Raw genomic sequence first — 57,671 nt, forward strand, 5'->3', positions numbered from 1 at the left:
GCCCGTCCAGCGCGGCGCCAGCGCCATGCCGGACAAGGCCGCGGCTCCTTGCAGCAGCCGGCGGCGGTTCTGTTTCGTGTCGGCCATATCGTCCTCCATGCCTTCGATCAAGGTGCCACCCGCAGTTCAGGCTGGCGCTGCACCAGGTCCTGCCACTGGGCGATGTCGCGCTTGATGAACTGTTCCAATTCCCGCGGCGTGCCGCCGACGATCTCCGCGCCCGTTGCCTTCAGGGCCTGCCGCACGTCGGGCGTGGCCAGGGCCTTGACGATTTCGTCGTGATAGCGCGCCACGATGGAAGGCGGGGTGCCCGCGGGCAGCAGCGCGGCGTACCACGAGCCGGTATCGAAGCCCGCCACGCCGGCCTCGCCCATGGTCGGCACCTCCGGGAACAGCGGCGTGCGCCGCGCGCCGGTCGTGGCGAGCGCGCGCAGCTTGCCGGCATGGATCTGGCCGGCCACGCCGATGGCGTTGAAGAACAGCACCTTGACCTGGCCGCCGACGATGCCGGTGACGGCATCCACGCCGGTCTTGTAGGGCACGTGCAGCAGGTCCACGTTGGCCCGTACCTTGAACAGTTCGCCTTCCAGGTGCGAGCTGGATCCGCTGCCGGCCGAGCCGAAGGTCAACGTGTTCGCGTGGGCGCGCGCGTAGGCGATCAGCTCCTGTACCGTACGCACGGGCAGCGACGGGTCCACGACCAGCAAGTCCGGCAGGGTGGCGATGAGCGAGACCGGCGCGTAGTCCTTGATGGGGTCATAGGGCAGCGACCGCCGCACCGCCGCATTGATGGCATGGCTGCCTGTGATGATCAGGATGGTGTAGCCGTCCGGCTTGGACTTGGCCAATTGATCGGACGCGATCACGGTACCCGCGCCGGGCCGGTTTTCCGGCACGACGGGCTGCCCAAGCGCGACGGTCAGCTTGGCGGCAAGCAGGCGCGCGACCGTATCCACGGCCCCGCCGGGGCCCGCGGGAATCAGCATGCGTATCGAATGGTCGGGCCACGGCCGGCTTTGGGCGTGCGCGGGTAGGCATGCGGCGGCCGCCATCGTCACCGCGACGGCGCATGCGAGTCTGTAAATAAAGGCCGTCATCACGATCCCCTTGCTCCATGGATATGGCCGGCGGCACGGACGACGGCCGCGCCGCCGGCTTCATTGTTTCGATGCCGTCTGTCGCAGCAAAGTCTCCCAATCGGCGGGCAGGTCTATCTTCTTCGCGGTGGGGAAACCCAGGAAGGCGTTGTGCGCGAAGATGTAGGCGTTGTTGCGCAATGGGTCGCCTCCCACCGCGATCATCAGATCCGCGGGCTTCCAGACGATGGGCACTCGTCGGCGCGGATCGTCCGATTCATGGAAGAACGCGGGGATCAGCCCCTGCCGCACGTCCTCGGCCAGGTTCCATACGCCCCGTATATTCCAGTCGCGCAGCTGCCGCTCGAAATCCTCCGCCGGCCGGCGCGCGTGCTGGAACAGCCATTCCTGCACGCGCGCCTTGCTCCAGCCCGCGCGGGCCAGCGTGCGCGCCGTGATGGGTGTGATGACGGCCAGCGGCCGCAGCGTGCCCTTGCCATGGCTGGTCGTGAACGTGATCTGCCAGTTGTTGAAGCGTTCGATCGAATCGGCCACGTAGGGCAGCAGCTGTTCCGGTTCGGATCCCGTCACCGACGACAGGGTGCCGCCGCCGGTGAAGCGCGAAATCGAGACCACGTTGTCGCCGCGCTGGAATCCCAGGTCCATGGCGATCGTGGGCCAGCCGATCTCCTCCAGCACGTCCTCGTTCTCGGCCAGGACCACGCGCCATGTGCTGCCGAACGTGCCCTTGTCGGTCTGGTGCAGATGAAAACCCGCGACGTTGCGCAGATACAGCCGCCAGAACCGGCCCACCGTGGTATTGGGCAGGAATCCATCGCGCAGCGCCCCCTGGGTGTAATTGAAGCCCAGCTGCTTGATGATGGGCCCGTTCAGGATGATCAGCGTTTCCGCGCCGGGCGTGTTGCCGCTGTGTTCGACGCCGTAGCGGGGATCGGCCATGGCTTCCGCCAGCGCCACCAGGATCGGCATGTATTCGGGCCGGCAGCCGGCCATCACGCCATTGACCGCCACGTTCCAGACCGTCGCGGCGCGCCGGTCGGGCAGCAGCACCCCCAGCACCTGGTCGGGATCGCGGTCGGTGAAGGCCAGGAAGCGTTCGATCGCCGCGCGCGTGGGGGGCACGATGGGCAGGCCGTCCGTGTAGCCGTCGCGATAGAAGCGCTCGTTGACGTCGAAGAAGTCGCCCTTGGCGACGATGTCGCGCGCGCGGGGCTCCGCCGCCGCGGGGCCATCGGCCGCGGTGGGGGTGGACGTCAGCGTGCGCACGACCTCCGCCAGCGTGGTTTCCAGGATGTCATGGCGCAGCTGGGCATCGCTCTTGTCGCCGATGTGGCCGGGCACCAGCGCGATGGGCAGGCTGCGCAGCCCCAGGCCTATGGATGTTGCCGCCGCCTGGCGCACGAAGCCCTCGCACGTCAGCGACGTGGTGGGAAATCCGGCCAATTCACATGCCGCGCTGGCCCGCAACACGGCGGGCGTGCAGCTGCCTCAGCAGGCCATGCCCGAGATGACGGCATCCACCCCGAGCTCGCGCAGGCGTTGGGGCAGGCGCGCCAGGGCATCCCGCTCGCCCGCGCCGTGGGTGCTGCCGAATTCGCGCCAGGAGACGAAGCGGATGTCCGGGTAGCGTGCCTTCAGGCCCTCTTCCAGCAGGGTGAAGACCTGGTCGCCCTTGTACAGCTCGTCCCACAACTGGGCGACGGTCTTGCCGTTCAGGTCGTCCAGGCGGGGTGCCAGGCGCATGGCCTTTTGCTGCATTTCGCCGCGCGGCCAATAGGCTTCGAAGTAGCCGCCGTTCTGCTTGCTGGCATCCATCGCTGTCTCCTTTTCCGCGCCCGATTTTTGTTGATGTCGCCTGGACGCGTGACTAGAATAAATGACATACCATGGTATACCAATTGTAGGCAGGCGGATAACGTGAACAAGCTCTGTTGCAAATCGGCCCTGGGACGATCAGCCGGTGGGGAAGCACCCCCACGATGATCATCGCGACCGCGGGACATATCGACCACGGCAAGACCACGCTGGTCAAGGCGTTGACCGGCGTGGATACCGACCGGCTGCCGGAAGAGAAACAGCGCGGCATCTCCATCGACCTTGGTTTCGCCTATTGGGACACCCCGGATGCCGTGACCGTGGGCTTCGTCGACGTGCCGGGGCATGAGCGCTTCGTGCGCAATATGTTGGCCGGCGTCTGTGGCATCGACTATGCCTTGCTGGTCGTCGCCGCCGACGACGGCATCATGCCGCAGACCATGGAGCACCTGCACATTATCGATCTGCTCAATGTGCCGCGCGGCATCGTGGCCTTGACCAAGACCGACCGTGTGACGGCCGAACGCGTGCGCGAGGTCGCCGCCGGCGTCCAGGCGCTGATCGCTTCCACCTGCCTGGCGGGCGCGGCGGTCATGCCGGTCTCCACGCAGACGGGGCATGGCGTGGCGGCGCTGCGCCAGACGCTGGCCGAGGCCGCGCGCGCGCACCAGGGACAGCGTTCGGCGGGACGCAATTTCCGCCATGCCGTCGACCGCGCCTTTACCGTGCCGGGCAGCGGCACCGTGGTCACGGGCACGGTCTTCGACGGTACCGTGACGGTGGGCGACCGCCTGGTGCTTTCGCCGCGCGGAACCGAAGTCCGCGTCCGGGGCATCCAGAAGAACGGACAGTCGGTGCGCCACGCCAACGCAGGCGAACGCTGCGGGCTGAACCTGGCCGGGGTCGCGGTGGAAGAGGTGGGACGCGGCGACTGGGCGGTGTCGCCGCTGATCCACGCGCCCACGCAGCGGCTGGACGCACGCCTGCGACTGCTGGATTCGGAAGCGGCGGAATTGAAGCACTGGACGCCCGTGCGTCTGCACCTGGGCACCGCGGAAGTCCTGGCGCGCGTCGCCATCGGCCGCGGCGCGGCGGTGGCCCCCGGCGCCGCGGCCGTGGTGCAGCTGCGGCTGGAAAAGCCCATCGCGGCGCTGCACGGCGACCGCTATATCCTGCGCGACCAGGCCGCGCGCCGTACGCTGGGCGGCGGCGTGGTCATCGATCCGTATGCGCCGCGGCGGCGGATGGATCCGGCCGTGCGGGCGGCGCAGATCGACGCGCTGTCGTGCGGCGACGCCGCCGATGCGCTGCAGGGGCTGCTGCGGTGTGCGCCCTCCGGCGTGGATATCCTCCAGTTCCAGCGTTGCTACAACCTGGCGCCGGACCGGCTGGAGAGCCTGCTGCGCGCCGCCGGTGTCATCGAGCTGGGCAGGACGCCCCGCCTGGCTTTCCCGCGCGCGATGATCGCGGCGATCGGCGAACGCGTGGTGGCGGCGCTGGAGGCCCGGCATGGCGACGATCCGCGCTTCCTGGGCAGCGATATCGCGCACGTGGCGCGGCGCTGCGCGCCGCGATTACCGCAGGCCGTCTTCGCGGCCATGCTGCGCATGCTGGCACAGGAAAAGAAGCTGGAACTGAACGGCAGCCTGGTATCGCTGCCACGCCTGCGCGCCACGGTGCGCGCGTCCGACGAAGCGCTATGGCAAAAGGTGGCCCCCTTGCTGGACGCCGCGGGCTTCAAGATCCCGCCCGTGGAGGAAGTGGCGGCGGCCGCGAACATCAAGCCGGCCGTGCTGGAGGACATGCTGTACCGCAAGCTGCGCGACGGCGATGTCTACCTGGTGGCGCCGGGCCGCTTCTGCCCGCGCGCGACCATCGCGCGGCTGGTCGTGCTGGCCGGCGAGGTGGCCGGCGAGCAGCCCGGCCGGCAGTTCACCGCCGCCCAGTTCCGCGATCGCTGCGGCGTGAACCGCAAGCTGGCCATCGATATCCTGGAATGCATGGACCGCCACGGAATTACCGTGCGCGAGGGCAATGTGCGCGTCCTGCGCAAAGGCGTCGCCATGATGGAGGAGGAAGGGCACCATGTCTGAAACGGAACACGACGTTGTCGTCATCGGCTCGGGCATCACCGGCTTGACGGCCGCGCGGCAGCTGCTGCGCGACGGCTGCGGCGTGGCCACCGTGGAACAGGGCATGTTCGGCGGGCTGGTCATCAACATCAATGAGCTGGACGGCAGCATAGGGGGCTCGGGCGCGGACCTGGCGTCCGACCTGATGATGGAAGTCGGCGACCTGGGTGTCGAGCCTCTTGCGCAGGCCGCGGTGGCGGTGGAACGGCTGGACGATCGCTGGCGCATCGCGCTGGCCGATGGCGGGGCCTGCGTCGCCGGCGCGGTAATCGTGGCGAGCGGCGCGCGCTTGAAGCGCCTGGACATTCCGGGCGAAGCGGAATTCGAGCATCGCGGTGTCGGCCAGTGCGCCGACTGCGATGGACCGCTGTACCAGGGGCAGGACGTGGTCGTGATCGGTGGCGGCGATTCGGCCTTGCAGGAAGCCCTGGTGCTGGCGCGGTACTGTCGCCAGGTGCATGTGATCGATCGCGAACCGGCGCTGCGGGCGCGGCGGCACCTGGTCGACGCCGTGCTGGCCTGCGAAAACATCGTGGTGCGGCACGCGAGCGAACCGCGGGCCATCCACGGCAGCGACGGCGTCGAAAGCGTGCGCGTGGAAAGCCTGACGGGCGAGGGCGCCACGGATATCGCGTGCAGCGGGCTGTTCGCCTATATCGGGCTGGCGCCCAACAGCGCATTCCTGCCCGCCTTCGTGGCGCGCGATGCGGGTGGCTTCGTACGCACCGATGCGTCGCTGTGCGCCGCGCCCGGCGGGCTTTATGCCGCCGGTGCCGTGCGTTCGGGATATCGCGGCTTGCTCGAACACGCCATCGAGGAAGGCACGCAGGCCGCCAGGCAGGCCATGCGCGACATGGTGTCGTGGTAGGGGATGACGGCGGTATCAGCACGATGCCGCGATGGCGGATGGCCGCGCGATGGCGGTTCGCCAGGCGGCAAGCTCAGCCGCCGCCGTACACCAGCATCGCGGCGGCGAGGTCTTCCGAGGCGGCGCCCACCGCCTTGTAGACCGTGATTTCATCCGCCGCGCGGCGGCCGGGATGCTGGCGGCGGCACAGCGCTTCCAGCGTGGCCAGAACCCGATCGCGGCTGAAGACCCCGGCGGCGATGGGCGAGAGCAGGTCGCCCGATTTGTCCAGGGCTTCTTCCGTGTCGACGAATACCGAGGTATCGGCGAAAGTCGCGTCGTCGGATTCGCGCATGAAGGGCTGGAAGCTGCCGATCAGGTCGACATGCGTGCCGGCTTGCAGGCAGGCGCGCCGCACCAGCGGCTGCTGCGCCAACGTGGCGCAGCTGACGATCTCCGCTTCCCGGACGGCGGCATCCAGGTCCGGCGCGACCGCCGCGTCAAAGCCGCCCGCCGACAGCTTGTCCGCCAGGGCGGCAGCTTTCGCGGGATGGCGGTCCCATACGCGCACCTGCCGGATATCCCGCACGGCTGCATAGGCCGGAGCCAGCGCCGTCGCCACATTGCCTGCGCCCACCACCAGCAGCCGATGCGCGTCGGGCCGCGCCAGGAAGGACGCGGCCAGGGCCGAGGCCGCCGCCGTGCGCCGCACGGTGATCTGGTCGCCGTCGATCAGCGCCAGCGGCACGCCCGTGACGGCGTTGTACAGCGTGTAGGTCGAATGCAGTCCGGGCAGCTGCCGCGCGCCGTTGCCCGGAAAAATCGTCACGTGCTTGATGCCCAGGTAATCGTCCTGCCATGCCGGCATGATCAGCAGGCTGTCCTTGGCGCCCTCGCTTTCGCGCAGGATGTGATTGTGGCGGCGCGGCACCGTGCAGCCGCGGATGAATATCTGTTCCAACGCGGGGATGAGCCGGTCGAACGGCAGACGCGATTCAGTCGTGACGCTGTCGAATATCTGCAAGTTATCCTCGGACAAAACGCAAGGGGGAGAAAGGGCGCAGATCGACGCGCGGCGTCGCGCCATCGATCAGTTCGGACACCAGCGCGCCGGTGACCGGTCCCATGGTCAGGCCCAGATGGCCATGGCCGAATGCCAGCAAGGCGTTGGGCGTGCCGGGCGCGGGGCCGATGACCGGCAGCGAGTCCGGCATGGACGGCCGGAAGCCCAGCCATTCCGCTTGCACCGCGCCGGGCGGACGGCGGTGGGCGCGGCGGATTTCCGGCACCAGCGCGCGCAGTTTGCGGAAGTCGGGCCGTGCCTGCAAGCCCGCGAACTCCACGCTGCTGGTGACCCGCAGGCGGCCGTCCTGGGGCGACATCACGATGGATTTTTCCGCCCAGAACACGGGTGCGCTGGCCAGCGTGCCGGCATCGGCGGCCAGCGCGAGGTGATAGCCGCGCTCCGTATCCAGCGGCACCGAAACGCCCAGGCCCGCGCACAGCGGCTTGGACCAGGCCCCCGCGGCGATGACGACATGGTCGGCGTCGTAGCGCTCGGTCTGGGTAAGCACGCCCGTGGCCACGCCATCCCTGCGTTCCACGGTGACGGCCTCCGCGCGGATATGGGTGCCGCCGCCGGCCAGGAAGGCCTGGCCGTAGCGTTGTACGTAGGCGGCCGGATCGACGATCTGGTCGCACACCGGATGGGCGAACGCATGGCGGAAGATGGGCGCCAGGTTCGGCTCGCGCATCCGCAGTTCGTCCTGCCCCATGTAGCGGCATTCGATGCCGTGGTCGCGTATGCGGCCGATATCGGCCTGCATGCCGCGAAACGCCTCGTCGGTTTCGCAGGCCTTGATCCAGCCGGCCGGACGGATCATCGCGGCCGCGTCCGCCGCCGCGGCCAGTTCCTGATGGCTTTGTTTGGCCGCCGCCAGCAGCGTGGCCAGGCTTTCCATGGCCGGTCCCAGGCGCGAGGGCGCACAGGCGCGCATGAAGCGGTAGAACCATGACACCATGCGTGGCGCATAGGCCCAACGCAGCGTCAACGGGCCGTCGCGGCTCAGTAGCAGCCGCGGCAACTGGCGCAGCAGCTCCGGCGTGCCGATCGGCACGCAGTCGCTGACCGCCAGGATGCCCGCATTCCCGGCGGACGCACCGCCGGCGAAGCCGCGCGGGTCCAGCACCGTGACGTGGTGTCCCCGCCGCTGTGCGTACAGCGCGGTGCTCAGGCCCACGATACCCGCGCCGATCACGACGACGCGCTTTCCGGAAGCTGACATGCGCGGCTCAACCCCAGATGCGGCGGTACAGGCGCAGCCAGTTGCCGCCCAGCACCTTCTTGATGTCTTCCTCGCCAAAGCCCCGCGCGAGCAGGCCGCCGGCCAGCGACCACAGCTTGTCCGGCGTTTCGATGCCGGCCGGGTAGTAATAGGGCGGCTCGGGATACGATTCGGCGGACCACACGCCCCAGGCGACGCGTTGGCGAAACAGCTGCATGGCATCCTCGTCGGAGGAGAACGGATGCTGGCCCAGGTAGTAGTCGATGCCCAGCCCCACGTGGTCGATGCCGACCAGGCCGGCGATGTGCTCGATGTGGTCGATGAACTGATCCAGCGAAGGACGCGGGTCGGCGGACACGAAATTCGGAAAACCGACCACGCCGATCACGCCGCCGCTACCCGCGATGGCGCGATAGAGCTCGTCGGGCACGTTGCGCGGCACGTTGCGCACGGTGCGCGAATTCGCGTGGGACAGCACGACCGGTTCGGTGGACGCCTCGATGGCGTCCATGGACGTGCGAAATCCGGTGTGCGAGCAGTCCACCACGATGTGCGTTTCGTTCAGGCGGCGCACCACGGCGCGGCCGTAGCGGCTCAGGCCGGCGTCGCTCGGTTCCTCGCAACCGTCGCCCACGTGGCAGCGCTTGTTGTAGGTCAGCTGCACGACGCGCAAGCCCATGGCGTGATAGGCGTCGATGATGTCGATGCTGCGGTCCAGCACTTCGGTGCCCTGGAAGTGCAGGATCACGCCGATCTTGCCGTCCTTCTTGGCTTGCACGATGTCGTCGGCCTTGCGCACCACCACCAGGTCGTCGCGCTCGCGCGCCAGGCGGTTCCAGTAGCCGAAGCTCAGGATGGCGTCGGCGCTGGTGCCGGTGTTGGCGCGCACGGTGGGCGCGACCGCGGTGGCGCCGCCTTTCTGGTACAGGCCCAGATGGGTGGCATCGTTCTGCAGCAGGGGGCAGGTGGCGTCGATGACGATGGCTTCTTCGTGGATGCGCTTGGCGGTGTCCATGGGGTCCTGGCGGGTGAAATGCGCCCGGGTGCGGGGGCATCCGGCGGGCGGTCGATCGGCGGGGGCGGAGCTGCCTGTCTGACGCTTTACTCTTCCTGCTTGGGAATCTTCGCCTCCTTGACGACCTCGTTCCATTTGGCCAGCTCGCTCGCCATGTATTGATGGAATTCCGCCGCCGACGCATCCACCTTGACCTCGGCGCTCATGCCGCGCATGGCCGTGATGTACTCCGGATCCTTGGAAATCGCGATCAGGGCGTTGCGGATTTTATCGGTGGCGTAGGCGGGCGTGCCCTTTGCGGCGCCCAGCCCTAGCCAGCTGGTGGTCTCGAAGCCGGGCAGCGTTTCGGCCACCGTGGGCACATTCGGGAAAGACGGGTTGCGCTGCGCCGACGTAATGGCCAGCGCCTTGGCCTGGCCACCTTTCACCTGCGCGGTCGCCGCGGGCAGCGAGCTGAACATGAAGGAAATCTGGCCGCCGATCAGGTCGCCCGAGGACTGGCCGCCGCCCTTGTAGGGAATATGCGTGGCCGCCATGCCGGTCTTCAGCTTGAGCAGTTCGGTGATCAGGTGCGGCGAGCTGCCCAGGCCGTAGGAGCCATAGGACAATTCGGTCTTGCCGTCCTTGCCGGCCTTGATCAGATCGGCCAGGGTGTTGTACGGCGAGTTCTTGCTGGTGACGAGGATGTAGGGGTATTCGGCCAGACGCGATACCAGCGCGAAGTCGTCGATGGGGTCGAACGGCATCTTGTTCACCATCGCCGGCGTGAACGAATGCAGGCTGCCGGACATCACGGCGTACATATAACCATCCTTGGGCGCGCGCAGCACCGCCATCGTCCCGATATAGCCGTTGGCGCCGGCGCGATTCTCCACGATGATGGACTGGCCCAGTTTGTCGCTGAGCTTGCGCGCGGCCAATCGCGCGATGACGTCGGAGGTGCCGCCGGCGGGCGAGGGCACGACGAAAGTGATGGGGCGGCTGGGATAGCCCGATGCGTCCTCGGCGGCCGCCTTGCCCGGTGCAACGGCCGTTGCCAGGCCGGCAGCCAGCATCAGGGCGACGGCAGCGGCGCGCGGTGGCCGCATATCGAAGAGGCGCGGGCCGCGGCCGCGGGCGCCGGCAAAGCGGATGTTCAGGCAATTCAGCATGGATCGATTCCCCTGGGTCGTTGTCGCGCTGGCTCGGGCGGAGCGCATGCGGAATCACCGTTCGCATCGTTGCCGTTGTCCACGTATGAGAAGCGGCGAGCTCAATTCGGCGATAAATTATCGTATCCGATAAAAATCTCTTTGTTAAGATAGATTTCTAGTGGTTATCCCGGCATTGTCGGATCCGGCTTCAAATAGGCGTTTGCTAGAATCCGCGTGGTTTCAGAGGCGCGAGTCATCGATATGGTCGTACGGGAGCCTTCATGGACAGAGCAGTGAAAGCACGGCCCACGCGCAACGAAGGGCCGGCAAATCCGGCGGCGCGTGACGCTGCGTCAGGCGCACCCCATCGCGGGAATGACCCTGCCTCGGCCGACAGCCTGCTGTCGCGCAAATTGCGCCGCCTGCGCCGCGAGGCCCAATTGACCCTGCAGCAATTGAGCGCGCGCTGCGGGATTTCCGTGTCGACGCTGTCCAAGATAGAGAAAGGCCAGTTGTCGCCCACCTACGAGAAAATCGCGGCGCTGGCGCAAGGCTTGAACATCCAGGTGGGCGAGCTCTTCAACGACGAGCCGCTGGCCGCCCCCACGGCCCGCCGCAGCCTGACGCGCCGCGGCCAAGGCGTGATGCACGCCACGGAACAATACGACTATGAAGTCCTGTGCGCCGAACTCGCGCACAAGCAGTTCGTGCCCTTGCTGGCCACCATCAAGGCCCGCACGCTGAAGGCCTTTCCCGCGATGCTGCATCATGCCGGCGAGGAGTTCATCTACGTCCTGCACGGCAGGATCACCGTGCACACCGATTACTACCAGCCCATGGAACTGGCCGAAGGCGATTCCTGCTATTTCGACAGCACCATGGGCCACGCCTGCGTGGCGGGCGACGAGGATGCGCGAATCCTGTGGGTGTGCTCGAACCCCACGCTGCCGCGGGCGGGCGAAGTCGCTGTTTGAGCCGCGCTGCCCATCCGGCCATGTCGCGCCGGATAGGCAGTGCAAGGCGGCCCGGCCGGTGCGCCGTCAGCGGTTCAGCGCCGGCGCGGCCGGGAAGTCCACGGGTACCTTGGTCGTGCCATGCAGGTAGTTGGTCACCGTCATGTCAGCGATGGTGCAGATCACGTCGACCAGATTCCCCTTGTCCCAGCCCGCGGCGAAAAAGGCATCCACCACCGACGGGTCCGGATGTCCATGGCGCACGACGATGTCCTTGGCCAGGCGCGCCAGGGCATCGAGCTTGGCGTCGAACGTGGCCCTGCCGCCGCGGATCTCCAGCATCTGTTCGTCGCTCAAGCCGTTCTTGCGGCCGATGATGGTGTGCGCGGCCAGGCAGTATTCGCATTGATTGACCTCGCTCACGGCGAGATTGACGACTTCGCGCGCCTTGCCCGTGATGCTGCTCTTGGCGCTCTGGGAAGCGAGATAGTTGCCCAGCGCGTGCTCCGAATGGGCGAAGGTGGCGTACAGGTTGGGCACGCGGCCCAACTTCTTCTTCAAGGTATCGAAGATGGCCTGGTTGGCGGGGGATACCTCTTCGCGGGTCGGTACGTTGATGGCGCTCATGGCGATGCTCCTTGTCGATGATGAAAGCCGAAGCCGGTTCCGCCCATGGCTCGCTGGGAGCCTGGCCGTCCGCGGCCAGGCTCGTCGCGCCGGCTTGTGCAAGCCCGCGTGAGCGGCTTGCGCAGGGATGGCGGGAAAGGCCGACGCAAGTGTGCCTGATTGTGCGGTGTGGCCGCCAGCGGCGGCGATGCACTGGCCGGCAAGAAAGGGGACCTGCCGCCGGGCAGCGACGATACGGTGGCCATCACGGGCGAGCGCCGGGGCGGTGGCGCGGCCGATGGCGGCCAGGGCGCCGGTGACCGGGAGCGGTCGCGCTTGCTCAGGGTGATGGGCCTGCGGTGGCGCGGCGCACGCGCGCTTGCCGACGCACCGCGGGGCCGTTCAATCGTCCGCCTACCACTGTTTGGCGTAGAAGCAGTACGGTTACGCCGCCAGAATAAAAGCAAGCGTATTCTGATCAGGCGATCCCAGTCTCCCTGAGCGGTGGCGGCAAGGCCAGGGCCAGCATATGTCGTGCCTTCACGAGGGTCCGCATGTCCAAACGCCTCTTTGTGACCCAAGCGTTCCTGTGGGCACTGCTGTCCGGATGCCACAAGGCACCGGTGGACCTGCCCCGTGAACCCGTCGCCGTCAGCATTCAAACCGTCGCTACCCGCGATACCCCCGTCGCCTTCGAATTCACGGCCCAGACGCAAAGCTCGCGCGAGGTCGAAATCCGCGCGCGCGTGGACGGCTTCCTGGACAAGCGCACCTACGTCGAAGGCGATCTGGTGCGGGAAGGCCAGACGCTGTTCCTGATGGACCCTAGGCCGTTCCAGGCAGCGCTGCAGACGGCCAAGGGACAACTGGCCCAGCAGCAGGCGCGCTGGACCGTCACGCGCGCCAACCTGGCGCGCGTGCGGCCGCTGGTGGCCCAGAACGCCATCAGCAAGAAGGACCTGGACGACGCCGTGGGCAACGAACAGATGGCCGCCGCTGCCGTCATCGCCACGCAGGGCCAGGTGCAGGCCGCCGAACTGAACCTGAGCTACACCACGATCAAATCCCCGCTGAAGGGCGTGTCCAGCTTCGCGCGGCAACAGGATGGCAGCTACGTGACCGCCACCACCCAAAGCCTGCTGACCTACGTCTACCAGGTCGATCCCATGTGGGTGAACTTCAGTATTTCCGAGAACGAACTGCTGTCCTATCGGGACCAGATCAACAAGGGGCAATTGCGTTTTCCGCCCAGAAGCCAGTTCGATGTCGCGGTCATCCTGGCCGACGGATCGCAGTACCCGCAGGTCGGGCATATCGACTTTGCCAATCCCGCGTTCAGCACCCAGACCGGCACGTTCCTGGTGCGCGCATCGTTCTCCAATCCCGACAGCGTGCTGCGGCCGGGCCAGTTCGTGCGGGCGCGCGTATCGGGAGCGATACGCCCGAATGCCGTCCTGGTGCCGCAAAGAGCCGTATTGCAGGGCTCGAAAAGCCATTTCGTCTGGGTGGTGGACAAGGATGACAAGCCGCACCAGCAGGTGGTGGAGGTCGGCAGCTGGCAGGGCGATGATTGGTTCATCCTGGAAGGCTTGAAGGCGGGCGAACGGATCGTCGTCGATGGCGCGATACGGGTCGCGGCCGATACACCGCTGAAGATCGTGCCGGATGGGGCGGCCGGCGGCAGTGGCGGCGGCCCGGGCGGGGAAAGCGGCGCCGCGGGCAATGCCGGGCAGCGCGAGCACGGAGATGCCGCGGGTCCGCCACGCCAGGCTGACAGCAGGTCCAACGGTTGATCGCCGGAGCCGAGGATGAACATTTCGCACTTCTGCATCGACCGCCCGATCTTCGCCTCGGTAATTTCCATCATCATCACGCTGGCAGGGGCCGTCGCGATGCTGGTGCTTCCCGTCGCGCAGTATCCGGAGATCACGCCTCCCCAGATCACCATCAGCGCGACCTATCCCGGCGCAAGCGCCGATGTGGTGGCGAACAACGTCGCGGCGCCCATCGAGCAGCAGGTCAATGGCGCCGACAATATGATCTACATGAATTCGTCCAGCTCCTCCACGGGGAACCTGACGATCAATGCGTTTTTCGAGATCGGCACCAATCCGGAACTGGCGCAGGTGGACGTGCAAAACCGGGTGAACCTGGCCTTGCCCCAGGTGCCGCAGTCCGTACAGGCCCAGGGCATACAGGTGCAGAAGAAGTCTTCCGCCTTCATGATGGTGATCGCGGTGTACTCGCCCGAGCAGCGCTACGATGCGACGTATATCGCCAACTACACGAATATCTATGTACTGGACGCACTGAAGCGCATACCGGGCGCCAACCAGTCGGCCATCTTCGGCACGCCGGACTACGCGATGCGCATCTGGCTCAAGCCCGATCGCATGGCGCAGCTGAAGGTCACTGCTGCCGACGTGCAGAAGGCGGTGTCCAACCAGAACGAACAGTTCGCCGTGGGCCGTATCGGCCAGTCGCCGACCGGCGGCCCGGTGGAGCAGTCCTTCGCGGTGACGACCCGCGGCCGCCTGACGGAGCCCGCCGAGTTCGAGAACATCATCATCCGGGCCGCCAGCGGCGGTGCCGCCATTGTGCGGCTGAAGGACATCGGCAGGGCCGAACTGGGGCAGAAGGACTATTCCATACGCAGCCGCTACCAGGGCAAGCCGGCGACCGTCCTGGCGGTGTACCAGCAACCGGGCGCCAACGCGCTGGACGTGTCCAACCGGGTGCGGGCCACGCTGGCCGAGCTGAAGAAGACCTTTCCGGAAGGGCTGGAGTACAGCATCGCGATGGATACCACGGAATTCACGCGGGCCTCCATCAGCGATGTCATCCACACCTTCTTCGAAGCGCTCGTGCTGGTGGTCATTGTGGTGTACGTCTTCCTGCAGAGCCTGCGCGCGACGCTGATTCCCATCGTCGCGGTGCCGATCTCGATCGTGGGGACCTGTGTCGGCATGCTGGCGCTGGGATTTTCGATCAACATGCTGACGTTGTTCGGCATGGTGCTGGCCATCGGCATCGTGGTCGATGACGCCATCGTCGTGATCGAAAACGTCGAACGCAATATGACCGTGCACAAGCTGGATCCCAAGGCCGCCGCCAAGCGGGCCATGGACGAGGTGGCCGGCCCCGTCGTGGCCATTGTCCTCGTGCTGTGCGCGGTATTCATTCCGGTCGCCTTCATCGGCGGGATCACGGGACAGCTCTACAAGCAGTTCGCCATCACGATCGCCATCTCGGTGGTGCTTTCGGGGGTGGTCGCGCTGACCCTGTCGCCCGCCCTGGCGGCTTTGCTGCTCAAGCCCGGCCACCATGAGAAGAAAGGCTTTTTCCGCTGGTTCGAGCGCAACTTCACGCGGATGACGAACGGCTATACCAGCGGGGTCAAATGGATGATCCGGCGCTCCGCGATCGGGCTGCTGCTGTTCGCCGGTCTGGTGGGGCTGTCGGTCTGGATGATGCGCATCCTGCCGACTTCTTTTCTGCCGCCGGAAGACCAGGGCTACCTGCTCGGCCAGGTCATCATGCCGGACGCGGCCAGCCTGGATCGCACCGGCGACGTGTCGCGCCGCGTGACGGACTATTTCCTGGAACAGCCCGCCGTCGCCGCCGTGGCCATGGTCGACGGCTATAGCCTGCTGGACAACCAGAACAAGAATAATGCCGCGACATTCTTCGTCGGATTCAAGTCGTTCGACGAGCGGTATACGTCGGATAACATCCGCACGCAGAACGCCCGGGCCGTGCTGCTGGCGGCCTACGCCAACCTGGCGCATGTGCAGGAGGGCATCGTCGTGCCCGTCAATCCGCCCGCCATTCCGGGGCTGGGGACGACCGGCGGCACGGAGGTGTGGATACAAAGCCAGGGCGACGCCACGATCGCGCAGCTGGCCGGCGTGGTGCAGCGCTATATCGCCAAGGCACAGCAGCGGCCCGAACTGGCGCGGGTGACCTCCACCTTCAACGCCTCCTCGCAGCAGCTCCTGGTGGAGGTGGACCGCGACAAATCCGAAACGCTGGGCGTGCCCGTGGAGGACGTGTACAGCGCCATGCAAACCATGTTCGGGTCCTTGTACGTGTCCCAGTTCAATCGCTCCAGCCGGCTGTGGCAGGTGATCCTGCAGGCGGAATCGGCTTACCGCCTGCGGCCGGAAGACCTGTCGCAAATCTACACCCGCAGCAAGAACGGCGACATGGTGCCCTTGAGTTCGGTGGTCCGGACCCGGTACGTCACGGGCCCCGACCTGGTGACGCGCTTTAACAACTTCCCCGCCATCAAGGTAACCGTCAACACGGCGCCGGGCTATAGCGCGGGCCAGTCCACGCAGGTCCTGGAAGAGATCGGGGCCGAGGTGCTGCCTTCCGGATACTCGCTGGGATGGAGCGGCGAGGCCTACGAATCGCGCAAGGCGGGCAATACGTCCGTCCTGGTCTTTGCCTTCGGGCTGGTGATGGTATTCCTTATCCTGGCGGCGCAATACGAGAAGTGGAGCCTGCCGCTGGGCGTACTGATGACCGTGCCTTTCGCCTTGTTCGGGGCGCTGGCCGCCACGCTCGCCAGAGGCCTGGAAAACGATGTGTATTTCCAGATCGGCCTGACCATGCTGGTTGCCCTGGCGGCAAAGAACGCCATTCTGATCTTCGAGTTCGCGGTGCTGAACCGCCAGACCGGCGCATCGATCTACGATGCCGCCGTCGTCGCGGCCAACGAGCGGCTGCGGCCCATCATCATGACGTCGCTGGCCTTCATCCTGGGCTGCGTGCCGCTGGCCATCGCCACGGGTGCCGCCGCCAACAGCCGCCATTCGATCGGCACCGGGGTGATCGGCGGCATGCTCGGCGCCACGGTCATCGCCGTGTTCTTCATTCCGATGTTCTTCTATGTCCTGGAGAGAATGTCGGAGAAAAAGGGCGGGCAGCCCGCGCCCGAATCGCCGGCCGCGGCGGACGTGGCCGCCGGCAGGCACGATGCGCCGCCGGGCGGCGTGGCGCATGGCGCGGCCGCGGTCGGCCCGCGGCCGTCGGCCAAGCGCGATGGCGAATGATATGCGTGTAGCCGCCATCGCCCCGGTCGTCTGCATGCTCCTTGGCGGATGCCTGCTCGGCCCGGACTACAAGCACCCCGAGATCGATACGCCGCCGTCCTTCCGATTCGCCGACCAGGAAGCGCGCGAGGTCGTCGATACGGTGTGGTGGCGGCAATTCCAGGATCCGACCCTGGACACGCTGATCGCGCAGGCGCTGGCCGGCAACAAGGACGTGCAGATCGCCGCCGCCCGCATCGAGCAATACCTGGGACAGCTGCAGACCACCCGCGCACAACTGTTTCCGCAGGTGGGCGCCGGGGTACAGGCGGAACGACAGGGACTGCCGATCGGCTCGGTCGGCCTGCCGGAGAACGTCGGGCCGGTATTCAACCAGTATTCGGCCACGCTATCCGCATCCTGGGAAATCGATGTGTTCGGGCGCCTGCGCCGGCAGACCGAAGCCGCGCGCGCCCTGCTGCTGTCCAGCGAAGAGGGCAGGCGGGCGACGATCCTGGCGCTGGTCGCCTCCGTGGCGTCCGCCTATATCAACCTGGTGGCACTGGATCGGCAACTGGACATCGCCCACGCCACCGCGGACAGTCGCGGCGAATCCGTGCGCATCTTCACGCTGCGCTACAGCTATGGCGAAGTGTCCGAAATGGAGCTGGCACAAAGCCAGTCCGAATACCAGGCCGCGTTGGCCACGATACCACAACTGGAGCTGCAGATCGGGCAGCAGGAAGACGGGCTTTCGATCCTGCTGGGCCGCAATCCCACCGCCGTCCCGCGAGACCGTGCACTGGGCCAGCTGGTGCTGCCCGACCTGCCGGCGGGACTTCCGTCCCAGCTGTTGACGCGCCGGCCCGACCTGCGGCAGGCGGAGCAGAACCTGATCGCCGCCAATGCGCTGATAGGCGCGGCGCGCGCGCTGTATTTTCCGACGATTTCGCTGACGGGCGCATTCGGAACCGCCAGCACCCAGTTCTCCAATCTGTTCACCGGTGCGTCGAAGGTCTGGTCCTTTGCCGGTGTGGTCACGGTGCCGATCTTCACGGCCGGCGCCATCGGCGGCCAGGTGCGGCAGGCCGAAGCGCAGCACCAGCAGGTCCTGCTGCAATACGAGAAATCCATACAGGTCGCCTTCCAGGAGGTGTCCGACTCCCTGATCAGCCTGCGCAAAACGCGCGAGGCGCTGGCTGTGCAGGGCAAGCAGGTGGAGGCGCTGGGCCGTTACGCGCGCCTGGCCCGCCTGCGGTACGAAGGCGGCTACACCAGCTATATCGAAGTGCTGGACGCCGAACGCAGCCTGTTCAACTCACAGCTGCAGCAGGCGCAGACCCAAGGTGCAGTCTTCGCGTCCATGGTCCAGCTGTACAAGGCGATGGGCGGAGGCTGGGTACTGGATGCGGAGCGCATGACCGGGCCGGAAACCGCGGCTTCGGATTGAAGGGGGAGGGCAGGTAGTGTGCGTGCATCGCTAATGTTCATCGGGAAACCATGTCGCGCATCGCGACGACCGGGAAACTGGGGAACACGCCGTCGGCAATCCTACACCGCCAATAGAGATCGACATCGATAGGAATCAGTCGCCGACGCGCTGCCCCCGGTACCGGAAACGTATGGGGAATGCCATGAAGAACGGAACAGGCAGTGGCCAGCAACTGGACCATTTGTTTGCGAACTCGGCCGCGCGCGCGGATCGCTGGCGCGATCTGAATGCCAAGGCGCAGACTTGGGCCGCGCAAGCACGCGGCGGCAAGGAAAGCAGGGACGTGGACGCCGTGCGCGATGCGCTGTCGGCGCTACGGCCCATGGAAAGCTATTTCGCCTATCCCGGCGCGCATCTGCTTCGGGTCCTGGACGAGCGCATCGCCGATAGCGATGCCTTGGGCGCGGCAAGGTTGATCCTGCGCATGAGCAACGCGCTGCTCTCAGGCAGCTACCGCTACAACGACGGGGAATGGGAAGCCAGGGAGGACGCGGTCGATGAAGCGCCCGATCGCAGGCCCCCGGGGCTGGGCGGCGCCCAGGGACGGCGCCCGTATTTCGAGGCCTTGTTCGTTTCCCCGGCCCCGGCGGCACGCCTGCCTGCCATGGCCGAGGAAATCCGTCGTCTGCGACGGCCCGATGACTTCGCGATCTACGAACCTGTCATGGTCGGCAGCTTCGAGGATGCCTTCCTGGCCGCGGTGCTGAACGGGAAGATAGAGGCGGTGGTGATCTACGACGGCATCCCGGTGCCGTCCCAGCATGACGTGCCGCTGCTGCGCGACTTCCTGACGGTCTACCAGAACCTGGATACATCGACGGACGCGCCGCGCGAGGTCGGTGTCAAGCTGGCGAGCGTGCTGAAACGACTGCGTCCCGAGCTGGACATTTATCTGCTGACCGACCGCGAGGTCGAGAAGCTGGCCGGCGATCGGGCGGCGTCGGCGATCCGGCGGGTCTTCTACGAGGTGGAAGAACCCATGGAAATACACCTGAATATCCTGGAGGGCGTGCAGGACCGGCAGGAGACGCCGCACTTCGACAATCTGAAGCGCTATGCCTCGCGTCCCATCAGTACCTTCCATGCGCTGCCGATCGCGCGCGGAAAATCCATCATCAAATCGAACTGGATACGCGATTTCGGCGAGTTCTACGGCTTGAGCCTTTTCCTGGCGGAGACCTCGGCGACCACCGGCGGACTGGACAGCATGCTCGAGCCCACGGGCAATATCAAGGCCGCGCAGGAGAAGTTCGCCCGGGCCGTCGGGGCCGACCACGTGTTCTTCGTCACCAACGGCACTTCCACCTCCAACAAGATGGTCTACCAGGCGGTGACCAAGCCGGGCGATATCGTCATCGTCGATCGCAACTGCCATAAGTCCCACCACTACGGCATGGTGCTCTCCGGCGCCCAGCCGCTGTATGTGGAAGCCTTCCCGATGACGGAGTATTCGATGTATGGCGCGGTGCCGCTGCGCACCATCAAGCAGGCGCTGCTGGCGCTGAAGGCCGAAGGCAGGCTGGACCGCGTGGCGATGGTGACCTTGACGAATTGCACCTTCGACGGCCATATCTACAACACGCGCCGGGTCATGGAGGAATGCCTGGCCATCAAGCCGGACCTGATATTTCTGTGGGACGAGGCGTGGTTCGGCTTCGCCCGGTGGTCGCCGTTTCTACGGCAGCGCACGGCCATGGGCGCGGCCGAAGCGCTGCAAGCCTGGCGCGCCGAACCGTCGGCGATGGAGGCCTGGAACGCACAGGCACAGGAGCTGGGCGAAGATCTCGATCCCCAGGATCCCCGCCTGCTGGATCGGCGCCTGGTGCCCGATCCCCGCAAGATGCGCATACGGGTGTACGAAACGGATTCCGTCCACAAGTCCATGTCCTGCCTGCGACAAGGCTCCATCGTGGCCGTGCGTGACGAGGACTACAACCATCATGCCTCCGCCTTTCGCGAGGCGGTCTTCATCCACGCGTCGACCTCGCCGAACGCGCAGATTATCGGTTCGCTGGACGTGGCGCGCCGCCAGATGGAGCTGGAAGGCTACGAACTCGTGATGCGCGCGATCGAAATCGCGCTGGCCATCCGCAAGGCGGTCGCGGGTCATCCCCTGATCTCCAAGTATTTCAGCGTGCTGGGCGCGGACAAAATGGTTCCCGCGGAATTCCGGCCATCCGGATTCGTCGACTACCTGGCGCCTGGAACCAACTGGCTGACGGCGGCCAAGGCGATAAAGGAAGACGAGTTCGTGCTGGACCCGACGCGCATCACGCTGGTTTGCGGCACGGCGGGGTTTGACGGGACGAGCTTCAAGAACCTGCTGGCCTCCCGCTACAACATCCAGTTGAACAAGACTTCGCGCAACAGCGTGCTGTTACAGAGCAACATCAACAACACGCGCAGCGACGTGGCGCTGCTGATCAAGGTGCTGCTGGAAATCTCCGAGGAAATCGAAGCGGGGCTCCAGGAAGCAGGCGAGGCCGGTCAGGAGGCGTTTGCCGCCAAGGTGAGGAGCCTGATGGAGGACGTGCCCAACCTCCCGAATTTCAGTCGCTTCCATGACGGCTATCGCGAGGATCCAGGCAGCGACACGCTGGAGGGCGACATGCGTACCGCCTTCTTTGCCGCCTACAGCGAGGAGGATTGCGAGTATCTCCCCCTGACCGGCACGTCGCTGGACGACAGACTGGCGAATGGTCCGGAACTGGTGTCGGCCAATTTCGTCATCCCCTATCCACCCGGCTTTCCCATCATGGTGCCGGGGCAGATCATCGACACGGACACGATAGGGTTCATGCGCAAGCTGGATGTGAAGGAGATCCATGGTTACAACGCGGCACGAGGCATCAAGCTGATCAAGCCATCGATCATCGGGAAGACACGCGGTACGCGCTAGCCTTCGCGCGGCGCCGGCTACGCCCGGCGCCACGCCACTCAATAAAAGCAAGGAGAAACGGCCATGGTATGGTTTTTCGGATTTCTGAAGGCGAACCCTTACGTGCTGCTCTTTTTTACCGTCGGGCTATCCGTGTGGCTGGGGCGGGTCACCATCAAGGGGTATGGCCTGGGCATGGTGGCGGGCGCCGTCATCGTGGGCGCCGTACTGTCCATCTGGGCGTCCACATACGGTATCAAGCTGCAGCTGGACAACTTCGTGCGGCTTCTTTTCTATTACCTGTTCATGTACGGAGTCGGCCTGCGCGTCGGCCCGTCGTTCATCAATAGCCTGGGGCGCGACAGCCTGCGCTTTACCTTTCTGGCGGTGCTCGCGCCGGTGCTCGGCCTGGCCCTGGTCGTGATAGGGACGCGGCTGGCCGATCTGCCGGTAGGCGCGGCGGGGGGCATCCTGGCGGGCAGCCAGACGATGTCCGCGGCAATCGGTTCGGCCGAACAGGCCGTCCTCGACGGCGTGGTGGCCTTGCCCCCGGGCATGACGCCCGAAGCGGCGACGGGAATGATTGCCTTGTCCTACGGCATCACCTATATCTGGGGCACGGTCGGCATTATCCTGATCGTCAAATATTTGCCGCGCTGGTGGGGGCTGGACGCGAAGGCCGCGGCCAGGCAGTACGAGGAAGCGTACGGCGTGAACAATGTCGATGCTGCCGGGCTGTCCGGTTACCGGGCGGGCGGCCTGCGCGCCTACCAGCTGGAAAACCCCGACACGGCGGGCAAGACCATCGCCCAGTTCCGCCACGACCATCCGGAATACCGGGTCATCAACGTCCGCCGGGGCAATGAGTCGCTGGGCGCGGAACCCGATACCGTGCTGCGCTTGGGAGATGTCGTGGCGCTGGGGGGCCGTCTGGAAATGCTGACCGCGAAAATGGGGCTGCTGGGTCCGGAGGTGGCCGACCCGAAAGCGCTGAACGTGCCGCTGGACCAGGCCGAAATCCTGGTCACGTCCAACGATGTTGTCGGCAAGCCGCTGAAGTCCTTTCGCGATTCGGATATCGCCGGACAGGTACAGCTGACCAAGATCGAACGTTCGGGCGTACCCATGCCCATCGGCCTCGAAACCACGCTGAAGAAGCGTGACGTGCTGTTCATCACCGGCCTGAAGCCCGCGGTGACCCGCGCAGGGGAGATCTTCGGCATCATTGCCCGCCCCAGCACCGCGACGGATCTGTTGACCTTGGCGGCCGGCATGATCCTGGGCTTTCTGATCGGAAAGATCGACTTCCCGGCTTTCGGCAGCAGGGTGGGACTGGGAAACGCGGGCGGCCTGCTGGTGTCCGGAATCGTCGTTGCGTCGATTTCGTCGCGGCTGCGGTTCTTCGGCAGCACGCCCAATGCGGCACGCAACATCCTGGAGGACCTGGGCCTGGTGGTGTTCGTCGCCATCGTGGGCCTGAACGCCGGGGCGACCTTGCTGGAGCAATTGACCGGCGCCATCGCATTGAAGATATTCCTGGTGGGCTTCGTCGCCTGCACCATTCCGCCCTTCATCGTCTGGGCGATCGGACACCACCTGTTCAAGACCAATCCCGCGGTATTGATGGGCGTTACGGCGGGGGCGCGCAGCCATTCCGGACCGTGCCGCGAAGCGGCGAAGGAAATCGACAGTTCGGTACCCTGGATCGGCTTCCCGGTCGCGTATGCGGTGTCGGGAGTGCTGCTGACGATATTCGGGTACTTCGCCATGATGTTGGCTCACTAGACCGTGTCCTGACGACGCGCTGCCCCCGGGCAGCAAGGAGTAGCCATGTCTTTCGAATGGGCCGTGGCATTGCTGCGCAAGTCGCCGGAGCTGGCGATGTTCCTGGCCGTGCCGATCGGCTATGTCCTGGGCAATATCCGCCTGGGCCGGTTTTCGCTCGGGACCGTGACCGGGGCCTTGATCGCCGGCCTGGTCATCGGCCAGGCCGGTATCAACATCAACCGCGAGCTGCGATGGAGCCTTTTCTACCTTTTCCTCTTCGCCAACGGGTATTCGGCGGGTCCGCAATTTTTCCAGGCGCTTAAACGGGACGGTGCCAAGCCCATGGTGCTGTCCGTGGTGGTTGCCGTCGTCGGCATCACCCTCGCGATGCTGATCGGGCGGCTGCTGGGACTGGATCCGGGAATGACCGCGGGCCTGTTCTGCGGCGCGCTGACGCAGTCCTCGGCCATCGGCACGGCGACGGACGCGATCATGGCATTGCCAATCTCGCCCGAGCTGCAAAGGCTGCTGGCCAGCCACGTCGCAGTCGCGGATGCGCTGACGTATGTGTTCGGCGCGATCGGGTCCATCCTGTTCATCAGCGTATTCGCGCCCCGCATATTGCGTATCGATATGCGCGCCGAGGCCGTACTGCTGGAGGCGCAGTACGGCATCAAGACCATCGCCGAAGGCGTGGTATCGGGCTACCAGCGGTTTGCCGCCCGGGCGTATCTGGTGCGCGCCGACGCGGACTTCGCGGGCCGGCGGGTGGGCGAGGCCGAACGTGCCCATGTCGGCTTGCGCTATTTCGTGGAGCGCATCCGGCGAGGCGACCAGGATATCCCTGTGCAGCAGGACACCGCGCTGCTGCCGGGCGACGTGGCGGTCGTCCATGGCCGCACGGAAGCGCTGGTGGCGGCCGGCCCGGGCTTCGGGACGGAAATGCACGAGGCCGGACTGCTGGACTTCCCGGTCGCCATCCTGCGGGTCGTGGTCACCAATCGCGCGCTGCTCGGGCCCACCCTGCAGGAGCTGGTCGACGCCCGCACGCTGGAATTGCGCAGCGTCGGGCTGCGTACGCTGACGCGCGGCGGCCACGAAATTCCCTTCGGCGCCGCCAGCCGCCTGAACCGCGGCGACATCGCGGAGCTGATCGGCCCACGGCATGCGGTGGAACGCGTGGCGGCGAGCGTCGGCCATCCGCTGCGGCCGACCAGCGCCACCAATCTCTCCATCGTCGGCTTCGGCATCCTGATCGGCGCCCTCATCGGGCTGCCGTATATCCAGGCCGGTGCCCTCAAGCTGACGCTGGGCAGCAGTGTGGGCGTGCTGGTGGGGGGACTGTTCTTCGGCTGGCTGCGCACGGTAAGGCCCACCCAGGGCGAAATTCCGCAGTCGGCGCTGGACTTCATGATCACCTTCGGATTGGCCGCGTTCGTGGCAGGGGCAGGGCTGCAGGCCGGGCCGGAGTTCCTGCATGCCGTCCAGGAACTGGGGCTGGCGATATTCCTGGCCGGCGTGGCGGTCACGCTCGCCCCGCTGGCCGCCGCATTACTGGTAGGCCGTTATGTGCTGCGTATGAATCCCTTGCTGCTGCTGGGCGCATTGGCGGGCGCGCAGACATTTACCGCCGCGCTGGCCGCCGTGCAGGAAAAGGCGGGCAGCAAGATTCCCGTGCTGGGCTATACGGTGCCGTACGCGGTCTCGAATATCCTGCTGACGACCGGCGGGGCAGTGGTGCTGACCCTGGCGGCAGGTTGACTACGCGTCCAGTCCGAAGCTGGCCAGCGTCTCCAGCCCCAGCGCCAGGCCGGGCAAAAACGATTGATCGATGACGGTCGCCCCGGAGAATCGGAAACCGCTCGCCGGCTTGGGACGGATGACGAAGTCCAGATGGATGGAGCCCAACCGCGGGTCGACCACGCGCAGGCCCAGTTCAAGCACGCCTTCCATGGCCTGGAACGACACTTCCGCCGGCGCGCGGCCGGCCGCGATGGCCTCGTGCATCGCGTCCAGGCGCTGGCGCAAGGCATCGAATTCGACGCGCATCAGCATCCATTCCTTTTCGGTCCGGATGCCCGGGACCTCGGCGGTCATCCGCACCGTGATCCAATCGCGGCGGCGATCGTTTTCCTCGTCGGCGACATAGGTCACCGGCGTCATCGTCAGGACGAAGTCTCCAGCCGGAATCTCGAACATGGTCACTTGTACACGAAATGGAAAATGGTCCGGACGAAACAATGAAATCGAAGCCGGAATTTACCTTCCCATGGCGGTGTCCGTGTGTCCGCTCACAAGCTGAAAAGATCTTTTCGCCAGGAAAAGATGGTTTTGCCGTTACACCCGCCGTGCTTTGGAGAACCGCTGCTGCAGCCGGTGCAGGGGCGTGCGGCGGAAGGTTTCGAAACGCTCTTCTTCTTCGGAGAACGCCAGCGACGGCTTGACCAGGTCGCTGCGGCTGATGATGCCGACCAGGCGGCGCGACTGGGCGTCGGTCACGACCGGCACGCGTTCCAGGCCATGCACGGCCAGGCGGTTGGCGACGGTGCGGCAGGTTTCGCCGGGCAGCGCCATGATCGGCACATTGGCGCCGAACAGATCGGCCATCCGGTGCGCCGTGGGATTGGCCAAGCCTTCCAGCAAGGCGTTGCGTTCGATCATGCCGACCAGCGCGCCATCGCGCACCACGGGATAGGCGCGATGCGTCTGCCGGGCGTCGAAGTAGGTTTCCAGCGCGTCGCGCAGCGGCGTATCGGCGTCGATGGTGCGCAGCTCCTGGGTCATGACTTCGTTGACGAAGTGGCGCTCCAGCGGGTCGATGCCGTATTCACGGTAGATGTGATAGCCGCGCCGCGCGATTTTTTCCGTCAGGATGGACCGGCGCATCACCAGCACGGTAAAGCCGTAGGCGCAGGCCGAGGCGGTCAGCAGCGGCAGCAGCGCATTGATGTCGTGCGTCAGTTCGAAGGCGAACAGCACGGACATGATGGGCGCGCGCATCATGCCGCCCAGCGTGGCGGCCATGAAGATCATCGGCCACAGGCCCGGTTGGCCGCCCGGCATGTAGGGGCCGGCGATCACGCCCACGGCGGCTCCCATCATGAGCAGCGGGGCCAGCACGCCGCCGGAGGTGCCGGAAGCCAGCGAAATCACCCAGATCACCGCCTTGACCAGGATCAGCCCGACCACCACGCCCACGGCCAGGTTGTTGTGCAGCAGGTCCCCGATGACGTCATAGCCCACGCCCAGCGCGCGGGGCTGGAAGTAGCCGCCGATGCCGATCGCCAGGCCGCCCAGGGCCGGCCACCACATCCAATGGAAAGGCAGCTTCAGGAAGAGGTCTTCCATCTTGTACAGCGAGGTGGACAGGCCCCAGGACAGCGCGCCCGTGATGACGCCCGCGACGGCGCAGGACACCAGGCCGACGGGGCCCAGCACCTCCGTCTGCAGCGGAAACAGGGCGCCGCCTTCCATGATGAGGGGGCGGCAGAAGCCCGCCACCGCGCAGGCCACGGCCACCGGCAGGAAGCTGCGCGGCCGCAGTTCGAACAACAGCAGTTCCACGGCCAGCATCACGGCGGCGATGGGCGTGCCGAACACGGCCGTCATGCCGGCCGTGGCGCCGGCCACCAGCAGCGTCTTGCGTTCGGCGCTGGTCAGGTGGAAGTACTGGGCGATGAGCGAGCCGATGGCTCCGCCCGTCATGATGATGGGGCCTTCCGCGCCGAAGGGCCCGCCGCTGCCGATGGCAATCGCCGAGGACAGCGGCTTGAGGACAGCCACCTTGGGGGACATCTTGCTCTTGCCGAACAGGATGGCCTCGATGGCTTCGGGGATGCCGTGGCCGCGGATCTTTTCCGTGCCGTAGCGCGCGATCAGGCCGATGACCAGGCCGCCGATGGCCGGCATCGCGATGACCCACAGGCCCAGCGTGTTCTCCGCGGGCGAACGGCTGTCGAGCGACAAGGTCTGGAAGAAAAACAGATTGGTGAAGAAGCTGATCAACCGCAGCAGGCAGTACGCGGTCAACGTACTGAGCATGCCGATGACCGCGGCGATCGCCGCAATGCGCAGCAGCCGCGCGCTGGCGGCGAAATCGCCCTTGGATTTATCTGCGTGCACGTTCATTCCTGGGAATCGACGGGAAAAGGGTGGCCAGCACGCGTCCGGCACCGCGCGGCGGAAAGAGGGGAAAGAGCAGGGGGCATAAGACCGCGATGGGAGAATGGACAGCGTAGGGACCGGAGTGCCGGCCGCCTGCGATTATATCGTAATACGATCTACCAACGGCCCAGGCGCTTTTCCGTTCGCCGTATGGGTCGACACCCCTTGCCATAGGGCGGCGGCCGCCCGGACAGCCGGCCGCGCCGCCACGGACCTACCCCCGCCGTTTAGGCGCCGTGTAAACTGCCGGATTTTTGATTCGGCGCTATGGACCCAGCACCCCGGCGCACAGGCCTGAGCGGACCGACCCTGGTTCGCCTGCTCGCCCGCCTCGCGGACATCGACGTCTCCGAACCCAGGCAGTCCCTGCCGGACCGGCTCAGCCTCTGGCTGGGCTGGACGGACGCGATCGCCCTGTCCACGGTGCTGAACAGCAATCCGCCCGTTGCGGCCGCGCCAGCCCAGGAAGCCGATGACACCGCGGAGCAGGAATGCGCCCGTGTGCGGACCGCGCTGGCCAACGCCATCATGGAGAAAAATCGCGCCCCCAGGGCCACGGACGACCACGCGCGCAACCGCGCCCGGCGGCCGTCCGGCGTCCCGCAGGCGCCGGTCGACTACGCCATTTATCGCCAGCGGTATCTGTCGCTGCAACAGGCCATGGAGACCGGCATCGCCGGCCTGCGCACGCGGCTGCGCGGCATGATGGCCGGCAGGACGCCGGCCATGACGCAGCTCGCGGCCGTGGACGCCATCATGGAAGGGGCGCTGGGCGCGCGCGAGCACAACGCCTTGGCGGCGGTGCCGGGGCTGCTCGAAACCCATTTCCACCGCCTGCGCCGCGCGGAGGCGGCCGCCCTGGCCGAGGCGGAATCCGCCGGCCAGGCGGCCCACATAAAGCCTGGCGCGTGGCTGGACGCTTTCCGCCAGGACATGCGTGGCGTACTGCTCGCCGAACTGGATATTCGTTTTCAGCCTGTCGAAGGCCTGCTTGCGGCGCTGCGCGCCAGCTAAACCCGGGATGTCATGACCAGAATTCTCTCTATCGCTGCTTTTCTCGTGGGGTTGGCCGTCGTCGGCTGGATCGGCGCCGGCTATGTCGGCTCCAACCCCCTGGCGCTGGCGGTAACGGCGCTGATCGGCGTGGCCTATCTGGCGGGTACCTGGGAACTGCGGCGCTACCAGCAGGCGACCGCAACGCTGGCCCGCGCCCTGGCGGCGCTGTCGGACGCGCCGGCGGGCCTGGCGGGCTGGCTGGACCAGCTGCATCCCAGCTTGCGCAGCCCGGTGCGCCTGCGGGTGGAGGGCGACCGCGTGGCACTGCCGGGGCCCGCGCTGACACCCTATCTGGTCGGCCTGCTGGTGCTGCTCGGCATGCTGGGCACATTCCTGGGCATGGTGGCCACGCTACGCGGCACCGGCATCGCCCTGGAAAGCGCCACCGACCTGCAAGCCATACGGGCATCGCTGGCCGCACCGGTCAAGGGCCTGGGCTTCGCTTTCGGCACCTCCGTCGCCGGGGTGGCGACCTCGGCCATGCTGGGGCTGCTGTCGGCCTTGTGCCGGCGCGAGCGGATACTGGCTGCCCAGCAGCTGGACACGGGCATCGCCACCACGCTGCGCGGCCACACGCTGGCCCATCAGCGAGACGAAACGTTCCGGCTGCTGCAGCGACAGGCCGAAACGATGCCCGTGCTCGTCGACCGCCTGCAGGCGATGGTGACGGGCATGGAGCAGCGCAACCAGGCGCTGAACGCGCAACTGGCGGACGGCATGGCCGCCATGGAACGCCAGCACGCGGCCCTGAGCGAGCGGCTGGCCGCGGGACAGGCCGCGCTGGACCAGCGGCTGGCGTCCGGACAACAGGCCTTGAACGAACGCCTGGGGGCGGGGCAGGAAGCCTTCCACGGCAAAACCGAGGCCGCCTATGCCGGACTGGCCGCATCGGTGCAGCAGACGCTGAAGGAAAGCGCGGCCGAAAGCGCGCGGCTGGCCGCGACCGCGCTGCAGCCCGTCGTCGAAGCGATGATGGCCACCTTGTCCGGCCGCTTCGAAACCACGGCCGCCGCCGTGGGCGATGTCTGGAACCAGGCATTGACGCAGCACCGGCAGGCCAACGACACGCTGGCGCAGGATCTGCGCGCGACGCTGGACCGCTATGCCGATACGTTCGAACAACGCTCCACGGGCTTGATCGAGGGCGTGGCGGCCAGGATGGACAGCGCGACCGGCGGCATGACGCAGGCGTGGGCCGATGCGCTCGCGCGGCAGGAGCAGACCAACGGTCGCCTGGCGCAGGACAACCAGCAGGCCTTGGCCGCCGCCGCGGCCACCTTCGAACGGCATTCCGCGACGCTGCTGGAAAAGGTGGAAGCCCATGCGTCGGCCTTGCTCGAGAAGGTCGAAGGACAGTCCGTATCCCTGCTCGACAAGGTCGGAGGCCATTCCGTGTCGCTGATCGACAAGATCGAAGGGCATTCCGCGTCGCTGATCGACAAGGTGGAAGGGCACTCCGCGTCGTTGATCGACAAGGTGCAAGGGCATTCCGTATCGCTGGTCGACAAGGTCGAAGGACATTACCTGGCGCTGCTCGACAAGGTCGAAGGACATTCCCTGTCGCTGCTCGGGCGCGCGGACACCCACTCCTCGTCGCTGATCGAAAAGGTGGATGGACACTTGTCGTCGCTCGCCGGCCGGATGGAAGACCATGCCTCGGCATTGCGGCAGGGCCTGGGGCAGCACGCCACGTCCGTGCTGGAAAACATCCAGCAGCATTCCGCCGCGCTCCTGCAGGCGGTGGAACAATCGCAGGCGCGCCAGCAGGCCACGCTGGAATCGCGCGACCAGGAGCGGCTGGACGCCTGGACCGGCAAGCTGGACGCCATCGCCCATGAACTGAGCGAGCAATGGCGGCAAACCGGCGAGCAGACCGCCGCCCGTCAGCAGGAGATCTGCGAAACGCTGTCGCGTACCGCGCGGGATATCACCGAGCAGACGCAGGCGCGGGCGCGCGACACCATCGCGGAAATCGAACGTTTGGTGCAGGCCGCCTCCGAAGCGCCGAAGGCCGCCGCCGACGTCGTGGCCGAGCTGCGCCAGAAGCTGTCCGACACCATGGTGCGCGACAACGCCATGCTGGAAGAGCGCGGCCGCTTGCTGGATACGCTGGGCACGCTGCTGGACGCCGTGAACCGTGCGTCCACGGAACAACGCGACGCCGTGGACGCCTTGGTCGCGACGTCCTCGGACCTGCTGGCGCGTGTCGGCGGCCAGTTCACCGACACCCTGGAGGCCGAAACCGCCAAGCTGGCCGAAGCGGCCGGCCAGGTCTCCGGCAGCGTGGTCGAAGTCGCCAGCCTGGGCGACGCCTTCGGCACGGCCGTGCAGGCCTTCGGCGAATCGAACGAAAAACTGATGGCGCATCTGCAGCGCATCGAGGGCGCGCTGGAAAAATCCATCGCGCGCAGCGACGAACAGCTTGCCTACTATGTCGCCCAGGCCCGCGAAGCAATCGACCTGAGCGTCATGTCCCAGAAGCAAATCATCGAAGACCTGCAACGGCTCGCCGAACAGCGGGCATCGGCCGGTAGCGAAGCGGCATGAGCGACGAGATCGACGGCGGCATCGAGCCCGCGGTCCCCACCTGGGCGGTGTTCGGCGACCTGATGTCGGCGGCGCTGGGGGCCTTCGTCCTGATCCTGGTCGGCGTGATCGGCCTGCAACTGCAGCTTTCGGCCAAGCTGGACGAAGAGGTCAAGCAGCGCCAGGCCGAAACGCAGCGCCGACAGACACTGGAACAGGCCCTGGCCGTGCCCCTGGCCGCTGGCCGCGTGACGCTGGTGAACGGCCGCATCGGCATCAGCGGCAGCGTGCTCTTCGCCCTGAATTCCAACCAGCTGCAGCCCGAGGGACGGGACGTCCTGAAAAGCCTGGCGCAGCCGCTGTCCGACTACCTGCGCAACCGCGACGAGATCCTGATGGTCAGCGGGTTTACCGACAACCAGCAGGTGCACGGGAATACGCGCGGCTTTGCCGATAACTGGGAGCTTTCCGCCCAACGCGCACTGACGGTGACGCGCGCCTTGATCGACGACGGCGTGGATCCGAAGTCCGTCTTCGCGGCCGCCTTCGGCGCCGAGCAGCCCGTGGCGTCGAATGCCGATGCGGAGGGCAGGGCCAGGAACCGGCGCGTGGAAATCGCGCCCGTGCCCAGGCTGGCCGGGCAAGGACAGGCCGCGCCGGGCCAGGCGGCGGAAGACGCGCGGGGCGCGCCCGGGCCGAGTCCATCGCAAGGGCCGTCCGCACAGGAACAAGCAGGTCCAACCCCGGCGGCCCAGCGCCAGCCCGAGGCGGCGGGCCCGCCCGCCATCAAGGCTCCGCCCCGGTGAGCGACGACGCGAAAAACCCGGACAGCGCTTGCGATCCCCTGGCCCTGCTGGCCGCATGGCGCGCGCAGGGGGCCGACCGGCTCAACCCTATCCGCTTTCATTTGATCGACGCGTTGTCGCGGCGCGCCGCGGCGCAGCGCGGGCATACCCGACGCCTGCTGGACGACCGTCTGGCGACGCTGGTGCAAGCCTACAAGGGGGAAGTGGCGGCCGCCGATAGTCGCGCCATGATCCAGCCGCAAGACCCCGCACCGGCAGGCCCGGCGTCGGCGCCCGCCCAGGCGGGACCGCTGGCCGAGCTGGTGGCCCGGCTCGCCGACCGGCGACCGGCGACGCCGCAGGACGCCGATGACGCCGCCATACCGCCGGCTCCGTCCACCTATCCCGAGTTGCCGCTGCTGGACTACTTCCGCGACACCTGGTCGCGCTACAGCACCCGGCATCAGTTGCGGCAATCCGAGGAACGCGTGCCCGAAAATGCCGGCCCGCTGAATTCCAGCCTGCTTGTGCACCGCGCGCTATCCCTGATGCGCGAGGTCTCCCCCGAGTACCTGCATCAGTTCCTGTCCTATGTCGATGCGCTCTCCTGGATGGAGCAGGCCACCCGCGTCGACCTCCTGATGGACAAGGAGGGCACCCGTAGCGGGCCTTCCAGGAAAACCGCACGCCGCTCCCGTTAGCGGCAGCCCTGCCTTCGTGCTCCCGTAGTACTCAGTTACGCCTGCTCCCCTCCAAAGGCCCGCCGTTTGCTAGAGCAAACATTGGCATGGGGCCGCGGCTCGTTGCGCGCCCTGCATTCTTCCCTCGAAATCTTTCAACCCGCGCGCGTTGCCGTCGCGCCGTTCAAGGAGAATTCGAATGACATTGCCAAAATCCATCGCCACCATGGCGCGCATCGCGTCGGCCTGCCTGGCCATCGCCATCATCCAGGGTTGCGCCACACGCCCCGAGAGCAATGAGCCGCTGGTCCCCACCTTCCAGGGCCAGCGTGTCTGGAACGGCGTGACGACCACGCCGGAAGGCCGTGTATTCGTCAGTTATCCGCAGGCGGACGGCGCCGGCATGCAGGTGGCCGAACTGGACGCCCAGGGCCGGCCATATCCCTTTCCCGATGCCAGTTGGAATGGTCCGCAGAGCTGGGCACCCGGCACCGTCGGCACGGGCTATGTGCGCGTGAACGCACTGCGCATCGGTCCCGATGGCAAGCTGTGGATCGTGGATGCCGGCGCGCCCGGCATGGGGCAGGCGGCGGTGAAGGGCGGGGCGCGCCTGTTCCGCTTCGACCCACAGACGCGCCAGCTGCTGCAGACCTACGACCTGGCGACCGCCGTGTATCCGTATAGCTATATCGACGACGTCCGGTTCAATGGCCGCCATGCCTACATCACCGATGCCGGCGCGCCGGGATTGATCGTGCTGGATCTGCAAACCGGCGCGACGCATCGGGTCCTGGACAACAACAATGCCACCACGGCCACGCGCCCCTTGCGCGCCGATGGCCGCGCCATTCTCGACGCCAAGGGCCAGCCCGTGCGCGTGCATGCCGACCAGCTGGAAGTTTCCCCCGATGGGCAATGGCTGTACTTCCAGCCCGCCTCGGGCCCCATGGCACGTATCGCGACGCGCTGGCTGAACAATCCGGCCATCTCCGAAAAGGAAGTCGAGTCGCACGTCGAGCTGGGCTGGGCCGATACGCCCAGCACCGGCGGCACGGCGATCGACGCACAGGGCAATCTGTACACGACGGATACCGACAAGCGCCGCATCCTGCGGATATCTCCCGACGGCAGGGTATCGACGCTGATTCAGGACGACCGCCTGGTCTGGGCCGACGCGCTGTGGATCGATAGCCAGGGCTTCCTGTGGATACCGGCGTCTCAATTGAACCTGACGCCGGGCTTCAACCACGGCCGTATGGAAGTGAAGTATCCGGTCTGGATCTACAGGCTACAGATCCACGCGCGACCCAGCCCGCTCGATCATTCCTGATCAACAAGGATAGAATCCAGGCGCACGACACCCGCCGCCGGGCGGTGCAGAGATGCGCCGGGATTTCTGTTCACGTTGTCCGAATGAGCGTCTGGCTCATGGCGGCCTGCGTCGGCGCCATGGACGATCGTTGTTGGAGAAACTCAGATGCTCAAGGAAATATCGGGGGTCCGTATCCCGGACAGCAAAATCGCGCGCGAAGTGACCGAGCTCATTCGCGATACCGAAAGCGATTTGCTGTTTCACCACTCGCTCCGCGTCTATTGTTGGGGCGCCTTGACGGGAAACCGCATGGGATCCACATTCGATCCCGAACTGCTTTACGCAGCGTGCATGTTCCACGACGTCGGCCTCACCCCACGCTATAAAGACAGCCAGCTGCGCTTCGAGGTTGACGGCGCGAACGCCGCGCGTGATTTCCTCCGGGGGCACGGTATCGCCGAACGCGATATCGAGACCGTCTGGAACGCCGTCGCGCTACACACCACGCCGGGCATACCGCAATTCATGCGTCCGGAGATCGCGCTGGTGCAGGCGGGGGCCGCCATGGATGTCGCGGGCCTGGGCTACGACGAGTTTCCCGACGCGCAGCGTGAGGCCGTTATCGCCGCCTTTCCCCGCGAAACGGATTTTTCGCATGAAATCATCGATGCCTTCTATCAAAGCATGAAGCATCGTCCCGACAGCACCTTGGGGACATTCAATGATGACTTCCTGGCGTTCAAGGATCCGCATTTTCAGCGGGTGGATATGTGCACCGTTATCCTGGCTTCCAGCTGGAACAGCCGGAATAACGGCTCTGCCCCCGCAGGGCATGCCTCCACCGCCGGCCACGGTTGCCACGGTGACCATAGCCACTGCGACGCTGGACATGGCAAGGGATGAACAGGCGTAGCGATCGGGCGCCAGGTGCGCCGCGATCGCGGGCTACCGGCGCTTCGAAAAGCTAGAAACGAGATTCAGGTACTCGCCTAACGGGCTGAAATTGAAAGAGAATGTTCTTTCTTCTGCGCGGATCTTAAAGTGTATTCTTAAGTGCTTCCGCTGGCCTCGCGCTCACTTAAAGTAGTTTGTGAAGTGCGGGGCAGGGAGCGCGCCATTACTCGCGTTATGTCTTAGATATGCGGCTTAACCCGATGATTAAAAAAGGATAAATCACCTTGCGCTAGCTGCGGTGCCAGCCTATCCCGCCGCCGATAGGCCGTCCCGGCGCTGGCGCGCAGTCTCTTACACTCATAGCACTGTTTCCAAGACGGCGGAGGCCCCCATGCAAACCACAGGAATCGATCACGTCGTACTACGCGTCCAGCACATGGACCGGATGATTGCGTTCTACCGGGACGTCCTGGGGTGCCAGGTGGCACACCGGCAGGACGACTTGGGCTTGGTGCACCTGCGCGCGGGGGCTTCGCTGATCGACCTGGTGGACGTGGCCGGCACGCTGGGCAAGCGGGGCGGAGACGCGCCCACGGGCACGGCGAACAATATGGATCACCTGTGCCTGAGGGTGGCGGATTTCGACGTGCAGGCCATCCGCGGCGAACTGCAGGCGCAGGGCGTCGAAGTCGGCGAAATCGCCGAGCGCTACGGCGCATCGGGACGCGCGACGTCCATTTATCTGCGCGATCCCGAAGGCAACGGACTGGAACTGCGCGCGGGTTGAGCCCGTGGCCCCCGGCTCAGGCCATGGCCGCGAACAGCCAGCCGCCGACGGCGGCGATGGCGACGATGACCAGCGGCGGCCACCGCATCACGACCAGCAGCGCGAAGCACAGCAGCGCCAGGCCGAAATCCAGCGGCGTGCCGATGGCGCTGGTCCATACCGGGTTGTACAGGGCGGCCAGCAGGATGCCCACCACGCCCGCATTGATGCCGGCCACGACGTTCTGCACGCCGGGCCGGCTTCTGAGCAGGTTCCAGAAGGGCAGTGCCGCGATGACGAGCAATGCGGCCGGCAGGAATATCGCCACCAGCATGGCCAGCCCGCCCGACCAGCCCGACAGCGGTCCGTTGGATACCGCTCCCAGGAAGGCCGCGAAGGTGAACAGCGGCCCGGGCACGGCCTGCGCCGCGCCGTAGCCGGCCAGGAAATCGGCGTTGCTGACCATGCCGCTGCCCACCGCGGTGGATTGCAGTAGCGGCAGCACCACGTGCCCGCCGCCGAACACCAGCGCGCCGGAACGATAGAATCCGGCGAACTGCGACAGCCATGTCTGGTCCGACATCGGCGCCAGCAAGGGTAGCCCCACCAGCAGCAGGAAAAACAGCACGATGGCCAGCAAGCCCACGCGGCGGCTCACATTCAGCGTCATCGCCGACGGCAGGGCCCGTGGCGGCACCTTCAGCAGCGTGGCGCCCACCAGCCCGCAGGCGACGATGGCGCCGATCTGGCTCAAGGCGGTCGGCAGCACCAGCGTGAGCAACGTGGCCGCTACCGCCAGCATGGCGCGCGGCCTGTCCGGACACAGCGACTTGGCCATGCCCCACACCGCCTGCGCCACGATGGCGACGGCCACGATCTTCAGGCCATGCACGATGCCGGAATCGGCGAGACCGCTATAGCGCGCCAGCCCCACGCCGAAGAGAATCAGCAGCAGCGCGGAGGGCAGCGTGAAGCCCACCCATGCCGCCAGCATGCCGGCCCACCCGGCGCGCATCAGGCCGATGGTCATGCCCACCTTGCTGCTGGCCGGCCCAGGCAGGAACTGGCTTAGCGCGACGATATCCGAATAGGTATGTTCATCCAGCCACTTGCGGCGCTCGACGAATTCGCCCCGGAAATAGCCCAGGTGGGCCACGGGTCCGCCGAAAGAGGTGAGTCCCAGGCGCAGGAACAGCAGGAAGACTTCAAGCGATGCGGGCATGATGCGGGTCGGTCGAAATGCGGTGCGTCTGTATAGCACAGCATGTTTACACGGCCCAGCCCGCGGTCGGACATGGCTACCCCGGCGGTCGGCCCGGCCGCTGCGCGGGGGATCGCGCGGCGTATGGCATCAACGCGCGCTGCCGGCCTGGACATCGGCCGTCGTGCCTATGCTCAGGCCGGGCTGCATCTCGATGTTCAGCCATTTATCACCAGGCTCGCCACGCAGCGTGCCGGCGGCGCCGGGCGCGAGGTGGTATTTGCGGCGCATCAGGGCATGTGCGTCCTGCCGTGCTGCCGAATCCGGCATTAGGTAGCCCACCCCCCGGCGATGCGCCGGCGGGCCGATCGTCTAGGCGCGCATCCACCGCCCGCAGCACAGGCCGGCCCACCATGGATCACCCTGGATGAGCTAGAGCATTAAACCTTTGTACGGGCGCGTCCGGCGTCGTTCATCGCCCCGCCTCACGTGCCACGCTGGGATCCATCATGCCCGCCAGGGCCTCACGCGGCCTGGGCGGCCGCTTCTGCACGCTGGCGGCCCAAGGCTCCATGTCGGTCAGCACGGACAGCAGCGACACGGTGTCCAGACGGGCGGGAAAGCGAAATTGCGGCCATGCCTTCGCGATGACATCCACCGGCGCGTTGACGGCCTGGGACAGGGCGGGCCAGTGCTTGCGCGGGTTCGCCGTGAGTTCATGCGAGACCTCGGCGATGGTCCGCACCGAACGCACCAGCGCGGCGCGCCGGCGTGGGTCGTTCAGTACCGTTGTGGTGGTATTCAGGTTGAAGCGCTCGAAATAGGCGTGCGGCGGCTTCCTCGGATCGGTCATCACGATCGCGTCCTTGCCCAGCAGATCGATGGCATTCTGCGGATGCGGTTCCCACATGGCCATGGCGTCCGCCTGCCCCTGGACAAGCGCCGGCGGCATGGCTTCGGGTTCCAGCTTGATCGGGGTGACATCGCCCAGGTCCAGGCCGGCCGAGCGCAGCATGACGCGCAGAAAATATTCCGACGAGGTGGCCGGCGTATAGGCCACCCGCTTGCCGCGCAGGTCGGCGATGCCCTGTATGCCGGCACTGCGGCGCCCCACCATCCGGTAGTGGCATTCGGCCAGTGTCAGGATGATGCGCAACTGCGGCTGCAGTACGGCGCTGAGGGTGGCTTGCGTTTCGCTGCCCGTCGCGGCATCGACCTGGCCCGCGACCAATTGCGCGGATGCCGCGCGGCCGTTCGGCAGGCGCACCACCCGCAACCCCGGCGCATTGCCGATCAACAAGGGGCCGCTTTCGATCGTGGTCTGGTTGACCGCTACCGGCATCAGGGCGTCGCCGGCGCGCGCCACCGAGATCCAGGGCGCGGCCGCAAGCAATCCCAGCAAATCACGTCGTTGCATCGATGTCTCCTTCCATGAACGTATCGGCGTCGCGGCGCGCAGCGCGGCCGCGGCGATGGGTGCAGCTTGCGCTACGATTTCTTTTCGATATTGCGGTCGATCCAATCGAGCAGCCAGTCAGCCACCTGCAGGCTGTTGCGGTCCTGCATCAACATATGCGAATTGCCGTGAAAGCCGACTTGCGGCAGCTCCACCAGCCGGGCCTTGCCGCCGGCCTTCGCCACCGCGTCGATGAATTCCCGGCATTTCTGCAACCGGGGCGCCCAGCGCGGCGCGATCTCGACGTTGTCGCCATAGACGACCAGGATGGGTATCTTGGTGTAGGGCCCAAGATCGCCCGTGGGCGCGGGGCATACGGTGGGCTCGAGCGCCACGATGCCTGCGATGCCGCTCGTGCTGAGCGCCGCGGCCTGGAACGGGTAGACGCCCCCTTGTGAGTGGCTCATCAGGACCGTGCCGCGCAGGCGCTGCGCCAGGGCGGAAAGATTCGGCACGGTGGGATTGGGCGAGGGCAGGGCCGCGTACAAGTCCGGCACAAGCTGCTTCCACAATTCCGCCTGCGCCTGCAGGGGAAACTGCAGGTTCGGATAGGGCTTGGGGTACTCCGGGCCGAAGCGGAACACCGACCAGGCTTCCTCGTGCCCGGCGGCAAACAGCGCCGGCAGCGTGTCCGGCGCCGTTTTGCCCATTTTCACGCTGTTGATGGTGGAGGGATCGAAGGCGGAGCGCCCACGCGCGACCTGGTCGATCGTGTACGTCGCGTAGCCCTTGCGGACGAAGTATTCCTGCCAGCCCATGCGCCCGTCGGGTGTGGTTTCCCAGGACTTGCCTGTCAGGCAGCAGCCGTGGATCAGCGTGATGGGGTAGCGCCTGGCATGCAGCGGTATCTGGTAGCTGACATACATCTGGTCCACGGTGATGGTGCCATCGGCGCCGCGTCCCGGCGCGGTGGACAAGGTATCCGAATGCACGTCGCGGCCGCCGACAAAGAAACTGCCTTGCGCCTGTATCGTCAAGGGGCGGATGTCCGCCTGTGCCGGGCTCCCGGCCAGTGCGGGCGTCGTGCCCGCCGCTACGGTCAATACGGCGCCCGCCAAGGCGCCGCGTATCGCATCGCTGCACCGCGAACCGGATATCGTCACGCTATGTCTCCTCTTTTGTGGGGTGGCGCGAGCACGCGGCCTGGAGCCGGCATCCGTCGTCCGCCGAGCAGCGTACCGGGGACCGGCTGACGGCGGACTGACGGCTCGCTGCTTATTCGCCGATTGTCACATCGCCGTCACGGTGCGGCGGTATTGATGGGCGCCTGTGCGGCACCCAGGCCGCGCGGCGGGGGCGCATCGTCCTTCGTCGACCGACTCATACATTGCTGTCTTCCCATGGATACCTCCACTCGCACGGACCCGCTGGCCGGGCGCAACCGGCTGTTGACATTGGCCGCCGGCCCCGGCGGGCTGATCTGCGCTTTCCATTTCCGCGCTGGACAGGCCGTGCGCTTGAACTGGGCTGACATCCAGGGCGGCCCGCCCGCCGCGCCCGGCGCATTCACCTGGATGCATCTGAAGACAGCCGACAGCCGTATCCACGACTGGCTGGAACAGGCGCAGGACCTGCCCGAGGCCGCGCGCACCTTCCTGGCCGGCCGCGAGAGCCGTCCGCGCCTGCATATCATCGACGACGGCGTCTACGGCCTGCTGGTGGACCTGAAAATGGAAGCCGACGGCCAAGACGACGAAAAAGGCGTCCTGCATTTCTTCATGGACGGCACGCGGCTGATCACCGTGCGCACGCGTGCCTTGCGTTCCACCGACAAGCTGCGGAGGCAGATCGAAGAGGGCGTCGGGTATGGCTGTACGCTGGATCTGCTGGCCGGGCTGCTGCAGTGCCTGCACGAAGGCTTCCTGGAAAAGCTGGAGTCCCTGACCGACGAGGTCGACGATATCGAGGCGTCGGTGCTGTCCGATCGGCAAGAGGCCGACCGCAGCGCACTGAGCGCCGTGCGTCGCCAGCTGGCGGAATTCCGCCGCTATATCAATCCTGAACGGAACATACTCGGGCGTCTATGCACGCTCGGACACGCCTGGGCCGACAGCGAGGCGCAGGATCGCCTGGCCCAGGTCATCGACGCGCTGCACGGCCTGGCCGGCACCATCGACGCCCTGTACGAACGCGCCAAGCTGCTGCAGGAGGAAATCGCCGCGCAGATGGCCGAACAGATGAACCGCAACCTGATGGTGCTGTCGGTCCTGACCGCCTTGCTGATGCCCGGCACGCTGCTGTCCGGCATCTTCGGCATGAACATGGCCGACGTGCCCGGCTTGCAATCGCCGGGCGCGTTCTGGTGGGTGTTGGCCCTGATGGGATTGCTGGGCCTGGGGATGCTGCTGCTCTTGAAGAAGCTGAAACTCTTCTGATGCGCGGCGGCGGCCGCGAGGCTCGCGGCGCGCTTGAACCTTCCGGCGACGCCGCTTGGGCTCAGAACAGGTGGCGCAGGGCCCAGTACAGCACCCCCGACAGCACCATCGCCCCCGCTGGCATCGGCGTGGCCCGGCGCGCTATTTCAATACCGCTCGGGCACCATCATTTCGGGCGGTACCGGGTGCCGCACATAATCGGCATGGCGATCGCGCGGTGGCAGGACGATGCTCGGGCGTTCGATCTCGTGGTACGGCATCCGGGTCAGCAGATGGCTGATGCAGTTCAGCCGGGCGCGCTTCTTGTCCACCGCCTGGACGACCCACCACGGAGCTTCCGGGATGTGGGCGCGCTCCAGCATGGTTTCCTTGGCGCGCGTGTAGGCTTCCCAGCGGCGGCGCGATTCCAGGTCCATGGGACTCAGCTTCCACTGTTTCAGCGGGTCGTTGATGCGGCCCAGGAAGCGCAGATGCTGCTCTTCGTCGGTGATCGAAAACCAGTACTTGATCAACTGGATGCCGGAGCGCACCAGCATCTTCTCGAACTCCGGCACGGTGCGGAAGAACTCTTCGTACTGGTCGTCATTGCAGAACCCCATGATGTGCTCGACGCCGGCGCGGTTGTACCAGCTGCGGTCGAACAGCACGATCTCGCCGGCGGCGGGCAAGTGGGAGACGTAGCGCTGGAAGTACCACTGCGTACGTTCGCGGTCATTGGGCGCGGGCAGGGCGGCCACGCGCGCGACGCGGGGATTCAGGCGCTGCGTGATGCGCTTGATGACGCCGCCCTTGCCGGCGGCATCGCGGCCTTCGAACAGGATCACCACCTTGTGGCCGGTGGCCACGACCCAGTTCTGCAGCTTCACCAGCTCGCCCTGCAGTCTGAACAGCTCGCGGAAATACGTGCGGCGCCAGGCTTTTTCCTCGTCGGACGGCATGTAGGCAGGATCGCCCTGCAATTCCTCGAAGGCGCGGTCTTCCAGCTCCAGCTCGAGTTCTTCGTCGTAATGGTCCGCCAGGTCGCGGTGTATCCGCCGTACCAGGTCGTTGTCGATCGCGTCCACTTCCAGCTCCCTGTTGATAGCCGGGATGCTATGACGCGTGGGTGACAACGAAGTTACGGTATGGCCAGGCCGCGCCCCCGTCCGGCGTGAGCGGCCTGATGCTTTTCCCCACCATACGGCCGATGGGAAGGAGGGGGCGGCCCATGCCAGCATGCACGCACGCCGTACCACCGGCGAAACACGAGGTGTAAGGCATCGGCAGTCGTCCGATGTCCTGGGATCTCGGCTCCCCATGCCTCGTGCCGCCATGCGGCGTGCCGGTGCGATACCGGCATCCCCTTCGGTCAACCTGAGGCAACCCGTTCATCGTGCAAAAAGAAGACGTGGAATCCCTGCATGCCCTCGGCACGGCAATCCCCGGGCCGGCCCGCGATCGCGGCCTGGATGCGCCCACGCGCGCGATCGCCGGCTTCGTCTTGATCGCCTCGCTGGTCTGGATCGTGCTGCACGCCTGTTATACGGCGTTTCCCATGATCCGGCCCGGCGCCGACATCGTCATGGAGGCCAAGTTCGAGTCCCTGGTGAAGGCACGCCTGTTCTCCTCGGAGGATCGCTTCCGCGTCCTGGTATTCGGCAACAGTAAAACCCTGGCTGGATTCCGCCCCGAGCAGTTCGACGCCGCGTTCAAGCCCGGCGTGCATTCCTACAACCTGGGCCTGCCCGGCGACGCCCGCATCCTGCCCATACTGGAAGCGGCGCTGGCCGCCGGCAATGTCCCCACGCACGTGCTGCTGACCATACCGTGGGACAACAAGCCCAAGCCGACGCTGCTGGACCGCCTGCGGGACGACGAGTCCATCCTGTACACCCTGGTGCCGTTCCGCGATCTGCCGCGCGACATCGTGGCCTTTATTGCCACCAGCCATTTCCAGTTTCGCGCGCGCTACGAGGAGAGCCGGCAGGAGCGCGACAGGATGCTGGCGCAGCGAGGATGGTATTTCATCAAGGGCCAGCGCTTCTTTCCCAGCGGCGAGCTGCCCGACGATTACAGTATCCCAACGGATCATCCGGACGAATTCCTCGCCCGCGACGTTCCGGCCAGGTCTTTCGTCCTGAGCGAGCTGGAGCGCCTGTCCCGCGCCTACGGATTCAAGGTCGTGCTGGTCCCCGGCAATATGCGGCGCCACGCCCAAGCGTCGGCGCCGGCCGCCGACGGACAGCGCAGCGTGGCCGTTGCGGACCACCCGGACATGCGCATCATCGGGCCCGACTATTGGATATATCCACCGGCGGATTACGCCGACTCGGTGCATCTGAACCCGGTGGGCGCCTCCGAATACACGCGCGACCTGGCACGTCTGGTGGCCGATAGCGGGATGTTGAACTGATGCTATTCAATTCCTTCGAATTCTTCGCCTTCTTCCTCGTCTTCCTGGCCGTGTTCTTCTCGGTCCCGGCCAGGCGCCAGCCGCTGGTGCTGCTCGTGGCCAGCTACCTGTTCTACATGGGCTGGCGTCCTTCCTTCGCCATCCTGCTGGCCTTCACGACAGTCGTGGACTACGGCACCGCGCTGGCCATGGAGAAGGCGCGCACGCCGGCAACGCGGCGCCTGGCGATGATCACGGCCCTGGCCATCAACCTGGGCATACTGGCGACGGTGAAGTACCTGGATTTCATGATCGCCAATATCGTCGGCATCACGGGCTTCTTCGGCATCGAGATCCCGGCTTACGCGCTGGGACTCATCCTGCCCGTGGGGATTTCCTTCTACACCTTTCAATCGGTGGGCTACACGCTCGACGTCTACCACCGGCGCATACCCGCGGAAAAAGACTTCGTCACCTACGCCCAGTACGTTTCCTTCTTTCCGCAGCTGGTGGCCGGGCCGATCGAGCGGGCCGGGCACATGCTGCCGCAGTTCCGGCGCGCGCATGTGTTCCGCTACGACAACCTGGTCAGCGGCGGCTGGCTGATCGGCTACGGCCTGTTCAAGAAGATGTGCATCGCCGATGTCATTTCCCCCTTCGTGGCGGGCGTCTACGGGGATCCGGGTGCCTACCCGGGCGGCTACCATGCGCTCGCCGCGGTACTGTTCGCCGTGCAGATCTATTGCGATTTCTCGGGGTATTCGGACATCGCCCGGGGCGCCGCGCGGATCATGGATTGCGAACTGATGATCAATTTCAGGCAGCCGTACTTTTCCGCCAGCCTGACCGAATTCTGGCGGCGCTGGCATATCTCCTTGTCGTCATGGTTTCGCGACTACCTTTATATGCCCTTGGGCGGCGGCCACCAGCGCGCGGGCCGCGCCGCGCGCAACGTCGTCATCGTGTTCGTGGTCAGCGGGATCTGGCACGGCGCCGCATGGACCTTCATCATCTGGGGCGCCCTGCATGGCCTGGGCCTGGTGGTGGAACGCTGGTTCCGCGATACGCCGCTGAAACAGCGCCTGGCGCGGACACTGCCCGCGCTTGCGTCGGTATTGGGCCGCGGCTGGACGCTCTTGCTGGTGCTGGCCGGCTGGATATTCTTTCGCGCCGGTTCCTTGCACGATGCCCTCGGCGTCTTCGGCCACCTCGGCACGGGCGGCGCGTTCTCGTATGGCACCTTCAACAGCCTGGGCTTGTCCGCCTTCCAAAGCCTGACGCTGGCGACGTCGCTGTTGCTGTTGTTCGCCATCGACTTCCAGCTGGTCTACCACCCGGAACGCCTGAGCCGGTTGGCCAGCTTGCGCCCCGTCAACACCCTGGCCGGGGTCGCGCTTGCCTACTACGTCGTCCTCTTCGGCGTATTCGGCCGGACGGAATTCATTTACTTCCAATTCTGAGCAGCCGGCCTGTTGGTATCATCGCGGCACCGCCAACGGAGCACGCCATGGACCGCCGCCGCCTCGAATGCTTCCTGGCCTTGGCCGAGGAACTGCACTTTCACCGCGCAGCGGTGCGCTGCCACATGACCCAGCCCGCGCTCAGCCAGCAATTGCGCGCGCTGGAAGCGCAGCTGCAGGTACAGCTGGTGTACCGCAGCAAGCGCCACGTATCGCTCACGCGCGCCGGCGAGGTATTCCTGGACGAAGTACGCAAGATCCTGCGCACCATGGACGTCGCGGTCGATGTGGCGCGCCGCACGGAAAAGGGCGAGATCGGCCAGTTGACCATAGGCGTCACGGCGCCGGCGCTGTACATCGTGTTCCCGGAGATCGTACGCGAATTCAATCGGCGCCTGCCGGACGTCGGCATGGTCGTTCACGACATGACGACCGCCGAACAGGAGCAGGCCTTGCGCAACCGCGCCATACAGCTGGGAATCGTGCATCCGCCGCTGGAAGATGCGTCTTTGTCGTGCCAGACGATCGCCACGACCGCGTTCAATATCGTTCTGTCGGACCGCAATAGCCTCGCCCGGCGCAGGCGGCTGACGCTGCGGGATCTGGCGAACGAGCAGTTCATCATCTTTCCCCGCACCATCGGCCCGCAACTGTACGACCACATCATCAGCCTGTGCCAGGCCGAAGGCTTCAGCCCCAAGGTCATCCTGGAAACCACGCCGGCCCAGTCCATCATCGCCATGGCCGCGGCCGATTTCGGCATCGGCTTCATCGCGTCGGAATACCAGATGCTGGCGCGGCCCGGGGTGGTATTCCGCAAGCTGTCGGGGGTGATGCCCTACCTGTCGCTGGGTGTGGCCTACGACGCCGCCGATGTGTCGCCCGCGATGAAGGTGTTCCTGGACATCGCGCAGCGCGTCGGCGCACAGGTGCGTTAGCCGGGCAGAACGCTGATAAGAAAAACTACTCAATAGAGTCAAAAAAAGAATTGGAGCTTTTCTAGCCCCGATCCTATCGTGTCCTGCATACACCAATAACGCAGGAGACAAAGCGATGACGCCCTTGCAGGCCGCCGCGCCCGAATCCGGGCCGCCCATCAAAATCGTCAGCGTGCGCACCATCGTAGTCAACGCCGAGATGCGCAACTGGATTTTCGTCAAGGTGCAGACGAACCAGGACGGCCTGTACGGTTGGGGCGAAGCCAGCCTGAACTGGAAGACCCGCGCGGTTACCGGCGCCGTCGAGGACCTGGAACCCCTGCTGGTCGGCCGCGATCCCCGCGACATCGAGCAATGCGTGCGCGCCATGCACAAGCACAGCTATTACAAGCTGGGCATCATCGGCGTGACCGCGATCAGCGGCATCGAGCACGCCTTGTGGGACATCCATGCCAAGAGCCTGAACGTGCCGGTCTGGCGCCTGCTGGGCGGCAAGGTGCGCGAAAAGGTGCGCCTGTACACGCACCTGGGGCTGGGCGACATGAAGGCCGTCTACGAGACCTTCGACCATGGCAAGCTGCGCGACAGCGCGCTGCAAGTGGTGGAGAAGGGGTACGACGCGCTGAAGGTCGTCTTCATCCCCTACGGCAACCACGTGTCCTCGATCGCCGCGCGCAAACACGTCGGCAGGTTGATGGAAACCGTGCGCAACGCCGTGGGCGAATCGGTCGACATCATGGTCGACTTCCACGGCCGGCCCGGTTCCATCGCGGCGTCGTTGGGGTTCATCGAGGAACTGGCGCCGTACCGTCCCATGTTCTGCGAAGAACCCGTGCAGCCGGGCGACACGGCGGCGCTGCGGGAAGTCGCGCTGCGCGCCCCGTGCCCGATCGCCTCGGGCGAACGGCTGGTGGGCCTGAACGAATTCATGCCCGTGCTGACCGGCAAGGCGGTGCACGTGGCGCAGCCGGACCTGAATCACACCGGCGGCCTGCTGGAAGGCAAGCGTATCGCCGCGGTGGCCGAAGCCGAACTCATCGGCATCGCCCCGCACAATCCCAACGGCCCGATCGCCGGCGTGGCGGCGCTTCATTACGACGTTTCGACGCCCAACTTCCTGATCCAGGAAGAAATGAGCGGCGCCGTTCCCTGGTACGACGACGTGGTCCAGACGCCCTTGAAGCGCGTCGGCACGTATTGGGAAGTGCCGCACGGGCCCGGCCTGGGCGTGGAGATCAACGAAGCGGAGGCTGCCAAGCATCCCTTCAAGCAGGAAGTGATGCATGCCACGGGCGCGGTGCTGGATGACGGCACCATCGTCGAGTGGTAGGACCGCCGATTCGAACAAGCAAAAACTGGACAGCGCATGAAATTCACAACGCCTGGCGGCGTCTATAACGCCACACCTTCCCGCATCGTCTTTGCCGAGGGCGCCATCGACGGCGTGGCCGATGAAGTCGGCCGGCTGGGCGCGCGCCGCGCGCTGGTGGTCACCACGCCCGGACGCACTGCGCTGGGCGATCGCGTGGCCTCGCTGCTCGGCGACCGCTGCGCCGCGGTCTGGCCGCAGGCGGTGTCGCAAGTGCCCATCGAACTGGCCCGCCGCGGACGGCAGGCGGCCCGCGACGCGGGCGCGGACTGCATCGTCAGCGTGGGCGGCGGCGCGGCCGTGGGCCTGGGCAAGGGCATTTCCCTGGAACTGGCCTTGCCCATCATCGCCATTCCGACCACGTATTCCGGATCCGAGGTCACAGGCTTCTGCGGCATCACGATCGACGGCGTCAAGCGCATGCACACCAGCCTGAACATGCTGGCCTCCACCGTGATCTACGATCCGCGGCTGACGCTGGGACTGCCTGCCGACGTCAGCGCGGCCAGCGCCATGAACGCGCTGGCGCATTGCGTGGATGCGATCTACGTTCCCACCGTGGATCCCGTCACCGTGCTGGCCGCCATCGAAGGCGCCCGGGTGATCGCCCGGGCCTCGCCGCGCGTCATCGCCCGGCCCGACGACATCCAGGCGCGCACCGAGCTGCTGTACGGCGCCTACCTGGGCGGCGTCGCCCTGACCGGCGGCTTCGCGTTGCAGCATGGCCTGGCGCACGTCCTGGGCGGCAGCTTCAACATCGCGCATGGTTTATCCCACACGCTGGTACTGCCTTATGTCGCGCAGTACAACACCGCCCATGCGCCGGGGCCGCTGCAACAGCTGGCCGATGCGATCGGCGCGCCCAGCCTGGGAGCGGGCCTGTACGATCTGGCACGCTCACTGCACATACGGATGGGCCTGACCGATACCGGACTGGACCCGTCGGCGCTGGACGCCGCCGCGCGCATCACGGTGGAAACGGACGAAGGCTACAACCCCGGCCCGGTCACCTTCGACGCAGTGCGACGCATCCTGGATGCCGCCTGGCACGGCGAACGTCCCGCTTGAACGGGCGCCGGCGAGCCTGCCGCCCCGGTGTGCCGGGAGCACCTATAAAAACCGATATGGCCGCTGTATTGGAGACATGATGAAGCTGACCCGCAGACTATTGTTCCAGGCCGCAGGCGCCGCCGCGCTGGCCACCGCCTTGCCGGCCGCGCGCGCGGCCGCCGAGTACTCGTGGAAGTTCGGCCATGGCTTTCCGCCCAGCCATCCCATCCACAAGCGCGCCGTCGAGGCCGCCGCCTGGATCAAGCAGCAAAGCAAGGGGCGGGTGGACATCGGCGTGTTTCCCAACAGCCAGCTGGGCGGGGACAACGATCTGCTGTCGCAGGTCTATTCGGGCGGCATCGAAATGTTCACCACCGGCGGCATCATCATGTCCACGCTGGTTCCCCACGCCGCCATCAGCGGGCTGGGGTTCATCTTCAACGATTACGCGTCGGTCTGGAACGCCATGGACGGCAAGCTGGGCGCCTTCGTGCGCGAGGCCTTCGCCAAGAAGGGCCTGCATGCCGTGGATCGGATCTGGGACAACGGCTTTCGCGAAATCACCACCGGCAGCCGGCCCATCGCGGAGCCCAAGGACCTGGCCAACCTGAAAATCCGGGTACCCGTCAGTCCTTTGTACATCTCGCTGTTCAAGGCCCTGGGCGCAGCGCCGACCAGCATCAACCTGGCCGAGGTCTATACGGCCTTGCAGACCGGCGTGGTGGAAGGCCAGGAGAACCCGCTGGTGGTGACCGACACGGCCAAGTTCTACGAGGTGCAGAAATTTTGCTCGCTGACGAACCATATCTGGGATGGTTCGTGGATCGTGATCAACGGCGATGCCTGGGATGGCCTGCCGCCGGAGCTGCAATCCATCGTCAGCCGCGGCTTCAATGACCTGGCGCAACAACAGCGTGCCGATATCGCGCAGCTGAACGACTCGCTCGGCGCCAGCCTGGCGCAGCGCGGTCTGAAGGTGAACCATGCCGATCCGGCGCCGTTTCGCGACGTGCTGCGCAAGGCCGGCTTCTACACCGATTGGCAAGCGAAGTTCGGGGCGCAGGCCTGGACGGTGCTGGAAGCCGCGGTCGGGAAGCTGTCATGAGCACGGCGCCCTGGACCGCGCAGGCCAAGGCGAACATGGGCACGCAAGCGGATGGCCGGCTGGATAAGCGTGCGGGAATGCCGGGGGACAGCGGCGCGGCGCCGGCCCGCATGACTCGCCCGGTACCGGCCGAGACCGCGTGGCGCTGGCTGGTCGAATACCCCGCGGCCTTGCTGGTTGTCGCCGAAGTGGTCATCCTGTTCACCGGCATCGTGGCGCGTTATGCGCTGCACATGCCCATCACGTGGACCGACGAGGCCTCGTCCATCCTGTTCCTGTGGCTGTCGGCGCTGGGCTCGGCCGTGGCCATCCAGCGCGGTGAACACATGCGCATGACGGCCCTGGTGTCCAAATGCGCGCCGCGGACGCGCCTCTACCTGGACGCAGCGGCCTCCGGCGCGGCGCTGCTGTTCCTGGCAGCGGTCCTGCTGCCGGCCATCCGGTTCGCGGACAAGCAGGGCGCCTTTACCACCCCGGCGCTGGAGATCTCCGGCACCTGGCGCGCCGCCGCGCTGCCGGCCGGCGTCGCGCTGATGTTCGTCGCCAACGCCTTGCGGCTGGCCCGCACGGCCAACCACCGGGTCGTCCTGGCGGCGCTGGCCACGGTTGCCGCCGTCGCGCTGGCGTTCTGGGCCGCGCAGCCGCTGTTCGCGGGCCTGGGCAAGATGAACCTGTTGATCTTTTTCCTGGGCGTGGTCGTGGTGACGGTCTTCGCCGGCGTGCCGATCGCCTTCGGCTTTGGCCTGGCGACCTTCGGCTATCTGGCGCTGACCACGCGCATTCCGCTCGCGACCATGGTGGGGCGCATGGACGAAGGCATGTCGCATCTGGTGCTGCTGGCCGTGCCGCTGTTCATCTTCCTGGGCCTGCTGATCGAAATGACGGGCATGGCGCGGCGCATGGTGGCTTTCCTGGCCAATCTGATCGGGCACAAGCGCGGTGGCCTGGCCTACGTATTGATCGGCGCCATGTACCTGGTCTCGGGAATCTCCGGTGCCAAGGCCGCGGACATGGCGGCGGTCGCGCCGGCGCTGTTCCCTGAAATGAAGAAGCGCGGCGCCAGGGAGGGGGACCTGGTGGCGCTGCTGGCCGCCACCGCCGCCCAGACGGAAACCATCCCGCCCAGCATCGTGCTGATCACCATAGGCTCGGTGACGGGCGTGTCCATTGCCGCGTTGTTCACCGGCGGGCTGCTGCCCGGCGCCTTGCTGGCCATCGCGCTGTGCGCGGTCGTATGGCGGCGCTACCGCAAGGAAGACCTGGCCGGCGCGGCCTGGCCTGGCGCGCGCGCGGTGTGGCGCTCGCTTCAGGCGGCCCTGCCGGCGCTGGTGCTGCCGTTCCTGATCCGCTTTGCCGTAGTCGACGGCGTGGCGACGGCTACCGAAGTTTCCACCATTGGCATCGTGTACGCGCTGCTGATCGCCTTGCTGGTGCAGCGCGGGTGCGACTGGTCGCGGCTGGTGCCCATCCTGGTCGAAACCGCGGCGCTGTCCGGCGCCATCCTGTTGATCATCGGCACCGCCACCGCGATGGCGTGGTGCCTGACACGTTCGGGGTTTTCCACCGACCTGGCGGCGCTGATGGCGGGCCTGCCCGGCGGCAAGCTGGGCTTCCTGGCGGTGTCCATCGTGCTGTTCATCGTCCTGGGCAGCGTCCTGGAAGGCGTGCCGGCCATCGTGCTGTTTGGTCCCTTGCTCTTTCCGATCGCCCAGCAGGTAGGGGTCAACGAGGTGCACTACGCGATGGTTGTCATCCTGTCCATGGGCATCGGCCTGTTCGCGCCGCCGTTCGGGGTGGGGTACTACGTCGCGTCCGCCATCGGGCGGGCGTCGCCGGATGCCGGCATGAGGCCTATCACGGGCTACATGCTGGCCCTGTTCATCGGCGTGCTGGTGATCGCCGCCGTGCCATGGATTTCCACGGGGTTCCTGCGGTGAACATATTCCTGGTGGGCGAAGCCGCCACGCACGCCGAAAAACTCGCCGACCGCCTGACGTGCGGTGCACGCATCGTGCCGCTGCCGCGCCAGGCGGCCCATGCGCCCGATCACGACGGCCAGATCGGGCCGCGAGACGTGGTGGTGTCGCTGCGCTTCAGCCGCCCGCCGGGCGCCACGCCCGTGTTCCGCTTGCTGCATGTCCCCGGCGCCGGGCTGGATGGCATCGACTTCGCCAGCGTGCCGCCTGCCGCGGCGATCTGCAATGTGTTCGAGCACGAGATTCCCATCGCGGAATACGTGACCCTGGCGATGCTGGAATGGCAGATCCGCCTGCGCGAGTTGACGGCGCGCTTCACGGCGCGAAGCTGGTCCGACCTGTACCGTAGCCGTCCGCCGCATGCGGAGCTGTACGGCAAGACGCTGCTGCTGATAGGCCTGGGCCGAATCGGCCGCGCCATCGCGACGCGTGCGCGGGCGTTCGGCATGCGCGTCCTGGCCGTCGACGGCCATGCGCAGCCTGCCGCCGGGCTGGTGGACAAGGTATTCGCGCCGGACGAATTGGACGACGCGCTGCCGACCGCGAATTTCGTCGTTATCTGCTGCCCCTTGACCGACGACACGCGAGGCATGTTCAACACGCGAACGCTGGGCCGCATGCGCGGCGACGCGGTACTGATCAACGTCTCGCGCGCCGAAATCGCGCAGGAAGAAGACCTGTACATCGCCTTGCGCGACAAGGCGATCGCCGGCGCCGTCCTGGACGTCTGGTATCGCTATCCCAAGGGCGCGGACGACCACGTCGAACCAGCGTCACGGCCGTTCCTGGAACTGCCCAATGTCATCGCCACCCCGCACACCTCGGCCTGGACCACGGACCTGCCGTGGCGCAGATACGGCTTCATCGCGGCGAATATCGACCGGCTGGCCGGCGGCGACGCGCTGGCCAATGTCGTCCGGCCCGCCGCTTAGCGCGTCCAGCCGACCCTGTCTGCGAGGATAGTCTTTTCATCCCTGCCGAGGCGCGACATCCACCTGGCGCCGTACCTCGTCGGCGACGGGATGGATGTCCGGCGCGGAGGCGGGTGCCATCACGCTGTAGCCCAGGCCCTGGTCCGACCATGCGTAGCCAGCCACGCCGTTCTGCGCGTGCGCCGACATCGGTGTGTCGCGCTCCACGGCCATCGGCCGCACCATCATGGCGATCCGCGTGCCGCGCGCATCGTCGTACAGGAACAGTCCCGCCGGACCGTGTTCGGTGGCGATCAGGCGTCCCCCCATGAAGCGGTAGCCTGCCTGGACCAGGTCGGGCAGGGCGATGGGGCGCTCCAGCCGTTGGGAAATCCAGGACACGAGCTGCGCGCTGTCCGCCGCAGGCAGTTCCACCGGGCGCCTCGGGTCGGCCGCATAGACCTGGTAGCTGGCCGCGGCTTCCCGGGCCAGCGCCGCGATCCCGCCGGCCGGCGCCTCAGGCGTGCCGCGCAGGTTCCAGCCGCCCACGCCGCCGATACCCAATGCCAACACGATGGACGCGGCAATGCGCCACGGAACGCGGCGGCGCTGTCGATGCGCTTCCACCATGCGCGCAAGGTCCAGTTCCGGCGGAATGGGTTCTTCGGTGATGGGCGCCAGTGCCTCGCGCAACTGCCGGCGCAGCTGCGCATGGCCTTGCATCCGCGCCGCGACATCGGGATGCCTGGCAAGGTAGTCTTCGACCTGCCTGCGTCGCGGGCCCCCCAGGGCGCCGTCGACATAGGCGTGCAAGTCCTCTTCCCGAATGGGGGCCTCGTCCCTGCTCATTTCACGCTCCGCAATACAGGCCGGTTGCCGCCTGCCGGCGCATCGCCACGGGAGCCGCCCGTGACGGCGCCCCGCATGATGCGCAGCAGCTTTTCCCTGGCCCGGGCCAGGCGCGATGTGACGGTCCCGGTCGGGATGTCCAGCACCCTGGCGGCTTCTTCATAGGTCATGTCTTCCACCGAAACGAGCAGCAGCACGCTGCGCTGTTCGTCTGGCAACTGTTCCAGCGCGCGCAGCACATCGCCGTAGCGCAGCCCGTCTTCCTGGGCGGCGCGCACCGCCAGCATGGCGTCGTCCACGGCCTCCAGCGGCACGTCGTGCGCACGGGGACGCGCGCGCCGCAATTGATCCATCGCCAGGTTGTGCAGGATGGCGAACACCCATTTGCGCGTATCGCCGTCATTGCGCCTCTGGCCCCACCGTACGATGACGCGCTCCAGGCAATCCTGCACCAGGTCGTCGGCCCGCGCCCTGTCGTGCAACAGGGCGCGCGCATAGCGGCGCAGCGCCGGGATCAGCGGCTCGACGAGCCGCATCATGTCGTCCACGCAAATATCCTCAAAGACCTTGCACCTGCACCGGCGCCCCTGTCACGCCATCCGCCTGCGGCGCGATTACCAGATAGCGCCGCGCATCCTGTGCCGCCGCATCGGCCTGGACCAGTTGGCGTATCGGTCCGATGGCATTGACGATAGCCGATCCCGCCGGGTTGGCGACGAAGCTGGCCAAGGGCTGAAGCGCGCCGCTGCCGTCGGGCTGACCGGACAAGGCCAGCACATAGGCGTGCTTGGGTTCCAGGCCGGTGGCCGAGGCCTGCAGCACCTGCAGCAGGCCCTGGTCGAACAGGCTGACGGACGTGGGCGGCGTGTCGGACGCCACCGGTTTGCCGTCCTTGACGGCCTGCAGGGTCAGGTGTGCGGCCTGTCCCGCCACGCCCAGCGGCTGCAGGTTCTGCATGCCGTCGCCTTGCGGCACCGCGCCGGGCACATAGGCAATGGCCTGTGGCGCCTGGCCGATGGGTACGTTGCCGATCACCTTATTGGTCGCGGTATCGATGGCCGCCAGGGCGTCGGCGTTTTCCAGCCCCACATACACCCGCGTGCCGTCGCCGGACGGCCAGACGCCGTGCGGCAGATTGCCGACCGGAATCGTGGCGACCTGCGTGTAGTCGTCGGTGCGGAACACCTTGACCTGGTTCAGCCCGCCCACCGTCACGTAGGCGAAACTGCCCGCTTGATTGCGGATGAAATTGACGTGGTTGGTGATGGGACCGGTATCCATGGTCTTCAGCAGCTTGAACGGCGGGCGGGCGTCGAACACCTGCACCTTGCCCACGTCCTTCAGCGTGAACCAGACCTGTTTGCCATCCGGCGTCGCCGCGATATTGGGGCAGAAGGGACTGGCCTGCTGTACCCGGCCGACGATTTTGTGGCTGGATACCTGCACCACGACCGTCTCGGGGTTGAACGACGAGCAGACATAGCCATACTTGCCGTCCGGCGAAAAGATCTGCATGCCGGGGCCCGCTGCCGTGGTGATGCGGGTTTTTTCCTTGTAGGTCGCCGCGTCGATCACCGATACGTAGTTCTCGCCGCGCACCGTGACCCAAACTTCCTTGCCGTCCGGCGTGTAGAACGCTTCATGAGGCGAACGGCCCACATAGGTGATGTGCTTTACCGCATTGGTGCCCGTATCGATGAAGGTGACGGAATTCGAGCCTATGGAGACGACCGCCAGGGTGCGATGGTCCGGCGAATAGCCCATGCCATGCACGAGTACCTGTCCGCGATACAAGGGGCTGAAATTGCCCGGCGCCGGATCGCCAAGGCGGATCACGCCCAGCAGCCGGTTATCGGCGGGATCCGTGACGGACACCGTATTGGAAAACTGCTCGGCCGCGTAGACACGGTCGCGGTGGCTGACCGGCACATCGGCGGCGGAAGAGGCCGCCGGCGCCTGGCCGGCCTGCGACGACAGGCTCGCGGCGCCCAGCACGGCGGCCGCCAACACATTCAAGAAAAATATGCGCTTCATTGCGTGGATACTCCCGAGGACATCACATCTGGTGGTGGTGATTGGGCATGGACGGTGGCGGGGCTGGCGCGGGCGGCGCCACGTCGGGCTGTGTCGGGGCGGGCGCGGAGGGCGGCAATGCCAGGCCCAAGGCAAGGCGCATGGCGGCGATTTCCTGCTGCTGCTCGACGATGATTTCCTGGGCGATGCGCCGCAGCTGTTCATTCTTGCCGTAGCGCAGCTCGGCCTGGGCCATTTCGATCGCGCCCTGGTGGTGGGGCGCCATCATGGCGACGAAGTCCTGGTCGATGTCGCCACTGGGCTTGGCCGCCATGCCAGCCATCATCCGGTCCATGGCGGCGTTGTTTTCCGCGAGGAAGGCAGCCTCGTCGTCGCCGGCCGACCACGCGCTCGCGCCCAGTCCCAGGCTTGCCGCCAGCAGAACGGCGGCGCCATGTCTGACGCGCGCAAAAGGAATCCTCATCGCTCCCCCCATATCGGAAAAAGTTCGCCAATACAGGGGTAGACGCACGAGACCGGCGCATCCTTCCATCGCCAGAAAAATTTTCGCGCGCGGGATTTTAGCTGCGGAAGTACTTGAATATAGCGTCTTAAGCTGTTGAATCTTAAGACTTATATTTGGATATTCTGCCGCGACCCCAAGGCGCTGCGTGTTACAACCCCGCCGGCCACGCCACGGCGCCGGCATTCCTTCAACCGCCAGGTTTCGGGGGTTTTTCGCCCCTTTTTACGGCCGTTGGCATCGCGATCCGCTCACTAGAATGGACCCCGTCCCGTCAAGTCGTGCGGGATCCGGCTGGCCTGACGGCCTGGACCGGCCGCCTTCCATGGGCCTCACAATGAATGCTTCAACCCTGATCGGCATCGCCGTCGCCATCGCGACCCTGGCGGCTGCCATATTTTCCTCTTCGCCGGACGCCATCGCGTTCGTCAATCTTCCCGGGCTGGGCATCGTGGTGGGCGGCACCGCGGCGGCGGTATTCATCGGCTATCCGATGACGGAAGTCCGCCGCATCGGGCCGCTGCTGCGGCGGGTGTTCCGCAACGAGAAGCTGGACACCCAGCGCGACATCGACGAACTGGTCGCGCTGGCCCACAGCTGGGCGGGATCCAACGTGCACAACGTCGAACGCGAATTGCAGAAGGTGACCAATCCTTTTCTGCGCACCGGCGTCCAGCTGATCATCGACAACACCCCGGAAGAACAGATCGTCGAGCTGTTGCAGTGGCGCATCGCCCGCATGCGCGCCCGTGAACAGGCCGAGGCGCAAATGTTCCGCACCATGGCCAGCTTCGCGCCGGCCTTCGGCATGCTCGCCACGCTGATCGGCCTGGTCAACCTGATGACCGTACTGGGCTCGCAAGGCATGGACGTCATCGGCAAGCAAATGGGCATCGCCCTGATCGCGACCTTCTACGGCATCCTGCTGGCCAACCTGATCTGCAAGCCCATCGCGATCAAGCTGGAACGCCGCACCGAACAGCGGCTGGTGCTGATGAACATGGTGCTGCAGGGCATATCGATGATGTGCGAGCGGCGCGGCCCGGCCATGGTGCGCGAGACGCTCAATTCCTTCATGCAGAACTTCGAGGACGAAATCCGCGAGCAGCCGCCCCGGAAAAAAGGCAAGGCCGCCTCGGCCGCCGGTGCCGCCGGCGCGGCATCGCGGGCCGCGCCCAGCCTGGCCGGCCAGGGATTGCCGGATGCCGCGTCCTTGCGCAACCGGGCGAGCTCGCAGCGGCCATGAGTTCCACGCATTCCCGCGCATCCTGGATAGACGTCGCGATACAGCGCAAGGCGGAGGAAGAACGCCTGCAGCGCGAACGCAGCAAGACGGTGCGCCGCAACCGGTACGAGCGCTGGCATGTGCCCGAAACCCTGGACAGGGAGCCGGACAACTGGCTGATGACGTACCTGGACCTGATCACGCTGCTGTTGGCCCTGTTCGTGGTGATGCTGGCGCTGACGCGGATCGGCCCCGGCCCGGGCGCCAAGCCGCCGGAGGTGGCGGCCGGCGTCAGCCTGGCCAAGCTGCCGCCGGGACCCGTCGAACCATGGGCCGCGGACCTGCCCAAGATCCCGGAAGCATGGTCGCGGCTGCCGGACCCGCCACCGCCCGAAGCCACCGCGACGGCGCCGACCGAACCGCTGGAAAAGCCGGCGCCACCGGTCAAGATGCCGACGGCCGAGGAACTGGGCCTGGCCGATCTGGGCAAGTCGGTGGACGTGCAGATCAACCGCCGGACGGTCAGCTTCAGGATCAGCAACGAACTGCTGTTCACGTCGGGGCAGGCCACCCTCAGCAAGGAAGGCGGCCCGCTGATCAAGAAGCTGGCCGACGTCATCAATCGCAGCAAGTTCCCCGTGTCGGTCGAAGGCCACAGCGACAACGTTCCCATCCTGACGCGGCAGTTCGCCTCCAACTGGGACTTGTCGACCAGCCGCGCCACATCGGTCCTGCGTGAATTGGTGCATGACGGCGTCGATCCGCAACGCCTGCGCGCGGTGGGCTACGCGGATACCCAGCCGCTGCAAAGCAATGACACGCAGGCGGGCAGGGCGGCCAACCGGCGCGTGGAGCTGATCATGCGTATCGTGCCGGACAAGGATACGGCGCGGTAAGGCGGTGCCTGTACGTCACGCCCCTGCGGCGGCTTGCCGTTGCGGTGGACGGCTGCCCTGTTCTTCGGCGGACAGTATCCGCGTCAGGTAAGCGTGGTATTCCGTATGGCATCTCTCGTCCTCCACCGTGGCCTGGGCCCGCACGATCAATGCGCCAGGCGAACTGTGCAAGCTACTGAATACGAGCTGGCCGTCGCGCAGCGCGAAGTTCGAGGAGGCGCTGAGCGTCAGCTTGGGACCGCGGTTTTCGCCGACATACAGCGCGACCAGGCCCAGGGGCAGCGTGGAAGGCAGTGACTGCAGGGCGTTGCGGGTGGCATCGATGCTGATCAGGCCGGCCGGCAGCGTCTCCGGCAAGGCGGACAGGCTGTTATACGAGACATCCAGCCTTTGAAGCTTGCCAGGCAGAAAAGCCGGCAAGGTTTCGAACTGGTTCTGCGCAAGAATCAGCGTTTGGATGCCGCATGGCAGCGTCGGCAGCCTGGTCAAGCGGTTTTTCGATAGATCGAGCTCGACCACATCGGGCAGCAGCGGCGGCGCCTGCCGCAGGTTCAGATTGCTCAGATTCAGTTTGGTGGCGCCGCGCTGCGCCAACGCGGCTTCGACTCTGCGGCGTGCCTCCGCACGCTTTTCCCCGGCGGCCCCTTCGCGGACATACCGGTCCATGATCGCGGCCATCCTGGCCTTCAGATTGGCCATTCCATCCACGGGCGC

At 66.4% G+C, this 57,671-nt stretch carries 46 protein-coding genes and 1 pseudogene (2 of these 47 running past the window's edge); 27 read left to right on the plus strand and 20 right to left on the minus strand.

The features are described from left to right. The 3 genes from AKI39_RS12020 to AKI39_RS12030 form a co-directional block, all read right to left on the minus strand. A protein-coding gene (locus AKI39_RS12020) for a tripartite tricarboxylate transporter substrate binding protein (protein WP_066642811.1) crosses the window boundary here: on the minus strand, positions 1-87 show its start. Its footprint begins 915 nt before the window's first position; the window shows 87 of its 1,002 coding nt (coding positions 1-87); it begins with the start codon at positions 85-87; the stop codon falls past the left edge of the window. A gap of 20 nt (positions 88-107) precedes the next feature. Further along, positions 108-986, minus strand: coding sequence for a tripartite tricarboxylate transporter substrate binding protein (locus AKI39_RS12025; RefSeq protein WP_158515170.1), 879 nt, complete (start codon positions 984-986; stop codon positions 108-110). Between the two features lie 171 nt (positions 987-1,157). Next, on the minus strand, positions 1,158-2,912 hold the full coding sequence (locus AKI39_RS12030) for a UGSC family (seleno)protein (protein ID WP_443103535.1): 1,755 nt from the start codon (positions 2,910-2,912) through the stop codon (positions 1,158-1,160). Positions 2,913-3,076: 164 nt separating this feature from the next. Here AKI39_RS12030 and selB point away from each other — a divergent pair, with 164 nt between their 5' ends. After that, positions 3,077-5,005, plus strand: a complete 1,929-nt coding sequence (selB, locus tag AKI39_RS12040) for a selenocysteine-specific translation elongation factor (RefSeq protein WP_066636107.1) — start codon at positions 3,077-3,079, stop codon at positions 5,003-5,005. Continuing rightward, positions 4,998-5,912 carry an NAD(P)/FAD-dependent oxidoreductase gene (locus AKI39_RS12045; RefSeq protein WP_066636109.1) on the plus strand — a complete coding sequence of 305 codons (915 nt, stop codon included), beginning with the start codon at positions 4,998-5,000 and terminating at the stop codon, positions 5,910-5,912. Before selB ends, AKI39_RS12045 begins: the two co-directional genes overlap by 8 nt. 73 nt (positions 5,913-5,985) lie before the next feature. Here the strand turns inward: AKI39_RS12045 and AKI39_RS12050 are convergent, their stop codons facing one another. The 4 genes from AKI39_RS12050 to AKI39_RS12065 all read right to left on the minus strand — a co-directional run bounded on the left by AKI39_RS12050 (position 5,986) and on the right by AKI39_RS12065 (position 10,342). After that, positions 5,986-6,915 (minus strand): ornithine cyclodeaminase family protein, encoded by a 930-nt coding sequence (locus AKI39_RS12050; protein WP_066636112.1) that lies wholly within the window; start codon positions 6,913-6,915, stop codon positions 5,986-5,988. Between the two features lies 1 nt (position 6,916). Then, entirely contained in the window at positions 6,917-8,176 is a 1,260-nt protein-coding gene (locus AKI39_RS12055) for an NAD(P)/FAD-dependent oxidoreductase (RefSeq protein WP_066636114.1), read from the minus strand. Positions 8,177-8,183: 7 nt separating this feature from the next. Further along, the gene (locus tag AKI39_RS12060; protein WP_066636116.1) at positions 8,184-9,191 is read right to left on the minus strand and encodes a membrane dipeptidase; all 1,008 of its coding nucleotides are present in this window, start codon (positions 9,189-9,191) and stop codon (positions 8,184-8,186) included. An 86-nt stretch (positions 9,192-9,277) separates the two neighbouring features. Continuing rightward, a complete protein-coding gene (locus tag AKI39_RS12065) occupies positions 9,278-10,342 on the minus strand; it encodes a Bug family tripartite tricarboxylate transporter substrate binding protein (protein ID WP_158515171.1) in 1,065 nt (354 codons plus the stop codon). Positions 10,343-10,605: 263 nt separating this feature from the next. Between AKI39_RS12065 and AKI39_RS12070 the strand changes: the two genes are divergently transcribed. Continuing rightward, positions 10,606-11,298 (plus strand): helix-turn-helix domain-containing protein, encoded by a 693-nt coding sequence (locus AKI39_RS12070; protein ID WP_083228792.1) that lies wholly within the window; start codon positions 10,606-10,608, stop codon positions 11,296-11,298. Between the two features lie 66 nt (positions 11,299-11,364). Here AKI39_RS12070 and AKI39_RS12075 read toward each other — a convergent pair whose 3' ends face one another. Beyond that, positions 11,365-11,904, minus strand: a complete 540-nt coding sequence (locus tag AKI39_RS12075; protein WP_066636118.1) for a carboxymuconolactone decarboxylase family protein — start codon at positions 11,902-11,904, stop codon at positions 11,365-11,367. Between the two features lie 533 nt (positions 11,905-12,437). Here AKI39_RS12075 and AKI39_RS12085 point away from each other — a divergent pair. From AKI39_RS12085 to aspT, 6 genes are all read left to right on the plus strand, one after another. Continuing rightward, entirely contained in the window at positions 12,438-13,676 is a 1,239-nt protein-coding gene (locus tag AKI39_RS12085) for an efflux RND transporter periplasmic adaptor subunit (protein WP_083228793.1), read from the plus strand. A gap of 15 nt (positions 13,677-13,691) precedes the next feature. Further along, positions 13,692-16,940, plus strand: coding sequence for an efflux RND transporter permease subunit (locus AKI39_RS12090; protein ID WP_066636121.1), 3,249 nt, complete (start codon positions 13,692-13,694; stop codon positions 16,938-16,940). Between the two features lies 1 nt (position 16,941). Beyond that, positions 16,942-18,369, plus strand: coding sequence for an efflux transporter outer membrane subunit (locus AKI39_RS12095; protein ID WP_066642818.1), 1,428 nt, complete (start codon positions 16,942-16,944; stop codon positions 18,367-18,369). A gap of 184 nt (positions 18,370-18,553) precedes the next feature. Beyond that, positions 18,554-21,310, plus strand: coding sequence for a beta-eliminating lyase-related protein (locus AKI39_RS12100; protein ID WP_066642820.1), 2,757 nt, complete (start codon positions 18,554-18,556; stop codon positions 21,308-21,310). Between the two features lie 63 nt (positions 21,311-21,373). Further along, entirely contained in the window at positions 21,374-23,074 is a 1,701-nt protein-coding gene (locus AKI39_RS12105) for an aspartate:alanine exchanger family transporter (RefSeq protein WP_066636123.1), read from the plus strand. A gap of 45 nt (positions 23,075-23,119) precedes the next feature. Next, positions 23,120-24,817, plus strand: a complete 1,698-nt coding sequence (aspT, locus tag AKI39_RS12110) for an aspartate-alanine antiporter (RefSeq protein WP_066636126.1) — start codon at positions 23,120-23,122, stop codon at positions 24,815-24,817. Here aspT and AKI39_RS12115 read toward each other — a convergent pair whose 3' ends face one another. Both AKI39_RS12115 and AKI39_RS12120 read right to left on the minus strand, forming a co-directional pair. Further along, a complete protein-coding gene (locus tag AKI39_RS12115) occupies positions 24,818-25,255 on the minus strand; it encodes a WapI family immunity protein (protein WP_145925257.1) in 438 nt (145 codons plus the stop codon). A gap of 138 nt (positions 25,256-25,393) precedes the next feature. After that, the gene (locus tag AKI39_RS12120) at positions 25,394-27,184 is read right to left on the minus strand and encodes a chloride channel protein (protein ID WP_066636132.1); all 1,791 of its coding nucleotides are present in this window, start codon (positions 27,182-27,184) and stop codon (positions 25,394-25,396) included. 303 nt (positions 27,185-27,487) lie between these two features. Here AKI39_RS12120 and AKI39_RS12125 point away from each other — a divergent pair, with 303 nt between their 5' ends. From AKI39_RS12125 to AKI39_RS12155, 7 genes and pseudogenes are all read left to right on the plus strand, one after another. Further along, on the plus strand, positions 27,488-28,234 hold the full coding sequence (locus AKI39_RS12125; RefSeq protein WP_066636135.1) for a DUF3348 domain-containing protein: 747 nt from the start codon (positions 27,488-27,490) through the stop codon (positions 28,232-28,234). A 12-nt stretch (positions 28,235-28,246) separates the two neighbouring features. Beyond that, positions 28,247-30,823: a DUF802 domain-containing protein gene (locus AKI39_RS12130; protein WP_066636137.1), complete on the plus strand. Its 2,577-nt coding sequence runs from the start codon at positions 28,247-28,249 to the stop codon at positions 30,821-30,823. Then, a pseudogene (locus tag AKI39_RS12135) lies at positions 30,820-31,437 on the plus strand (OmpA family protein); the annotation flags it as partial. The gene AKI39_RS12130 and the pseudogene AKI39_RS12135, both read left to right, overlap by 4 nt. A 167-nt stretch (positions 31,438-31,604) precedes the next feature. Further along, positions 31,605-32,288 (plus strand): DUF2894 domain-containing protein, encoded by a 684-nt coding sequence (locus AKI39_RS12140; protein WP_066636139.1) that lies wholly within the window; start codon positions 31,605-31,607, stop codon positions 32,286-32,288. A 178-nt stretch (positions 32,289-32,466) separates the two neighbouring features. After that, a complete protein-coding gene (locus AKI39_RS12145; protein WP_201258565.1) occupies positions 32,467-33,597 on the plus strand; it encodes an SMP-30/gluconolactonase/LRE family protein in 1,131 nt (376 codons plus the stop codon). 147 nt (positions 33,598-33,744) lie between these two features. Next, on the plus strand, positions 33,745-34,482 hold the full coding sequence (locus AKI39_RS12150) for an HD domain-containing protein (RefSeq protein ID WP_066636142.1): 738 nt from the start codon (positions 33,745-33,747) through the stop codon (positions 34,480-34,482). Between the two features lie 382 nt (positions 34,483-34,864). Next, positions 34,865-35,260 (plus strand): VOC family protein, encoded by a 396-nt coding sequence (locus AKI39_RS12155; RefSeq protein WP_066636144.1) that lies wholly within the window; start codon positions 34,865-34,867, stop codon positions 35,258-35,260. A gap of 16 nt (positions 35,261-35,276) precedes the next feature. Here AKI39_RS12155 and chrA read toward each other — a convergent pair whose 3' ends face one another. The 4 genes from chrA to AKI39_RS12175 all read right to left on the minus strand — a co-directional run bounded on the left by chrA (position 35,277) and on the right by AKI39_RS12175 (position 38,999). Beyond that, complete coding sequence (chrA, locus tag AKI39_RS12160) at positions 35,277-36,461, minus strand: chromate efflux transporter (protein WP_066636146.1); 1,185 nt, start codon at positions 36,459-36,461, stop codon at positions 35,277-35,279. A gap of 129 nt (positions 36,462-36,590) precedes the next feature. Next, positions 36,591-36,770, minus strand: a complete 180-nt coding sequence (locus AKI39_RS12165) for a hypothetical protein (protein ID WP_066636148.1) — start codon at positions 36,768-36,770, stop codon at positions 36,591-36,593. Between the two features lie 142 nt (positions 36,771-36,912). After that, positions 36,913-37,857 carry an ABC transporter substrate-binding protein gene (locus AKI39_RS12170; protein WP_076879693.1) on the minus strand — a complete coding sequence of 315 codons (945 nt, stop codon included), beginning with the start codon at positions 37,855-37,857 and terminating at the stop codon, positions 36,913-36,915. Between the two features lie 71 nt (positions 37,858-37,928). Continuing rightward, complete coding sequence (locus tag AKI39_RS12175; protein WP_201258566.1) at positions 37,929-38,999, minus strand: esterase; 1,071 nt, start codon at positions 38,997-38,999, stop codon at positions 37,929-37,931. A gap of 237 nt (positions 39,000-39,236) precedes the next feature. Between AKI39_RS12175 and AKI39_RS12180 the strand changes: the two genes are divergently transcribed. Next, positions 39,237-40,271: a CorA family divalent cation transporter gene (locus AKI39_RS12180; RefSeq protein ID WP_083228795.1), complete on the plus strand. Its 1,035-nt coding sequence runs from the start codon at positions 39,237-39,239 to the stop codon at positions 40,269-40,271. 146 nt (positions 40,272-40,417) lie between these two features. Here AKI39_RS12180 and ppk2 read toward each other — a convergent pair whose 3' ends face one another. Then, positions 40,418-41,335 (minus strand): polyphosphate kinase 2, encoded by a 918-nt coding sequence (ppk2, locus tag AKI39_RS12185; RefSeq protein ID WP_066636149.1) that lies wholly within the window; start codon positions 41,333-41,335, stop codon positions 40,418-40,420. 308 nt (positions 41,336-41,643) lie between these two features. On the opposite strand from ppk2, the gene AKI39_RS12190 reads away from it, so the two are divergent. From AKI39_RS12190 to AKI39_RS12225, 8 genes are all read left to right on the plus strand, one after another. Beyond that, on the plus strand, positions 41,644-42,663 hold the full coding sequence (locus tag AKI39_RS12190) for a hypothetical protein (protein ID WP_066636151.1): 1,020 nt from the start codon (positions 41,644-41,646) through the stop codon (positions 42,661-42,663). After that, positions 42,663-44,102 (plus strand): MBOAT family O-acyltransferase, encoded by a 1,440-nt coding sequence (locus tag AKI39_RS12195; RefSeq protein WP_066636154.1) that lies wholly within the window; start codon positions 42,663-42,665, stop codon positions 44,100-44,102. Before AKI39_RS12190 ends, AKI39_RS12195 begins: the two co-directional genes overlap by 1 nt. A 47-nt stretch (positions 44,103-44,149) precedes the next feature. Beyond that, complete coding sequence (locus AKI39_RS25735; RefSeq protein WP_066636157.1) at positions 44,150-45,040, plus strand: LysR family transcriptional regulator; 891 nt, start codon at positions 44,150-44,152, stop codon at positions 45,038-45,040. 115 nt (positions 45,041-45,155) lie between these two features. Continuing rightward, the gene (locus AKI39_RS12205; protein ID WP_201258567.1) at positions 45,156-46,370 is read left to right on the plus strand and encodes an enolase C-terminal domain-like protein; all 1,215 of its coding nucleotides are present in this window, start codon (positions 45,156-45,158) and stop codon (positions 46,368-46,370) included. Positions 46,371-46,406: 36 nt separating this feature from the next. After that, entirely contained in the window at positions 46,407-47,477 is a 1,071-nt protein-coding gene (locus AKI39_RS12210; protein WP_066636159.1) for a maleylacetate reductase, read from the plus strand. A gap of 76 nt (positions 47,478-47,553) precedes the next feature. Then, positions 47,554-48,564 (plus strand): TRAP transporter substrate-binding protein, encoded by a 1,011-nt coding sequence (locus AKI39_RS12215; protein ID WP_201258568.1) that lies wholly within the window; start codon positions 47,554-47,556, stop codon positions 48,562-48,564. A 110-nt stretch (positions 48,565-48,674) separates the two neighbouring features. After that, positions 48,675-50,501: a TRAP transporter large permease gene (locus AKI39_RS12220; protein ID WP_235610826.1), complete on the plus strand. Its 1,827-nt coding sequence runs from the start codon at positions 48,675-48,677 to the stop codon at positions 50,499-50,501. Then, positions 50,498-51,472: a 2-hydroxyacid dehydrogenase gene (locus AKI39_RS12225; RefSeq protein ID WP_066636163.1), complete on the plus strand. Its 975-nt coding sequence runs from the start codon at positions 50,498-50,500 to the stop codon at positions 51,470-51,472. Before AKI39_RS12220 ends, AKI39_RS12225 begins: the two co-directional genes overlap by 4 nt. 36 nt (positions 51,473-51,508) lie before the next feature. On the opposite strand, the gene AKI39_RS12230 is transcribed toward AKI39_RS12225, so the two are convergent. The 4 genes from AKI39_RS12230 to AKI39_RS12245 are packed head-to-tail and all read right to left on the minus strand — an operon-like array spanning position 51,509 to position 54,797. Beyond that, positions 51,509-52,300 carry an anti-sigma factor family protein gene (locus AKI39_RS12230; RefSeq protein WP_066636171.1) on the minus strand — a complete coding sequence of 264 codons (792 nt, stop codon included), beginning with the start codon at positions 52,298-52,300 and terminating at the stop codon, positions 51,509-51,511. Continuing rightward, positions 52,297-52,839, minus strand: a complete 543-nt coding sequence (locus AKI39_RS12235) for an RNA polymerase sigma factor (RefSeq protein WP_066642840.1) — start codon at positions 52,837-52,839, stop codon at positions 52,297-52,299. Before AKI39_RS12235 ends, AKI39_RS12230 begins: the two co-directional genes overlap by 4 nt. Before the next feature lie 19 nt (positions 52,840-52,858). Continuing rightward, the gene (locus tag AKI39_RS12240; RefSeq protein WP_066636173.1) at positions 52,859-54,334 is read right to left on the minus strand and encodes a YncE family protein; all 1,476 of its coding nucleotides are present in this window, start codon (positions 54,332-54,334) and stop codon (positions 52,859-52,861) included. Positions 54,335-54,356: 22 nt separating this feature from the next. Further along, the gene (locus tag AKI39_RS12245) at positions 54,357-54,797 is read right to left on the minus strand and encodes a DUF305 domain-containing protein (protein ID WP_066636175.1); all 441 of its coding nucleotides are present in this window, start codon (positions 54,795-54,797) and stop codon (positions 54,357-54,359) included. Positions 54,798-55,173: 376 nt separating this feature from the next. Here AKI39_RS12245 and AKI39_RS12250 point away from each other — a divergent pair, with 376 nt between their 5' ends. Continuing rightward, complete coding sequence (locus AKI39_RS12250; RefSeq protein ID WP_066636177.1) at positions 55,174-56,082, plus strand: motility protein A; 909 nt, start codon at positions 55,174-55,176, stop codon at positions 56,080-56,082. Beyond that, complete coding sequence (locus tag AKI39_RS12255) at positions 56,079-56,957, plus strand: OmpA/MotB family protein (RefSeq protein WP_083228798.1); 879 nt, start codon at positions 56,079-56,081, stop codon at positions 56,955-56,957. The genes AKI39_RS12250 and AKI39_RS12255 overlap by 4 nt, the downstream gene beginning before the upstream one ends. Positions 56,958-56,972: 15 nt before the next feature. Here AKI39_RS12255 and AKI39_RS12260 read toward each other — a convergent pair whose 3' ends face one another. Next, positions 56,973-57,671, minus strand: partial view of a hypothetical protein gene (locus tag AKI39_RS12260; protein ID WP_066636179.1) — the 3' portion only. The gene runs 42 nt beyond the window's last position; only the last 699 of its 741 coding nucleotides appear in the window; the start codon falls outside the window, past its right edge; its stop codon occupies positions 56,973-56,975.

The sequence above is a fragment of the Bordetella sp. H567 genome (assembly GCF_001704295.1).
Lineage (GTDB): Bacteria > Pseudomonadota > Gammaproteobacteria > Burkholderiales > Burkholderiaceae_B > Bordetella_C.

What these genes read in the sequence shown, in the direction of transcription:
- AKI39_RS12090 (WP_066636121.1), top strand. Translation starts at nt 13,692, where the DNA reads ATGAACATTTCGCACTTCTGCATCGACCGCCCGATCTTCGCCTCGGTA.
- AKI39_RS12105 (WP_066636123.1), top strand. Translation starts at nt 21,374, where the DNA reads ATGGTATGGTTTTTCGGATTTCTGAAGGCGAACCCTTACGTGCTGCTC.
- AKI39_RS12180 (WP_083228795.1), top strand. Translation starts at nt 39,237, where the DNA reads ATGGATACCTCCACTCGCACGGACCCGCTGGCCGGGCGCAACCGGCTG.
- chrA (WP_066636146.1), bottom strand. Translation starts at nt 36,461, where the DNA reads ATGCCCGCATCGCTTGAAGTCTTCCTGCTGTTCCTGCGCCTGGGACTC.
- aspT (WP_066636126.1), top strand. Translation starts at nt 23,120, where the DNA reads ATGTCTTTCGAATGGGCCGTGGCATTGCTGCGCAAGTCGCCGGAGCTG.
- AKI39_RS12100 (WP_066642820.1), top strand. Translation starts at nt 18,554, where the DNA reads ATGAAGAACGGAACAGGCAGTGGCCAGCAACTGGACCATTTGTTTGCG.
- AKI39_RS25735 (WP_066636157.1), top strand. Translation starts at nt 44,150, where the DNA reads ATGGACCGCCGCCGCCTCGAATGCTTCCTGGCCTTGGCCGAGGAACTG.
- AKI39_RS12145 (WP_201258565.1), top strand. Translation starts at nt 32,467, where the DNA reads ATGACATTGCCAAAATCCATCGCCACCATGGCGCGCATCGCGTCGGCC.
- AKI39_RS12155 (WP_066636144.1), top strand. Translation starts at nt 34,865, where the DNA reads ATGCAAACCACAGGAATCGATCACGTCGTACTACGCGTCCAGCACATG.
- AKI39_RS12055 (WP_066636114.1), bottom strand. Translation starts at nt 8,176, where the DNA reads ATGTCAGCTTCCGGAAAGCGCGTCGTCGTGATCGGCGCGGGTATCGTG.
- AKI39_RS12195 (WP_066636154.1), top strand. Translation starts at nt 42,663, where the DNA reads ATGCTATTCAATTCCTTCGAATTCTTCGCCTTCTTCCTCGTCTTCCTG.
- AKI39_RS12165 (WP_066636148.1), bottom strand. Translation starts at nt 36,770, where the DNA reads ATGCCGGATTCGGCAGCACGGCAGGACGCACATGCCCTGATGCGCCGC.
- AKI39_RS12025 (WP_158515170.1), bottom strand. Translation starts at nt 986, where the DNA reads ATGCTGATTCCCGCGGGCCCCGGCGGGGCCGTGGATACGGTCGCGCGC.
- AKI39_RS12120 (WP_066636132.1), bottom strand. Translation starts at nt 27,184, where the DNA reads ATGAACGTGCACGCAGATAAATCCAAGGGCGATTTCGCCGCCAGCGCG.
- AKI39_RS12065 (WP_158515171.1), bottom strand. Translation starts at nt 10,342, where the DNA reads ATGCTGAATTGCCTGAACATCCGCTTTGCCGGCGCCCGCGGCCGCGGC.
- selB (WP_066636107.1), top strand. Translation starts at nt 3,077, where the DNA reads ATGATCATCGCGACCGCGGGACATATCGACCACGGCAAGACCACGCTG.
- AKI39_RS12205 (WP_201258567.1), top strand. Translation starts at nt 45,156, where the DNA reads ATGACGCCCTTGCAGGCCGCCGCGCCCGAATCCGGGCCGCCCATCAAA.
- AKI39_RS12130 (WP_066636137.1), top strand. Translation starts at nt 28,247, where the DNA reads ATGACCAGAATTCTCTCTATCGCTGCTTTTCTCGTGGGGTTGGCCGTC.
- AKI39_RS12095 (WP_066642818.1), top strand. Translation starts at nt 16,942, where the DNA reads ATGCGTGTAGCCGCCATCGCCCCGGTCGTCTGCATGCTCCTTGGCGGA.
- AKI39_RS12255 (WP_083228798.1), top strand. Translation starts at nt 56,079, where the DNA reads ATGAGTTCCACGCATTCCCGCGCATCCTGGATAGACGTCGCGATACAG.
- AKI39_RS12150 (WP_066636142.1), top strand. Translation starts at nt 33,745, where the DNA reads ATGCTCAAGGAAATATCGGGGGTCCGTATCCCGGACAGCAAAATCGCG.
- AKI39_RS12115 (WP_145925257.1), bottom strand. Translation starts at nt 25,255, where the DNA reads ATGTTCGAGATTCCGGCTGGAGACTTCGTCCTGACGATGACGCCGGTG.
- AKI39_RS12070 (WP_083228792.1), top strand. Translation starts at nt 10,606, where the DNA reads ATGGACAGAGCAGTGAAAGCACGGCCCACGCGCAACGAAGGGCCGGCA.
- AKI39_RS12170 (WP_076879693.1), bottom strand. Translation starts at nt 37,857, where the DNA reads ATGCAACGACGTGATTTGCTGGGATTGCTTGCGGCCGCGCCCTGGATC.
- AKI39_RS12235 (WP_066642840.1), bottom strand. Translation starts at nt 52,839, where the DNA reads ATGATGCGGCTCGTCGAGCCGCTGATCCCGGCGCTGCGCCGCTATGCG.
- AKI39_RS12075 (WP_066636118.1), bottom strand. Translation starts at nt 11,904, where the DNA reads ATGAGCGCCATCAACGTACCGACCCGCGAAGAGGTATCCCCCGCCAAC.
- AKI39_RS12085 (WP_083228793.1), top strand. Translation starts at nt 12,438, where the DNA reads ATGTCCAAACGCCTCTTTGTGACCCAAGCGTTCCTGTGGGCACTGCTG.
- AKI39_RS12045 (WP_066636109.1), top strand. Translation starts at nt 4,998, where the DNA reads ATGTCTGAAACGGAACACGACGTTGTCGTCATCGGCTCGGGCATCACC.
- AKI39_RS12060 (WP_066636116.1), bottom strand. Translation starts at nt 9,191, where the DNA reads ATGGACACCGCCAAGCGCATCCACGAAGAAGCCATCGTCATCGACGCC.
- AKI39_RS12240 (WP_066636173.1), bottom strand. Translation starts at nt 54,334, where the DNA reads ATGAAGCGCATATTTTTCTTGAATGTGTTGGCGGCCGCCGTGCTGGGC.
- AKI39_RS12125 (WP_066636135.1), top strand. Translation starts at nt 27,488, where the DNA reads ATGGACCCAGCACCCCGGCGCACAGGCCTGAGCGGACCGACCCTGGTT.
- AKI39_RS12215 (WP_201258568.1), top strand. Translation starts at nt 47,554, where the DNA reads ATGATGAAGCTGACCCGCAGACTATTGTTCCAGGCCGCAGGCGCCGCC.
- AKI39_RS12250 (WP_066636177.1), top strand. Translation starts at nt 55,174, where the DNA reads ATGAATGCTTCAACCCTGATCGGCATCGCCGTCGCCATCGCGACCCTG.
- AKI39_RS12245 (WP_066636175.1), bottom strand. Translation starts at nt 54,797, where the DNA reads ATGAGGATTCCTTTTGCGCGCGTCAGACATGGCGCCGCCGTTCTGCTG.
- AKI39_RS12210 (WP_066636159.1), top strand. Translation starts at nt 46,407, where the DNA reads ATGAAATTCACAACGCCTGGCGGCGTCTATAACGCCACACCTTCCCGC.
- AKI39_RS12230 (WP_066636171.1), bottom strand. Translation starts at nt 52,300, where the DNA reads ATGAGCAGGGACGAGGCCCCCATTCGGGAAGAGGACTTGCACGCCTAT.
- AKI39_RS12220 (WP_235610826.1), top strand. Translation starts at nt 48,675, where the DNA reads ATGACTCGCCCGGTACCGGCCGAGACCGCGTGGCGCTGGCTGGTCGAA.